The organism is uncultured Polaribacter sp. (assembly GCF_947503875.1).
Taxonomy (GTDB): domain Bacteria; phylum Bacteroidota; class Bacteroidia; order Flavobacteriales; family Flavobacteriaceae; genus Polaribacter.
Genome location: NZ_CANNFH010000004.1, coordinates 345,879 through 403,549, shown reverse-complemented (window position 1 = coordinate 403,549; position 57,671 = coordinate 345,879). Strand labels below are relative to the sequence as shown.

Below are 57,671 nucleotides of genomic sequence, written 5' to 3'. Positions count from 1 at the left end.
TTAACAGATGGTATTTTATAGTTTGGCATTTCTACCACAAAAAAAGATTTTGTGCTAATTTTTAATGTTTTGTGTAAAATATAGGCACCAATTATAGCGCTAAAAAAACCTAAACCATATAAGCTTAACAGCACCAAACCTTGTAAATTTAAAAACCCAAATATTTTGGTATCTGGTATTATTAAGGCAATTAAAATTGCATAAACTGGCAATCTTGCAGAACAGGTTGTAAAAGGTACTACTAAAATGGTTATTAAACGCTCTTTCCAGTTTGCAATAGTTCTGGTAGACATAATTGCTGGTATTGCACAAGCAGTTCCAGAAATTAATGGAATTACACTTTTGCCATTCATTCCAAAACGACGCATAATTTTATCCATTAAAAAAACCACTCTACTCATGTAACCTGTTTCTTCTAATACGGCAATAAATAGAAATAAAATGGCAATTTGTGGTATAAAAATTAATACACCTCCAATACCTGGTATAATACCTTCTGAAATCAAATCTGTTAAAATTCCTTCAGGTAAATTTGCTCTGGCTAAGTCTGATAACGTTGCAAAAGTACCGTCTATAAAATCCATAGGTGCACTTGCCCAATCAAAAATAGATTGAAAAATAACGAGCAAAATCAGAAAGAAAATAGCGTATCCAAAAATTTTGTGGGTAAATATTTTATCTAATTTACTACGTAAATCTGTAGCATTACTTTTATCTACTAAATAGGTTTTCTTTAAAATTCTATTAATTTCTTGATACCTGTAAATAGTTTCTTTATGTTGGTATTTTTTTAGTTTTGATGCATCTTTTTTAAATGCAAGTAGTCCTTCTTTTTCTTCTTTTGTAATGGTTTCTGAATAACTGTCTTGAGTGACCATTAACCACAATTCGTATAAAGAAAAGTTGTTGCTAATTTCTTTAAGTTTGGCAAAATAATCTGGATCTATCTTAGAATCTATGCCACAAAGTGGCGATGCTTTAGCAGCAACATGACAACGAATAATAGCTTCTTTTACGTCTAAAATACCCTCGTTTTTACGCGCACTTATTAAAACTACCTCTGTATTTAATTCTTCTTTTAAAAGAGAAACATCTATAGAAATTCCCTTTTTAGTCATCTGATCTACCATATTTATGGCCAATACAGTAGGAATTTCTAAATCTTTAATCTGCGAAAATAAAAGTAAATTTCTTTTTAAATTTTCTACATCTGCCACCACTAAAATTACATCTGGCGTTTCCTTTATGTCTTTCTTTAGTAATGTTTTTAATACAATACTTTCATCTAAAGAAGTAGGATTGATACTATAAGTTCCTGGTAAATCTGTAATAATTGCATTTTGTGTTGCAGACAATTTGCTTTTACCTTGCTTTTTATCTACAGTAACACCAGGGTAATTACCCACCTTTTGTGTTAAGCCTGTAAGCTGATTAAAAAGGGAGGTTTTACCTGTATTTGGGTTACCTAATAAAGCAACTTTTATATCGTTTTTAGACATTAATTTGCTTTTAATATTTTTATGAGTGAAGCTGTTTCTTTACGAATTGCCAAATGACTACCATTAACACAGATGTACAAAGGGTCGTTTAAAGGCGCAATTTGCACTAAGGCTACCTCTGCGCCTGGTAAACAACCCATTTCTAATAATTTTAATGGAATAAGATCTAAAGATTCTTCTGAAATGTAACCCATTTCACCAATACGTAACGTTGCAATTGTGCTCAAAGTTTTTCTAATAATAAGATTTTTACCTTCAGTAAATATTGATTAGTACCAAAGTAAAACTCTAAATTCTGTAACAAATATATGCATTTAGAATAATTCTAAACAGTTTTATTTAGATGCGTACTCTTCTTTTAACAAAACTATATCTTCTTTTAATTTTTGCATTTCTTCTTTTTCTGTGCCATCATAATACCCACGAATACGTCTGTCTTTATCTACCAAAACAAATTGCTCTGTGTGTATAAAATCATCTTCTCCACCATCTCCTTGGTCTAAAACTGCAAAATAACTTTTTCTAGCCAACTCATAAATATGCTTTTTTGCACCAGTTGTTACATTCCATTTACCATCTACAACACCTTTATTAATTGCATATTCTTTTAAAACAGGCACACTATCCATTACAGGCGTTACAGAATGCGATAAAAACATAATATCATCATCATTTTTGTAATATTCTTGCAATTCATTCATATTAAAAGCCATGGCAATACAAATGGTTTTGCAGCGTGTAAAGAAAAAGTCTGCTACATAAATTTTATCTTCATAATTTTTATTGGTGATAAAATCTCCATTTTGATTGGTCAATTTAAAATCTGCAATTTTATGATCTTTAGTAATGTGCTTTATAGAAAAATCTACCAATTGCGGATTTACATCTGCAGGATTGTAAATTTTTAACTTCTTCTCTACTTTTAAAAGATGATAAAAAATAGGAACTGCTATTGCAGAAAATACACCTAAAAAAATAAGTGTTGGCAAAGATTTTTTAAAAAACTTAACTTCCATAATACAAGAATTATATTGCAAAAATACGACTTAAAATTGCGCTAAAAAAGCAAGGAAAACCCAAGCATTCTAAATTCTTTGTTAAAATAAAAAAGCATCTTGCAATTGTTCTTTTACAACTCTCTTTAAAAATGTACCTTTGTTTGCATTTTAATTATGATTTAACGCTGAATGGAAATATTAATAAAAGCATCTCAATTTATACTAAGTTTATCTTTACTAATTGTTTTGCACGAATTAGGGCACTTTATACCCGCAAAATTATTTAAAACCAAAGTAGAAAAATTCTACTTATTCTTCGATTATAAATTTTCTATCTTTAAGAAAAAAGTAGGCGAAACCGTTTATGGTATTGGCTGGATTCCTTTAGGTGGCTATGTAAAAATAGCAGGTATGATAGATGAAAGCATGGACAAGGAACAAATGGCATTGCCACCAAAACCTTGGGAGTTTAGATCTAAACCTGCTTGGCAACGTTTAATTATAATGTTGGGTGGTGTTTTTGTAAACTTTGTGTTAGGTATTTTTATCTACATAATGCTAATGTGGTCTTATGGTGAAGAGTTTTTACCAAACCAAAGTGTAAATGATAAAGATGGTATTTGGGTAGAAAATACTTTAGCAGAAAATTTAGGTTTGCAAACTGGCGATAAAATTTTAACTGTAGATGGTGCACCAATTCAAAAATTTGCTGGTTTAACTTTAGAGTTTATCAACGGAAACAATTACCAAATTGAAAGAAAAGGGCAAATTTTAGATAAAGAAATTCCTGAAGATTTTATTTCTCAGTTAATGGATAGAGGTAAAAATGCGGGACCTTTAGTTTACCCACGTTATCCTTTTACAGTTGCTGGTATTTCTGAAGATTCACCTAACGTAGATTCAGATTTAAAGCCTAAAGACATTATAACAGCTATAAATGGTACTACTATAAAATATTTTGACCAAGCTGAAGATGTTTTACTAGGTCTTAAAAATCAAAAAGTTACAGCTACTGTAAAAAGAGGTAACCAAACAAAACAAATAGATTTACAAGTTACAGAAGAAGGTAAATTTGGTGTTGGTTTCACAATTTTACCGGGTAAAGATTTAGAGAAGTTAGGCTATTATAATTTAGCAGATATCAACTATTCTTTTGCAGAAGCAATACCTGCTGGTTGGAACAAATCTTGGAAAACCTTAACTGATTACGTAAAACAGCTAAAGAAAATATTTAACCCAAGCACAGGAGCATATAAAGGTTTGGGTGGTTTTATTTCTATTGGAAGTATTTTTCCTGATGAATTTAGTGCAGAATCTTTTTGGACAATTACCGCATTTTTATCTATTATGTTAGGTTTTATGAACCTTTTACCAATACCTGCTTTAGATGGAGGGCATGTTGTGTTTACCCTTTGGGAAATGATAACTGGTAAAAAACCTGGAGATAAATTTTTAGAATACGCACAAGTTGTTGGGTTTGTATTACTAGTAACACTGCTACTTTTTGCAAACGGAAACGATATTTTTAGGTTGTTTAAATAACCAATTTATAAAAAAATAGCTATCTAATAAGCACCAAAACTTGTCATTTTTAGTGAAATAAAATGGAGTAGATAAATCTATTCAATTAAAAACTTATCATTTAGATTTCTCCATAAAGTCGAAATGACAGTTGGAAAATACTTTTTAGATAGCCTCTCTTTTATATTCTTAAATAAATAAAAAAGGTTATTCAAAAAGCACCAAAACTTGTCATTTCGAGCAAAACGTAGTGGAGCCGAAAAATCTATTCAATTAAAACTTATGGTTTAGATTTCTCAATTATACTGCTTTGCGTTGAAAATGACAAATAACTAATTAACGGCTAAATAAAAACAGCAACAATAAGAGTAATAGCGATTTCACATTAAAGTAATACTAATAAACCATCAACTTATAAAAGCTGATGGTTTTTAGCAAAAACTAACTCAAATAAATATTTAAAAATTGTAGCGCAAACCAAATAAAACATTACTTGGTGGCATTGGCACAAAACCACTTTCTATATAATCTGCATTAAAAATATTGTTAGCAGTAACTGTAAAATTAAATTTATGAAAATTAAAAATTACAGAAGCATCCCAAACATTGTAACTTGTACCCACTGTTCTTTCTGCGTGCTTATAAATAATATTCTGACTCACATTTTTAAACAGTTTGCTTGTAAAACGAGTTACAAATTGATGCTTTAAAGTGTTTAAAGAATAACGTGATAAATCTTTATTTTGATCTAAAATATCATCATTTAAATACGTATAACCAAAGTTTAAAACCTGTTTGTAACCTGCCATTTGAAAGTTATAAGCACCTTCTAGTTCAAAACCTTGCGTGTTTACTTCTGCAATGTTGGTGGCACTAAAAACATCTATATTAACATTTGGTCTTATATAATCAATTAAGTTTTCTGAATCTCTATTAAAAAATGCAATAGAACCAGCAAAACGTGTGCTGTTATATTTAAAACCAATTTCTTGTGCGAAAGCACTTTCTGGTTCTAGGTTTTCGTTACCAGAAGTTACAGGATCGCTATAAAACAAATCTGTATAAGTTGGTACTCTAAACGTAAAACCTACATTACCATAGGCTTTAAAATTGTCTGTAATTTGTACACCTAAATCTAAACCTGGAAAGGCATTAAAATCAAAATCAGAAAAATAACTTACAGCAACACCTGGTGTAATATCTACTATATTACCTAATTTAAAACGGTGCTCTAAAAATAAGTTTGTAATTGTTCTGTTTCTATCTCCTAAATTATTACTGCTTATTGCGTATCTAGAAAACTCTACACCAAAACCAGTAATTCCTAATTTAGAAGTATATGAAGCATTGGTTTCTACCCCAACTTTGTTGGTAATATGATGGTTTCTAAAAAAAGCAGGATCATCTCTTCTTAACAAGAACATATCTTGACCTCTTCTCCAATAAACACGTGGTGTAACTTTAAATTTATCGTTTTTAAAAGTTGTAGAAACACCTATTACACTATTTTGAGTTTCTTCATATTCATTAAAAGTAGGGTTTGTAGTATAAAAGTTTTCTGCACCAAACTTTTTATCAAAAAAAGTACCTATAATTTCTATCGGCTGTTTCTTCTTATTTACAATTGCTTTTATAAAATAATTGTTGTTATCGTAATCAGAATTATTTCTATAACCTTCAGATGTCAAAGAACCAATATGCGCTACAAAAGAAGCGTTTTCAAACTCTTCGCCAAAGGTTACAGATTTATTTAATTGTCCAAAAGAACCACCTTCAACATTAACAGAAGCAATGCTTCGTAATTTCTTTTTAGTTACAATATTAATAGCACCTGTAAATGCATTTTGCCCAAAAACTCTTGCTGCTGGTCCTTTTATAATTTCTATTCTTTCAATTACTTCAATTGGTAAAGCTGCATTCATGGTATGGTGCCCTGTTTGTGCATCATCCATTTTAATACCATCTATTAACAACAAAGTTTGGTCAAAACCACCACCTCTAATGTATAAATCTGCTTGTGCACCACCTGTACCTCTTCTTCTAATATCTACACCTGCCACTTGCTGTAATAAATCTGCAACGTTTGTAGCTGCACTATTTTTAATATCTGCCGCAGAAACAATGTTTATAGTTCTAGAATTGGCTTTAAAAGGTAAATCTATTCTGTTAGATATAAGAATTATAGTATCTAACTTTTGTGCTTCTTTTTTATCTTGTGAAAACAAGTGAAAACTTAACAGAAAAAAAACAAGAACTACTATTTTATTACGAAACATTTTAATTTTATTTTGATATGAATAACAGAGCAAAAGTCGTAACTTTAAACACTTTAAAGATAGTCCAGTTTTAAAATGAAAGATAGTCCGGTTTTTGAGATTTTTAGAACAAAAATTCGTTTTAACAAATCTGTTGCGCAACCTGTTTATACGCAAGTTGCCGAACAAATTATTAAAGCCATACAAAGAAACGATTTATCAGCAGCTGCAAAATTACCAGGAACTAGAGCTGTAAGTTCACTATTAAAAATACATAGAAATACTGCAGTTGCTATTTATGATGAATTGGCTGCACAAGGTTGGGTAACCATTTTACCTAACAAAGGAACTTTTGTGGCTCCTTTAAAAGTGAAACAACATAAGTTAAAGGCTTATTCACATCAATTAAATAGTACAAAAACGGCCATAAAAAAAACGGGTTTTGCTTTTCAAAAATCGTTTCATTTAGCTTCTACGTTACAAAAAACTGCAGCAAAATATACTATAAACGATGGTAAACCAGATTTGCGTTTGCATCCTGTAAATGAGTTTACAAGATGGTACAGTGCTGCCATGAAACGTAAAACTTTAATTAAAAAATGGAATAGACCTTTAGAAACCTCATTATCTATATTTAAAATACAATTGTGTAATTATTTAAATACAACAAGGGGTTTTACAAGCAGGCCTGCAAATATAATAAGTACCAGAAGTACAGAAATGAGTTTATACATTGTTTCTCAACTACTAATTAAACCAAAGGATGTAGTTTTGGTAGGCAATTTAAGTAATTATGCTGCAAATATGATTTTTCAGCAAACTGGTGCTCAAATAGAAACCATTCCAACAGATAAATATGGCTTAGATGTAAATTTTATAGCAGAAAATTATAAAAAAGGAAGTATTAGATGCCTATACATTTGTGCCAATAGAGACTACCCAACAACTATAAGTCTAAGTACAAAAAGACGTTTGGCATTGCTAAAATTGGCTAAAAACTATGGTTTTGCAATTATTGAAGATGATTATGATTACGATTTTCAGTATAACAATACACCTACAAAGCCTTTGGCAAGTATAGATACAAATGGTATGGTAATTTATTTAGGTAAATTAGGGCAATCTTTATTTCCTAGTTTTCAAACAGGATTTGTAATTGCGCCAGAAAATTTAATAACAGAAGCAAAAAATTATCTGTATTTATTAGATGAACAAGGCGATTTAATACAAGAACAAATGTTGTCTGAATTAATTAACGAAGGCGAAATTCATCGTTTAATGAATAAAAATATTGTTACTTATAAAAAAAGAAGAGACGTTTTAGCACAACTTTTACAAACGCATTTTTCTAAAATAGCTTCTTGGCAAATTCCTAATGGAGGTTTAGCAATTTGGTTGAATTTTCAACCAAAAATATCATTAATAAAATTGGCAACAGCCGCAGAAAAAAACAATTTATTTTTGCCAAAAACCATTTTATATCAAGATAAAAACACTTGTGCTATTCGTTTTGGTTTTGGTCATTTAACTGTTGAAGAGTTAGAAAATGTGATTCAGAAATTAAAAGCCGCTTACTTAGAGGTTACTACAAAAGATTTACAAGCCTAAAAAGTAAAAAATTAAAAGAAAAGTTTTAATTTGGCTAATTATGATTACATCTGAAAATTTAGATTTTTTTGCGCCAAAACCCTCGGAAATTGAAGGTGCCTTTTTTATAGATAATGGTATTTCTGCCGGTTTTCCTGCTCCTGCAGAAGATTTTGAACAAGAGCGTGTGTCTTTAGATGAAGAATTGGTTAGAAATAAAGAAACTACTTTTTTTGCCAAAGTAAAAGGACAATCTATGATAAATGCAGGCTTAAACGATCAAGATTTATTGGTAATAGACAGAAGTTTGCGCCCAGAAGATAAAAAAATTGCCGTTTGTTATGTAGATGGCGAGTTTACCGTAAAAAGGTTGCGTGTGCAAGGCAATGAAATTTGGTTGCAACCAGAGAATCCAGATTATCCCATTATAAAAATAACAGAAGAAAATGATTTTGTAATTTGGGGTATTGTAACTAATGTAATTAAAAAGGTTTAGTTATTCCTGGGTTTGATTTAGTCTTCGACAAGCTCAGACCAATTAACTATCCATCAATTATTATCTTAAAAAAGCCTAATGAGCACATGAAAATTAAAAGAATATTTATAGCCTTTGCGTTCTTTCTTTTTTGTGCACCTCTATTTTCTCAAATAAGCGTAAAAGATTCTACTGTGCAAGTAATTGGTTATTGGTCTAAATTAGACCAGCAATCTTATAATGTTTCTTTAGAAAAACTAAAATTGAAAGGAAAAGACACAGTTTCTAGAGAATTTACCACTTACGAAGTTGATTTAAAAATAATAGATTCTACCGCAAATAGTTACACTACAGCGTGGAATTATAAAAACTACAAAGTAGAAACCGACAATGAAATTATACAAAAAATTAGTGCTTTAGCAAGTGATATTGTTGTACAAATTAAGACAGATGAATTTGGTTCTTTTATGGAAGTTGTAAATTGGGAAAGCATTAGAGATTATCAACTTAAAGTAATAGACCAATTAAAAGACGAATTAAAGGATGTACCAAACATTAGCAACATTATAAATGGTGTAATGAAAAATTTTAACTCTAAAGAGGCTATTGAAGCAAATGCGATAAAAGATGCCATTCAGTTTTATAGTTTTCATGGTATAAAATACACTTTAAACGAAGAAGTGAAGGGTAATGTTAGCTTACGTAATAATTTTGGTGGTAAACCTTTTGATACAGACCTAAGTTATAGTTTAGATGAAATTAATACAGAAGATGGTAATGCTGTAATTAGAATGCAGCAGGTTGTAAATGCAGAACAACTAACCAATGAAACGTATAAATATCTTAAAAAATTAAATAATGGTGTTGCTAAATTTCCAGATCGTAAAGATTTTCCGACATTAACCAACGAAACTTTTACGGCCTCTAGAATACATGGAGCAACAGGATGGGTAATCTATAGCATAGAAACAAAAGAAGTAAAAGCACAAGGCAGTACAAATATTGAAGAACGCATAATTGAGATAAAATAGTCTTCGACAAGCTCAGACTGACTTACGTTAGTCGTAATAAAACTAAGATTAATATTATATTTATAGCATAAAACTTAAATTATGATTTAAATACAATAAATTAAAAATCAAAATGTCTCACTGAGCTTGTCGAAGTGAAGCTTGTAAAATAAAATAATGAAAAAGGTCTTCGACAGGTTCAGACTGACTTGCGTTAGTTGTAATAAAACTTGGATTAGTACTATATTTCTAGCATAAAACTTGAATTACAATTTAAATACAATCAATTAAAAAATAAGATAAAACCAAATCATTTAATTAAACCAAAAACTATTATGGACAATAATTTAACCAACAAAACGCTTTTAATTGAGTCTACAGACCAAGCTCGTGTAGAATTTTATAAAAAAACATACACGCACGTTGCAGGTGGCGTTTTACTATTTGTGCTTTTTGAATATTTACTGTTACAAAGTGATGCCATTGTAAACTTTATGTTGTCTATGACAGAAGGTTGGCGTTGGCTAGTAATGTTAGGTGGTTTTATGTTAGCTACCAATTACGCAGAAAGTACTGCTCTAAAAACGACAGACAAAAACATACAATATATGGCCTACGCATTATACGTTTTTGCACAAGCCATTATTTTTGTACCGCTTTTGTACATTGCTATGTATTACACAGAAAGTACTGAACTAGTGCAACAAGCAGCCTTAGTTACATTAGCACTTTTTATAGGTATTTCTGCCATTGTTTTTGTAACTAAAAAAGATTTTTCTTTTATAAAAGCAGGGTTAACCGTTGGCTTTTTTATAGCAATTGGTTTAATTGTAGCGGGTACTTTATTTGGCTTTAATTTAGGTTTATGGTTTTCTGTAGGTATGTGTGTTTTGGCTGCAGGTAGCATTTTATACCAAACTTCTGAAATGGTAAACAAATACGGAACCGAAGATTATATACCTGCTTCTTTGGGTTTATTTGCCTCTTTAATGTTATTATTTTGGTATATTTTAAGAATATTTATGTCTAGAGATTAATAGATATTTTTAACTTATATTTTCAACAAAATCAGTGCTTTTTAGTGCTGATTTTTTTTGTTTTAAACTTAAATAATTATTTTTTTAAACTATTTTATTATTGTTTTTCAATAATTTTTATATATTTGTTATCGTAAAACAATAATTATTATGAGAAAATTAAATATTTTAAAAACAATTGTAGATATTATTTTTATTATAACAATTCCTTTAATGCTAAGTTGCATTGCAATAGCTATTGGAGTTTTCTTTATAGACTTTACAGATTTAAGTTTTATAGATATAGAACTAATAATTGACTCAGAAAATTACAATCCAAAAGACCTGTTTTCTAATATACTAATTTCAATTTCTACTATTAATTATTTATTATTAATAGCAGCATTCTATATTTTTAGGAAAGTATTATATCACTTTTTAAGAGTAAAAATATTTGAGGATTATGTAATCAATTCCTTCTTAAAAATCGGGAATCTGATAATTATTTCAGCTATTATTTCTATAGTGTTATCATTCGTTTCTAACTTATATTATTATAAATCAGGTATTACGTTTGAAATAGGATCAAATGAAAATGTTATGAATATTTGTTTAGGATTATTCTTCTTGGTATTAAGTGAGATTTTTAAAATAGCCAAAAACGCAAAACAAGAAAACGATTTAACGATATAATTATGAAAAAGATAAAAAATCTAAAAACAATGGCCTTAGCGCTATTTGCATTAATTCTATTTTGGTTTTTAGCCGATAATATATTAATTGTTTCTGCTTTATTATTTGAAAATGATGTCTTATATCAAGGGCACTTTAATAATGAAGGCACTCCATTATTTTTAAAACTTTTGGTAGGTTTAAAAATCTTGGCTTTTGGTTTGTTTCTTTATGGTGCTTATTTTTTAATTAAAATATTACTTCTAAAACAAATAAATGATTATTTCAGTAGCCTAACATCTGACTACTTATTTAATGCTGGTAAATTATTTATTGCTTCAAACTTAATAGCATTTCTATTAAGTTTTTCAATCTTTTTTATAGATGTAAAATACTTTTTGTATTTCAATGGAGATTCAAGGTATTTGTCTCTTTTAATGGTTGTTTTTGGTTTCTTTTTAATCATTTTTAGTAAAGTTATTCAAAAAGGAAATACGCTAAAACAAGAAAACGATTTAACGATTTAATTATGATTCCTATTTTTCAAACAATTTTATACCTAACCATTTTTAGCCTTCTTTCTTTTGCCATTTATAGCATCTATAAAAAAAAGGGACTGACTACGTTTTTACATGGCTTATTTAGCCTTACTTTTTGGGGTGGTATTCTATTTTTAATAATCGCTATTTCTTTTACTATTTTTACTGATAATGATACCATTGAAACCTCAGAAAAATCAAAACTGTATGCAAATACTAAAAATGTTCCTGTTCGTGTTTTCCTATCTTTTAATGCGGATACAAAACTGCAATTTAAACCTAATTCAAATCTTGAATTATCGTCCAACACAGATTCTTTAGCAATGAATAGTTACCTAAATTTAAAAACAGATAATTGGGTATTGTCTTCTGCTATTTTTCTAAACACATATTTATCTATAATCATACTCATTTTTATCTTTTTTCAGTTAAAATCGCTTTTTAAAATACTAAGTACAAACCTTTCCTTTAGTTTACAGCTTACAAAAAAAATAAATTGGATTGCCAGCTTATTGATTGTTTGGCAACTTAGTAAATTAATTTTTAGTATTATTTTTGGTTTGTATTATGGTTATGTTGGCTTAAATAAAATGCAAGACCAAAATATAAACCTAAGTATCAATCCAAGATTAGATATAGATTTTACCATAATTATATTTGCATTAAGTTTGTTCGTTTTAGGTAAACTTCTAAAAAGAGCACACGAAATTCAAACAGAAAACGACCTAACAATATAATTATGGCAATTATTGTAAACTTAGATGTAATGCTTGCCAAACGCAAAATGCGAAGTAAAGAACTGGCAGCAATTATTGGTATTACTACAGCCAATTTATCCATTTTAAAATCTGGGAAAGCCAAAGCAGTTCGTTTTTCTACTTTAGAAGCAATTTGTAAAGCTTTAGATTGCCAACCAGCGGATATTTTAGAGTTTGTAGAAGATTAAACTATTTTATTTTCTCCACTCGAATCCTGTCATTTCGTCCTTTTGGGAGAAATCTTATAACGCTTGCTCTAGTTTATGTTAGCTAGTTTATGAGACTTCTCCATACGTTCGAAGTGACAACTGTTGTGTGAATCGTTTTCTTTATTAGAATCCTGTCGTTATTTCTACCTTTTGGAAGAAATCTCATAATGCTTACCATGATTTACGTTAGCTAGATTATGAGACTTCTCCATACGTTCGAAATAAAAATCGTGTGCTAAAACTATTCTTCAAATTTCTTTAATTTCAATTTTAAATGCTGAATTTCTGCACCTTTATCTTCAATCTCTATCTGATTATACCTTAAACTCGTAAAAAGATACACCATTACAAGAATACTCCTTAAATCATCAGGATTATAAGCCGATAAAAAACCGAATTTATCAAAAACATAAGAAATACCAAACAACACAATAGCTACAGTAGATATTATTTTATAAGTCTTCTTCATAAAACACATATTTAAAATTCAAACTAAAATTAAGGAACATTCTTAATTCTATCAAAAAAATAAACCCTAAAGAACAATAAAATCCTTTAAGGTTTATACTTACCTCAAGAGTAAGCATCACTTCCCTTGTTTATATTGAGCTTAGTCGAAATAGGAAGGTTAGCATGGGATGGAATTACCTATTCATTGGTTTATCCATATTCATAAATAAAATATCTGTATCTGTAACTTCTTCACCCAATAAATACTTACTAAAATGATCTGCTCTTAACCAGAAAGAATATTCTGTCATGCTACCAAAACCATGTCTTTGTCCTGGCATAATCATAAATTTAAAACGTTTGTGCGCTTTAATTAGTTGTTCTGCCATTCTTATAGTTCCTGCAGGATGCACGTTATTATCCATATCTCCATGAATCAACATTAAATGTCCTTTTAAGTTTTTTGCTAGAGATTGATTGTCATCAATTTTATATTTATGAGAGATTTTTCCTTTCTCGTCAATTTCTTCTTTCACTCCATGATGTGTTTCACTCCACCAAGAATTATACACATTATTATCATGATTTCCTGCGGAAGAAACTGCGGCTTTAAAGAAATCTGGATATACCAACATTGCTGCTGTAGACATAAATCCACCTCCAGAATGTCCGTAAATTCCTACTTTTTCAATATCAATAAACTTGTGCTTATTCGCCAATTGTTGCGCTACATATTTTTTATCTGCCAAACCATAATCTCGTAAATTGCCATAACTATAATTGTGGTACCATTTAGATCTATCTGGATGTCCACCTCTATTTCCTAAAGTAATTACTACAAAACCAACTTGCGCCATTCTATCTAACCTATCCATTCTGTAAGAAAAAGATTTATTTACAGCTTCTGTTTGTGGCCCAGGATATACATATTCTAAAAGCGGATACACTTTTGTAGAATCCATATCAAAAGGCTTGTACATTACACCGTAAATATCTGTAATACCATCGTCTGCTTTTACTTTAAAAGGTTCTGGAAATTTATATCCAGAAGCCATTAACTGAGATAAATCTGCAGTTTCTAAATCCATTACTTTACGTCCGTTTGCATTTCTTAATTCAGATTTTGGTACGGTATTTACTCTAGAATAATTGCTAACAAAATACTTGTTAGAATCTGCCATAGAAGCAGTTGCTGTAAAATCTCCTGGATCTAGCGTTTTCATTCCATTTCCATTTAAACCAATTTTATAGGTATGTAAATAGTAAGGATCTTGTTTTTTATTTACACCATTTGCTGTAAAATATAAGGTTCTACTTTTTTCATCTAAACCTGCAAAACCATCTACATGATAATCGCCTTCTGTAACTTGATTTTTTAAGTTCCCTTCTGCGTCATATAAATAGAAATGTGCCCAACCATCTCTTTCTGCCCAATGCAACATTTCTGTTTCATTGTTGAATAAAACCAAAGGACTAGACTCTATGTAGGTATTAAAACGCTCTTCTATTAACGTTTTATATTCTCCAGTATTTATGTCTGCAACATTAATATCGTACTTTTTTCTGTCTCTAGAGATTACACTAAAATATACTTTTCCTTTATTAGAAAGTAACAACGAAGGTTGAAAATCATCATCTCTGTTTGATTGTTTTCTTGGAGCTCTAAATACAGAAATACTTTGCTGACGAATGGTATCTAAAGGCACTTTAACATGCGATTTTGTTGGAATATCAAAAATTAACAACTCAGATTTGTAGTATTCTTGTTCTCCAGGCATGTGGTATTTATAGGTTTCTAAAGTAGGTCTTTTTTTACCTGTAGAATTAATTACCCATAAATCTTTTATGTGTCTAGAATCAGATTTTTGAAAAACAAATTTCTTAGAATCATGAGACCAAGTTCCCCAAACGCCTTTTCTGTCATCTTTTTTCTTTTCTACATCTTCATTGTCTTGTCCTCTATTTCCACCTCCATAACCATAGTTTTCTTCTCCATCTTTTGTCCATTGGTTTTCTACAACTGTGCTATCTTTTTCATCTTTAATAAACTTTTTAAAGTTCATTTTATCCATCCAATACAGATTGTAATTTTTAGAATACAACACAATAGAACTGTCTGGAGCAACATTTGCCCATCTTCTCCAAGGTCTTTTTTCTTCTTTTTTATTGTTGATGATTGTTAAACCATTACCACCTAATTTGTATTCTAAATAATACACTTTTTTCTCTATTTTAGGCTTTTTCTTTTTTGCCTTTTTGGTAATAGTAGAATCTTTTTTAGTTTCCTCTTTTTTATCTTCGTCTACAACTTCAACTTCTTCTGTTGCTGTTACTCTAAAACGAAATGCATCTTCTGCCTTGTTAAACTTTATATTTAAACGTGGTAAATGTTTGGCATCATAAGGGTCTTTAGTGATTTCTGTTAACCACTTTGCCATTTTTACATTATCAAAAAGTAATTTTTTTGTCTTTTTATCTGCGTCTACAATATAATGTTTAGAACCTTCTGATGTTTTATAAGCGTACCAAAAACGGTTTCCTTTTTTTAACCAATGTGGTCTTACACTTGTAGAATGCACCATTTTTGCCAAGTTTTTAGGCGAATACTTAGCAGCAGCTCTGTAATTTGGTTTGGGCGTTTCTTGTGCTGTAGTTACTGAAACAGTAAATAAAAACACAAAAAATAAGATAAAATTTTTCATTTGTAGTGTTTGTTTAATTTGAATTACGAGCTAAAGTTCTCTAAAACAAATTACACCACAAATTTTCGAGTTCTATTTCTTAAAACTTTAACATTAATACAAGAACAAAAAAGGCAATTTAAAATTGTTCTTTTTTAAACTTATATTTTACTTTTAAAACAATAAATTGATAAATACGAGACAAAATTTGGTTGTATTTAAAATTGAATAAACTATCAATTAAAACTTGTGTACTAAAATTTTCATGAAAAAATTGTACTCTGTTTTCTATTTGTTCATCAGAATATTTACTGTACATTCTTTGGCTAGAAATTTCACTTAAACGCCATTTAAACAACTTTCTTCTGCGCCATTTTTTTCGATAATTATCAAAATTAGTTTTACCTGTTCTTAAAAATTCATCTATAGAAACACAGGCTAAATCTGCACTTTGCATAGCATAACGTATGCCTTCTCCACCTCTTGGGTTTATGGCAGAAACAGCATCTCCCACAGCAAAAACTTTATTCTCGTAAAATTTATCTTTTAAGCCATTCGCGTATCTTATAATTCCACCATGAGCGTCAATCAATTTGTAAGTATCGCATTTTAAATACTCTTTAATAATTTGCTCTGTAATTTTTTTAGTGGTTTTATCTGTGTTTTCTTGTTCTTTAGATTTTAAATGCACTTTACCTGCTCCTACTTTTAAAATGTTTTGTTCCATAGGAAAAATCCAAGAATACCCTTTTATAGCCCATTTGTGACCTAAGAAAAACACCAACCTATCTTTATACTGCTTGTAAATTTCGGGCGCTACTTCAATTAAATATTCTGTGCCACTTCCCAAATCCATTTTTGGTTGTTTTTCTTTGGTATCGTACATAACCTTTCTTATTGGGCCTGTTGCATCTACTACCAATTTAGTTGCCACTTGTAATGTTTCGCTTCCTTTATTTTTTTGAAGTGTTAGTACAACTTCATTATCGCCAACTTTTTTACTAATGTATTTATAACCTGTTAAAACTTCTCCGTTAAATTTTAAAGTTTCATCTGCCAAAAATTGTTTTAATTTACCATAATCTAGCACCACACCTTGTTTGGTGTCTGATGCCCAATAATAACTTTTTTTAGTGCATTGCAAAGTAATATCACTCCAATAAGCACCAATAATATGTTCTGGTAAATCAAATTCTTTTAATGGTTCTAAGGTCATTCCTGCACTAGAAAAATTATTGTCCATAAAACTATTAAAACGTTCTACTAACAACACATTATGGCCTTTTTTAGCTAAATTTCTTGCTGTTTGTCCGCCTGCAGGACCACCACCAATAATAACAACATCATACTTTTTCATCTTCAATCTGTTAATTCAAGTTGCGTTTTTCTATAAAAAAACGTTTTAATAATTGCGAACATTCATTCTCTAAAATACCACCAACTATCTTTGTTTTTGGATGCAAGGTTGTTTTTAAGTTGACAAAACCCCTTTCTGGCTCGCTAGCTCCGTAAACAATTTTACCTATTTGTGCCCAATAACTAGCGCCTGCACACATTTGGCAAGGTTCTAAAGTAACATACAAAACACAATCTTTTAAATATTTACCACCTAAAAAATCTGCTGCAGCTGTATACGCTTGCATTTCTGCGTGAGCAGTAACATCATTTAAAGTTTCTGTTAAATTATGTGCTCTTGCAATAATTTTATCTTTAAAAACAATTATTGCGCCCACAGGTACTTCTCCTTTAGCAAAGGCATTTTCTGCTTCTTGATAGGCTTTTTTCATAAAATAAGTATCATCAAAAGGCTGTATCATATTTTATTTTGTGGTTACAGTGCGAATTTAAGTAAAATATTTACGAATGTTTTGAAATAATTACAAGCGCGTTTTTACAAACACAAAATTTGAAGTTGTATTTTTGTAAACGTATGCAAAATCTGTTAGATCAAATAAACTACCCAGAAGATTTAAGAAAATTAAATCTAGATCAATTGCCACCATTGGCAAAAGAGTTGCGCAGTTTTATTATAAATATAGTAGCTACTAAAGAAGGGCATTTAGGTGCAAGTTTAGGTGTTGTAGAACTTACTATAGCTTTGCATTATCTTTTTGATACGCCAAATGATATACTTGTTTGGGATGTTGGCCATCAAGCTTATGGCCACAAAATTTTAACCGGTAGAAAACATAATTTTCACACCAACAGACAGTTAAATGGTATTGCAGGCTTTCCTTCGCGCAGCGAAAGTGAATTTGATGCTTTTGGTGTTGGCCATTCCTCTACTTCCATTTCTGCTGTTTTAGGTATGGCCATTGCAGCCAATTTAAAAGGAGAAACCCAAAAACAACATATTGCTGTAATTGGTGATGCTTCTATTGCAAGCGGAATGGCTTTTGAGGCTCTAAATCACGCAGGCGTTTCTAAAGCGAATTTGCTAATTATTTTAAATGATAATGCCATAGGTATAGATCCTGCAGTTGGTGCTTTAAAAGAGTATTTAACCAAGGTTAAAAACGATAGAAAGTTAGCCGCGCAAAATAATATTATTAAAGCTTTAAATTTTGACTATTCTGGACCAATTAATGGCCATGATTTACCAAAGTTGATAAAAGAATTGGAACGCTTAAAAACCGTAAAAGGCCCAAAATTTTTACACATAATTACTACAAAAGGTAAAGGATTACAGCAAGCTGAAGATGACCAAGTAACCTATCATGCACCTGGTAAATTTGATGCTATTTCTGGCGAACGCATTAAAAAAGATGCCAATATTTTTACAAAATACCAAGATGTTTTTGGTAAAACCATTGTAGAATTAGCACAAAATAATAATAAAATTGTAGGGATAACACCTGCCATGTTAACGGGTAGTTCTTTAAAGTTGTTATTAGAAAAATTCCCAAAAAGAACTTTTGATGTTGGCATTGCAGAACAACACGCAGTTACCTTGGCTGCTGGTATGGCAACCCAAGGTTTAATACCTTTTTGTAATATTTATTCTACTTTTTTACAACGAGCTTACGACCAAGTTATTCATGATGTTGCATTACAAAATTTGCCTGTAATTTTTTGTTTGGATAGAGCTGGTTTGGTAGGCGAAGATGGTGCTACACACCATGGTGTTTTTGATATTGCTTATTTACGATGCATACCCAACCTAATTATTTTTGCGCCCAGAAACGAAATTGAATTGCGTAACATTTTATACACTGCACAATTAGGTTTAAAAAAACCGATTGCTATTCGTTACCCACGTGGTTATGGTAGCTTAATCGAATGGGAATTGCCTTTTGAGAAAATAGAAATAGGTAAAGGAATTCAACTTAAAAAAGGAGAAGATATTGCTGTTTTATCTATTGGTACAATGGCTAAAAATGTTAAAGAAGCAATAGGTTTATCAACAAAACAAAAAGACATTGCACACTTTGATTTACGTTTTATAAAACCTTTAGATGAACGTCTTCTTCATACAATATTTAAAAATTATAAAACTATTTTTACTATTGAAGATGGCGTTATAAATGGTGGTTTTGGCAGTGCCATTTTAGAGTTTGCGTCTGATAATAATTACACAAATAAAGTGAATACACTTGGTGTTCCAAATTATTTTATAGAACATGGAACTGTAAAGGAACTGCAAAATATAGTAAAACTAGATGCTAAAAGCTTAGCAGACATATTTTCTGAAGCATAAAAAAAGACTGTCTAAAAAGAACAAAAATTTGTCATTTTGAGCGAAATAAAATGGAGTCAAAAAATCTATTGAGTTAGAATTTAATAGTTTAGATTTCTCCATAAAGTCGAAATGACAGACATAAAGCACTTTTTAGACAGCTTCTTTACATGTTACTTATCTCGTATTTATTCTATCACTATCTTTTTAGAAGCTCTTTTACCTTTTTCATCAATAATGTTTACAATATAAATTCCTGTATTTACATTTATAGATACCTCTTGTTTTTCTTGCGCATTAAAGTCTACTACTTGTTTGTGTACTTGTCTTCCAGCAATATCGAAAACAACTATATTAGATCTACCCAAATTGTTTTTAGCAAACACTGTAAAATCACCTTTAGACACTGTTGGGTATACTGTAAAAGCAGCGCTATCTGAAATAACATCTTCTACAGAAGCTGTACCTAAAGTAAAATTCGTTGTAAACATACCTCTACCATGTGTAGCTGCCAAAACTAAATTATCTGATGCCCTATATTGTAACATATCAACTCTTACACTTCCCATATTATTTGAAGCTGGCTCCCATACTACATTTTCTGCTGTAATATCATCTGTTTTCCAAACCCCAACTTCTGTAGCCAATATCACTTGTTTTCTATTCAGAGGATTAAATAAAGACCATCTTACTGGAATGTCTGGTAAATTACCTTCTACATTAATCCAAGTTTCTGCACCATCTGAAGTATACCAAACACTCTCTACTCCGTAATTTGAATAGGTTAATAATATCTCATCCTCAGACTCACCAAACTCTATACAAGAAACAGCTCCTACAACATCTGGTGCATTTACAGTTCTTGAACTACCATTATTAGCATTAATAAACAGCAATCTTCCATTACGTGTACCTAAGTAAACTTTTCTATTTTCTTTATTATAACTAGATACTCTAATATGGGTTACAACTTCGTTTGCAAGTCTTCTAACATTTATAGTGTCTTTTACTATAGACAGCTGGCTTTCGTAATCTGCATTTAATGTTGCTGTTGTTATGGTACTATTATCATTAAAAGAGTACAATATATTATTGTCATCATCATAATCTGCTGGATTAATAAAAGTACCATTTCCGTTATCAATTAGAGTAATTTGTCTTGGATTGGTATTTGAATCGGTATAATCATTTAAGAAATAGTTGTTAAACTGCGTAGAAGCAATATAATACAAACCTCTCTCTTCATTTACGGCGGTTTGATCTATAAAGCAAAAACCTCCATCACCTCCTAAAAGTTCTAAAGAATTACCTATACCTGGCTCAAAAATAAAACTTGTACCATTATCTTGCGCACCACCTAGTAAAGCTATAGGGTTAACAGGGTCTATAGCTCCAGAATAGTACTGTGTAATATTAAAGTTTAAGTTTCTCTCCTCTAAATCTGATGAAGGCAATCTTCGAGACCTTGAACTGTAATAAATACCACCATCTGTTGAAAAAATAATACCTTCTGAATTTGGTCTGAATAGAATATTATGCTGATCTGCATGCATAAATTTAACCGAGTTAGTCCTGTCTACATTTAAATTCCAACTAGACACTTTAAACCAAACATCTGCTCTTGAAGATTTAAACATATTTATACCACCAATATAGACCTCTCTATCATTTTCTGGATTTATTTGTACAATTAAATCATACCACGCTTGTCCTCTCGTAAAATCACTGTTCGGAATCGTACTATCTCCTGTATCTTCAGGATTATTTAAGGTAATCCAATTCGCGCCATTATCTGTAGTTTTAACAATCTCACCTAAAACACTTCCATTGGCTATTAAAGCATAAACAATATTTGTGTTTGATTGTGCAGTGGCAAGATCTACCCTGGCAGGATTTCCAACAGAAGAACGATATTGCTCCTCAAAATTTTCACCATCTACAGAAGTATATATTTCTCCTCTAGATGTTCCTACCCATATTTTGTTATCAGCAGCTAATTCTAGATCTCTAGCAGTAATATTAGAAACTCTTACCCAAGTTTGGCCTCCATTTACAGACCTAAAAATACCGGATCCAAGTCCGCTATTTGTATCCCTCATTGCTGCATACACAACTCCTATCTCACTTCCTTCATCTCTTATAACTAAGTCGTATACAAATTCAAATTCTATTGTGTTTTCTAAGTTACCCCAATTTACACCTCCGTCTGTACTTTTCCAAATTCCAGCACCATTAACCGCATCAAAATTACCCCAGCCTTCTCCTGTACCAGCATAGAAAGTTCTTTTGTTTACTGGATCAAAATCCATTGCAGATATAGCAAAGTTAGACATTTCTGGATATACCAAAGACCAAGATGATTCTGCATCTGTAATATCATCATTTTTCCAAATTCCACCACTTACACCTCCTGCAAAAACTCTTTTAAATTCTGAATCATTTGGATCAAACATCATAGCTCTTACTCTACCAGCCACTGTTTTTGGACCTCTAGATTCCCAATTAAATGAAGAAGAGTTAGCCGTTTTTCTACTAGTTTTTTCCTCTTGTAAATAGTTTGATCTGTATTTTACAGCATCTACTAAACTTTTTTGACTAACCTCTTTAGTTTGTGGATTTACTGTTTTTAAAAAATCTTGTTCAAAAGCTAAATCTGGCCTATCTTTTTTAGGGATTGCCTTTAATTCTTCATTTGTTAAATTTTGTCTTTTAGTATAAGGATGGTTCTCTAAGAACACTGCAAATTCTTTTCTCTTTTTTTCAAATGCGGACTCTTTCTTAGAATTGTATACTAACGCTGAAACAAATACTACTAAAACAAGAACTAATAATGACTTTTTACTATTCATGGGATAAATATTTTATGGGGAAGTGCAAATTTAATTATTAAAATTTACTCTTAAATAATGTTACCTGTTAATTTTTTGTGTATTCTTATAGCATAACCATCTGATAATCCAGACACATAACTACATACTTGCATAATTCTTAAATACAAGCTATCTGTCTCTATCTTATATTCTTCTGGCAGCAAGTTTAATACCAAAATATCAAAACTAGTTGCATTGTTATGATAACTGTTATGCAAGGCGTTCACAAAAACGTCTAACAAGTCTCCTATAATTCTATAACCGGCAACTTCTTTTTCTATAACCTCTGTGCTGTTATAAATTTTTGATACACTTATTTTTATAATGTCGTTAATTTGTGCCTCAAACTTACATTTCTCTAGCAAAGATTTTTGAAAGGTACCTTTTAAAATGGCTTCTTCGTTATCTAAAAAGATGGCTACAGCCTCTTGTATTAAAGTATTAATAGCCAAAGCTCTCAGGTAAGAAACTCTATCTTTTGTATGTTTTAAAGCGTGGTATTTTTTAGAGTTAATGGTATCTCTAACTAAATTTATTAGGTATTCTAAAGCAAACTCTTCTTCTATTAAACCTAAATTGATGCCGTCTTCAAAATCTATAATTGTGTAACAAATATCGTCTGCTGCTTCTACTAAATAGGCTAAAGGATGTCTGTAATAAGAGATGTCTTTTGTTGTTTTTTGCAGCATGCCTAATTCTTCCATCACTTCTAAAAACTCGGTTTTTTCTGATTGAAAAAAGCCATATTTTTTGTCTGCTATGTGGTTTGTAGGTTTTTTAGGAAGGCTTTCTTTTGGATATTTTATAAAAGCACCTAAAGTGGCATAACTTAAACGTAAACCTCCAGAAATACCTGCTCTAGATTCTGTTAAAATTTTAAATCCATTTGCGTTTCCTTCAAAATCTATTAAATCTTGATATTCTTTTGGGGTTAAGTGTTCTTTATATTTTATGCCGTTTCCAGATTTAAAATACTCGCCTATTGCTTTTTCTCCTGAATGCCCAAAGGGCGGATTTCCAATATCGTGCATTACAGAGGCTGCTGCAACAATGGCACCAAAATCGTTAAAGGTATAGCCTAATTTTGCTAGGTTTGGGTGACGTTCTAATAAAGCTTTACCAACGCGTCTGCCCAAAGTTCTACCTACTACAGAAACCTCTAAACTATGTGTTAATCTGGTGTGTACAAAATCGGTTTCTGAGAGTGGAATTACCTGTGTTTTGTCTTGTAAGCTTCTAAAGGCAGATGAAAATATAATTCTATCAAAATCTACATCGAAACCTAAACGTGTTTCATCTTGTGCTATTCTTTCTCGTTTTTGGGTGTCGCCAAAACGTTTTAAAGATAGGAGTTGTTCCCAGTTCATCTTAATTATAAATTTTGTTTTATATATTCACTTTTATTGAATTCTATTAATGATTTTTTTTGCTTTTTAAAGTTATAATCTGTAAGTGTATAAATATTATTTAAACCAGGTGTTTCTTTATAATATGTTTTGCATTCTAAAATTAATCCATTAAAACTTAATTGATTTTTTAATTTAAGAAAATCATAGTAAGTGAAAGGGATAATATATTCATCATTTACATAAAGTTCATACACCTCAATATATGTGTCAAAACTCCTAACACTTTTTTCTGTTAATATCAACTTATAACAATCAATACCTAAAATTTCTTTTTTATCTTTTCTATTATATTCAACAGTATAATTAGTATTCCATCGTTTATATAAATCACCCCAATTTACTTCGGTTTTGTAGATTTTATCTCTAAATTTTTTTTCGGTAAATTTTTTAAATGTTTTTGGTAAATAAATTGTTTTTTCTTTGGGAGCAATAATTTTGATAGTATCATTAATTATATAATAGTCGTGTTTTTCTAGATTGGTTTTTAGACTACTTGCCAACTTAGTTGATACCTTTATGAGGTTTTTAATTAATAAACTATCTTCTTTGTTTTTTGCATCCTTAAACATTTCTAAAAAACTATCCTTAATATCTACCTTAGTACTTTCTGTAGATAAACTATAAGATAAAAATCCATTTTTTACTATTTGTTGCTTTTTTTGATCTAATATCTTACAAGAAATAATAGAGGTTATTACTAAAAAATACAAAAGTTTTTTCATGATTTTTTTTCAAAAATACAAAAAAGAGAATATAATAAACCGCATTAATCTATTAGTAAAGCAAAAAAGTAAAAGACGTTTAGTCCAGATTGAACCATTTGTTTGAGCTCTCACGCTTTTGGGCTTAAAGCGAGTAGTGAAAGCTGGAACCTGCCTGCCGGCAGGCAGGATAGCTTCAAAAAAAAAAGAGAAAAACATTGCTGCTTTTCTCTTTTATGAACTATTTAGTTTAAAATGTGTTTATCCTTCACAAGAAGCACATTCTTTTTTCTGCTTAAATTTTTGTGCGGCATTCATACTGTGTTGGTAATACATAGATTTTACACCTAATTTCCAAGCATTAATGTATACTGCGTTTACTTCTTTAATTGGCATATCTGGATGCACCATAATGTTTATAGACTGCCCTTGATCTATGTGGTTTTGTCTATTTGCTGCTTGATATACAATTACGTTTTGGTCTATTTCTGAATAGGTTTTAAACACTTCTTTCTCATGGTCTGATAAGATGTTTAAGTGTTGCACAGAACCATCATTGTCTCTAATACTTCTCCAAATTTCTGTGGTGTTTTGCCCTTTTTCTATTAATAGTTTTTCTAAAACTGGGTTTTTAATAGTGGTTTTAATTTTTGCAATATCTTTTACATAAATGTTAGACCAAATTGGCTCAATTCCTTGAGATACTTGCCCTAAAATAAATGCAGATGATGTTGTTGGTGCAATTGCGTTTAATGTTGCATTACGTCTGCCATAGCCTTTTAAAACTGCTGGCTCACCATATTCTTTTGCCATTTCTTCTGAAGCAGCATAAGATTTTTCTTTAATTACTTTAAATATTTCGCTATTTAAACTGTACGCTTCTGCACTATCAAAAGCATACATTTTAGATTGTAAAAGTGAGTGCCAACCTAAAGCTCCTAAACCTAAAGCTCTGTTGTCTTTTGCAAAGTTGTAGGCTTTTTCCATAAAACGGAATGTAAACTGATCGTCTCTGTTTTCTGATACTTTAAATACTTCTAATTTGGTAATGAATTCTTCCATTACTGCGTCTAAGAAATAGGTTAAAGTTTCTACTGCGTCTGTATCTTTCCACTTGTCATAATGCAACACGTTTATAGAAGATAAACAGCATACAAAAGACCAATCGTCATTAGACGGTAACATAATTTCTGTACACAAGTTACTTGCGTAAATTTCGTGATTATTGTCTTTATAAACGTCTACAGTACCGTTATTCGCGTTGTCTCTGAATAAGATATAAGGATACCCAATTTCTCCTCTTCTTTGTAAAATTTTTGCCCAAATGCTTCTTTTTTCTACATCGCCAGCAATCATTTCTTCCATCCATTGGTTACCCACAGTTACACCATGTGTTAATTCTTGAATTGGATTACCTTCTGTACCAATTTCTAAGAATTCTTTAATATCTGGATGATCTACAGGTAAATATGGTGAAAAACGACCTCTTCTAACCGAACCTTGACTAACTACATCAACCATTTTTTCAAACAATTGCATAATATGAACTGAACCTGATGAAGAACCATTATTTTTTACGTCTGCGCCTCTTTCTCTTAACTTACCAAAATAACCAGATGTACCACCACCTAATTTAGACATCATACCTACTTCTGATTGTGAGAATAAAATATCTCCCATATCATCTGCTACGTGCGAACCAAAACAACTAATTGGTAAACCTCTTTTTTTACCAAAATTAGACCAAACTGGCGATGCTAATGAATAGTAACCTGCAGCCATATATTTGTAAAATTTGTCTGCAAAACCGTCTTTCTTTAAAATACGCTCTGCATTTTCTGCAATTTCACGAATTCTTCCTTCTGGTGTTGTACCTTCTGTTAAATAACCTGATTCTAAAAACTTACGACTATTTTCTGTTAGCCATTCAATTTCTGGTTGGTTGTTGTTCTCTAGCATTTCTTTTCTAGCGGTATTTCTTGCTTGAATTAATCTTTCGTGTTCTGTTAGGGTTTTGGTAGTTTTTGTGTCGTTCAGGCTCATAGTTAGTTAGATAGTAGTTATTTAAAATAAATCATCGCTTGTAATACTTTTAGTTCTTTTACTATAGTTGATAGATCTTTTTACAAAGAAATCTCCGTGTTTGGTTCCTATAATTTCATCATCAAACCAATCTGTTTCTGCCAATAAAGCTTCATCAACATCAAATACTTGGTCTACACCAATACTTGCCAAAGATTTGTTGAATCTATTTTTAATAAATTCTTTAATTACATCTTTTGGTAAGAAATCTAATTCTCCTTTCTCAAAAATCCAATCGATTATTTTGCTTTCTGCAATAAATGCTTCTCTACACGTTTCTTGCACTAATAAACCATGTGCTTCATCAAACCATTCTGGGTTTTCTGCTTTTATAATTTTAATTACATCAATACCAAAATCACCATGAATTTGTTCTTCTTTTGACGTTGCTTCTACCACATTAGAAATACCTTTTAATTTATTTCTATGCTTGTTAAAAGCCATTATTATTAAGAACTGAGAAAATAAAGATACATGCTCTATAAAAAGAGAAAATAAAATTATTGACTCTGAAAACTCTTTATTGTCTTCGCTATTTACATTTTTTAGAGCGCCTTCTAAATAATTTACACGACGCATCATTACAGGATTTTTCTTTAAGTTGGCAAACTCGTTATTTAATCCTAAAATTTCTAGTAAATGTGAATATGCATCATGATGACGAACTTCACTTTCTGCGAATGTAGAACCTACAGAACCAATTTCTGGTTTTGGCATTTTCTTATAAATATCTCCCCAAAAAGTTTTTACAGCAACTTCTATTTGAGAAATTGCCAACATTGTATTTTTAATGGCACTTTTTTCTACTTCATCTAAACCAGCCTTAAAATCTTGAATGTCGCTTGTATAATTAAATTCTGTATGTATCCAATAAGAATGTCTAATAGCATCTACATACTCGTTTAATTCTGGATAATCATAAGGCTTAAGATTTAATCTTTTTTCGAAAATATTCTTTTTTCTACTTCTGTTTTGCTCATCTCTATATAAAATATAAGCTTTGGCCACGTCATGAAAAGGACTGTCCATTAGTTTAAATTCTACAATATCTTGAATTTGCTCTACAGTTGGCACGTAATTAGGCTCTTTTAACTTCCTCTCTAATAATGTACCGTTTACAATATTTGTAATTGCAAGCGCATCTTCTCTTGAACCATTGTCTACAGAAAGCATTGCTTTTTCTATAGCTCGGGTAATTTTGTCTAGTTCGAAATTACTGGTTTGGTAATCTCGCTTAATTATTTGAGTAATTTCCACGATAAAAAAGGTATTATTTGTGAGTAAAAAAAGTCGTAAGAACGACCTCTACAAAGATTGCTATTTTTGTTCCAAAATGAAAGCCATAGTTATTCACAAATCCCTTGAAGTTTTTAACAATAGTAGAAATATTTTTAAAAACATAAAATTTTAACATTTCTACAAGTATTTGATTTTCATTATATTACAAGATTAAAAAACGGAAAGTTCTTGCTATTACTGACATTCTTAAAAAAGTTAGCCAAACAAAATAAAATTACCTGTTTAATCTTTTAAAATAATAGTTAAACATAAAATAAACTAATAATTAACATTAACTTTACTTATAAACGCCATTTTTACTGGCCTATTTAGAACATTTTTACATAGCAAAAAAAGCCATGTCGTTTTTTAAAAAAACTTATTTATCGGTATCTTTGCAAAAAGATTTTTACATGAAAAAAAGGTTTCCAAAAGTTGTTCAAATTGCTATAATTTCGGTGTATTTAATTTTTTTAGCAGGTTCTGTTGTTAGAATGACAGGTTCTGGAATGGGATGCCCTGATTGGCCGAAATGTTTTGGCTATTACATACCACCAACTTCTAAAGAACAAATAACCTGGAAACCAAACACAACTTTTAAAGAAGGCTACATTATTATTAAGGATGAAACCTTATATGTTGCAGAACATGATGTAACTACAGAAAGTACTTTTAACAACAAAAACTGGGCTGAGTATACCAAACATGACTATAATATATTTAATAAATTTCACACTTGGACAGAATATATAAATCGTTTAGCGTCTGTTTTATCTGGTTTTGTATTTCTATTTTTAGTTTATGGTGCTTTTCTTTTTAGAAAAGAAGACAGACGCATACCAACACTGGCCTTTATTGCTTTTTTCTTAATGCTTTTTGAAGCTTGGCTAGGTAAAACTGTAGTAGATAGCAACTTAACACCTACTATTATTACAATTCATATGGTAGTTGGCTTAATTATAATAGCGCTTTTATTGCGTTTAAGGTTTATTGTTTCCAACACTAAAACCTATACATATAATGCGTTATTTACCAAATTACTTTTAGTTTCTGTTGTTTTTTCTTTGATACAAATTGCAATGGGCACACAAGTAAGGCAATTTATAGACCAGCAAGTAAAACTATTTGGTTTCGAAAACAAAAATCATAGTTTAATGAATGCAAATTTTAAATTTTATTTCCATAGATCTTTTACCATTGCTATTGTTTTAGTAAACTTAGGTATGTTCTATTTAAATCAAGTTAAAAATTTAGGTTTTAAACTGGTAAATTGGATTGTTTTCTTAATTTTCTTAGAAACCATTACAGGTATTTTAATGTATTACGCCGCAATTCCTTTTGGTACACAAGCCATACATTTATTAGCTGGTGCTATTTTATTTGGATTACAGTTTTATTTGTGGCTACAAAGTAGAAGAGCAGTTAGTGAATAGTTTTGAGTTTTGAGTTTTGAGTTTTGAGTTTTGAGTTTTGAGTTAAAATTTTAAAAAAATCACATTCCTTTAAATCTATAAAGAAATAAACTAATAAACAATTTTAACTTTACCACTTTGAAACTTTATAACCTTTCAACTTTAAAACTTTAAAACTTTAAAACTAAAATCTACGGATGCGCATTTACCCAAACTTCACCATCAGTAAAATATTCTTTTTTCCAGATAGGAACGGTTTCTTTTAAAGTGTCTATTGCAAATTCACAAGCCAAAAAGGCGTTTTTTCTGTGTTTAGAAGAAGCCGTTATAATTACAGGAATATCTCTAATTTGCAACATGCCTTCTGCATGATGAATGGCAATTTTTTTAATATCAAATTTCTTTAAAGCTAAATCAGCAATTTTCTGCATTTCTTTTATTGCCATTGGTTTGTAGGTAGAAAAATCGAGTTGTTGCACTTCTTTGCCTTCTGTATCGTTTCTAACAGTGCCAATAAACGCAGCAATTCCGCCACAAGCATCATCTTCTACAAAAGCGTAACATTCTTGTAAATCTAATTTTTCTGAAGTAATTTTTATACTTGTTTTTTGCATTTTTTTAACCTCTAAATCCTTTCAATTTCAACAAAAATAGGAAAAGAAATTCGTATTTTTGATTTAATTTTTAAAACCGAAAGTTCTTGATACAATCACGCTAAATGCGTGATAACTCAAACTGACCATAATTAATATAGAATGAAAAAGACATTTAGAATTATTAGCTTTTTAGAAGGAGTCTCTTACTTGTTGCTACTTTTTATTGCAGTACCTATAAAATATTTACAGGGAGATGCTTCTTATGTAAAAATGCTAGGTATGCCTCATGGACTTTTGTTTATGCTATACATAGTTTTCGCCATTGTAATTCAAAAACAAATGAAATGGAGTTTTAAAACATTAGCCATTGTTTTGGCTTGTTCTGTGATACCTTTTGGAACTTTTTATGTGGATAAGAAATATTTATAAAGCTATCTTGTCATTCTGAACTCGTTTCAGAATCTTAATTTCTTACGATTTAAAATGGCTCAAAGAAAACATCACAATTACTGGGTTTATATTCTCACAAACAAACCAAAAGGTGTTTTGTATATCGGTGTTACAAGAGGTATAGATGATTGAATGGAGAGACACTTAAATGGTCAAGGAAGTGTTTTTACAGCGAAATACAATCTAAAAAAGCTCGTCTATTTTGAAGAATTTCAATATATAAATGATGCAATTACTAGAGAAAAAAATTAAAAAATTGGCACAGGCAATGGAAAATAAATTTGATAGAAAAAGAAAATCCAGATTGGGAAGATTTATATCAAAGTTTAGATAAATAAAAATTGTGACGTTCGAGATGCTGAAACAAGTTCAGCATGACAAAAAACTCACAACACAAGTCAAAAAAGTGCTCTTCCCCTTTGGGGGAAATTCAAAAGGATTTTTAGCCACCACTTACAGGCGGAATAATTGCCACAACATCATTTGCTTTCAATAGTAAGTTATCAGTTGCGTAGCTTTCATTTACAGCAATGGCATAAGAATTTATATTTTTTAATTCAGCATGTTTTTCTTGAAGTATTTTCTTAAAATCTGCCACAGAAATTTCATTTTCTACTTCAACTTGCAGCTCAGTTTCTCCAACTAAATCTGTTGTAATTCCAAAAAACAATGTGTTTATTTTCATACTTGCAAAATTAAAGATTTAATCGGAATACAAAACCCATTTCTTTTACTGCTCCATAACGCGCATTTACAAATTCCATTCTTAAAAAACGCCATTTACCAAAACCTAAATTTGCCAAACCAACAGAATATTCTGTGTATGGATTGTTGTCTGCCATAAGCAATCCTTTTCCGCCTACTATTAAATGAAAATTTAATTTATTTAATAACGGAATTTTACCTAAAACAGAGCCTTTAAAGTTATGTTCTACATGCATTTCTGCATAACGATCATTGGTATAAAACCTATAATATTCTAACAAGTTAAAACTATTTAATTGCCTATCTATAGGAAACAATAGCTGGTTTCCATTGACTTGTAACTTATCCATAAACGCAATATCTTTTTGCTTTAAAAAGGCACCTGCTCTCATATGATATTGAAAAGAACCATAATTACCAGCTTCTAAATTTTGTCTAATATTTGCTATAAATAAATCTGAATTTAAATTGTTATTCTCTGCGCCAAATCTTTTAATATAATTTAAACTCATTGTTGGGTATTTGCTACCACCATCATTTACTTTTCTATCTGGATAGGTTAAGTATTTTTGCCCTATTACAAAAGTTGCTTGTAAATTTAACGTGGCAATAGTATGTTCTGTAAACGCACCAATTGTAAAATCTGTTGGGTCTAAAGGGTTGTTAGATGTAAAGTTTTTGTTTTCTCCCCTTGCCAAAGAATAATCTGTAGTATTAAATAGTGGTGTTCTTTTTGCATATTCTAAAGAACCAGAAAAATAAATACCATTTCTAACTTGCTCAGAATACCTAACAGATGCAAACGATTTTTCATAGATTTTCATATAGTTGTCTCCATAAAAAAAACTTGTTATGGTATTATTCAACTTTAAAATAGGTTCTCTACCATTAAATTGTTCGGTAGTAACTCCGCCATAAAGTGTAAGTCTTGGTCTAGAAAAATTATCCCATTTTTTAACAAAGTAAAAGGTTGGTCTCAATTTTTTTTCTGAAAAACCATAATCAAAATCTACCCCAACATTCCACCATTTGCCTTGTTCATTTATTTCATTAAAATAACTAAAACCTAAAGATGTATTTATACCTTGTACTGTATTGTAACCAGTTCTAGACAAAGGACCACTATAAGAAAAAGACTTGTTTTTGTATGAGTTTTTATAAGTATAGCCTGTAAAAGGATCAAAAATTCCAAATTTATTATTTTTTGCATCTATAGAGTCTAAATACTTTTTAGACTTTCTAATTACCTTTATACTATCTTTTAATCTGTAGTCTGCAACCTCTTCTTCAGTTAGTGGTACAGGTCTTAATTTATTCCAAAAAACGGTGTCTTTTTTAGTGGCATTTTGCGCAAAAGAAAGCACCTCATTTGTAAATGTTTTCTTAGTAAAATTTGGTTTAAAATTATAATCGGAATAGGCATAAGAAAATTTACCAGTTGGCTTAAAACCAAAAAGAGAAATATCAAAATCTATAGTCTGACTAATTAAAACCCAAGCATCTATTTCTTCAGCATAATTATAGCCTTGTTTTAGTTTTAACTCGTTTACAATAGGTATATTTACTTGACTTCCATTGGTAGTTAAATCGCAACCGTACAAAGCCCAATCCTCTTCTACAATATAAATAAAACCGGTAAAAACACGGTCGTTTTTACGTTTAGGAATTAATTTTATTTTATTAATTAATCTTTTATTTTTATCGTAAAAAGTACCTTCTAAATTGTACTTGTAATAACCAAACGCATTGCTAGAAATTGGAGAAACCAAATCGTTAAAAACGGCAATACTGTTGTTGTACAAATTAATATTAGAGTCTTCTGCCCTATTAAAACTAATGCCATTATCTTCTCCAGAAACCTTAGAAGCTATAATTTTCTCTTTAAAATTTTGTGGTTTTTTTTGAAAAGAAATGTTAGAAAATGTTTCAGATAAATAAATAATACCACTTCTTGTAGAATCTAAACCACCACCTAAATCTCCTGTAGATTGGCCAAAGAATTTTTCTGGCGCGTCTTTAATTCTAGTTAAACCTCTAGAGTAAAAACGAGCAGTATAATTGGCAAATTTGTCTGTGTTTTTCTCTTTATTTTCTAAAACTTTTCTAATAATTGCATTGGCAGGATTTTCTTTTGTAGAAACCGTAATCGTATTTAAAGAAACGCTTTCTTCTTCTAAAGTTACATTCAATTCAAAAGGAAAAGCGGTAATATTAATTTCTTTTTTTAAGGTTTTAAAACCTAAAAACTGAAAAACAACTGTATGTTTTCCTAATTTATTTAATTTTAAAACATACGCCCCATTATCATTAGAAGTAGTACCTGTTACAGATTTATCTAAATAAACACTTACAAAAGGCAAAGGTTCATTCTTTGTATCTGTAATTTTTCCTTTTACTTGGGCTATTTGCATTGATGCAATAAAAAGGAAAAATAGCAAAGTAGTTTTTTTCATTTAGCACATTTATTTAATAAAGGCAAACATAAAGTTTCTGTTTAAAAAAAAAGTTTAAAAAATGTTAAACCAAATTTAACCACTCTTATTTAGAAGAAATACAAGTAAACAAGCTTCTTTTATATGCTAAGCGTATCTTATTTTCACCAATCAACCAACATAGTTTTAAAAGTATTACTTAATTTTTTAGTCGCAAAAAGATAACTAAAAAGAATTGTTATCATTCTTTACTCTTCTATTGAAAATCCTATCTTTGTAGGCAATAATTTAATAGAAAATATTCTTATGAGCGATTCTAGAAAAAGACACGAAGCTTTAGTATATCATGCAAAACCAAAACCAGGAAAAATTGCAGTGATTCCTACAAAAAAATATGCTACTCAGCACGATTTAGCTTTGGCGTATTCACCTGGGGTTGCAGAGCCTTGTTTAGAAATAGAAAAAGACAAAAACAACGCTTATAAATACACAGCTAAAGGTAATTTAGTCGCAGTAATTTCTAACGGAACTGCTGTTTTAGGTTTGGGTAATATTGGCCCAGATGCCTCTAAACCTGTTATGGAAGGGAAAGGTTTACTTTTTAAAATATTTGCAGATATAGATGTTTTTGATATTGAAGTAGATGCTGCAGATACAGAAAAATTTATAGAAACTGTAAAAGCAATTGCGCCAACTTTTGGTGGTATTAATTTAGAAGATATTAAAGCTCCTGAAGCTTTTGAAATAGAGAATAGGTTAAAAGAGGAATTGGATATTCCTGTAATGCATGATGATCAGCATGGAACTGCAATTATATCTGCTGCCGCGTTAAAAAATGCCGTAGAAATTTCTAAAAAAGATATTTCTAAAGTAAAAATAGTAGTAAGTGGTGCAGGTGCAGCAGCAATTTCTTGTACAAGATTATACCTAAAATTAGGTGTAAAACGAGAAAATGTGGTAATGTGCGATAGTAAAGGTGTTATAAGAAAAGACAGAGGAAATTTAACTTCGCAAAAAGCAGAGTTTGCTACAGATAGAGATTTAGATACTTTAGAAAGCGCCATGAAAGATGCCGATGTTTTTATTGGTCTTTCTATGCCAGATGTGGTTACACCAAACATGTTACTATCTATGGCAGCAAACCCTATTGTATTTGCAATGGCAAACCCAGTGCCAGAAATAGAGTACGATTTAGCCATAGCAACAAGAGAAGACATTATTATGGCTACAGGTAGGTCAGACAATCCAAACCAGGTAAATAATGTACTAGGTTTTCCGTTTATTTTTAGAGGTGCTTTAGATGTTAGAGCAACTAAAATTAACGAAGAAATGAAAATGGCAGCAGTACATGCCTTGGCAGATTTAGCTAAAAAATCTGTGCCAGAACAAGTAAATATTGTGTATGACGAAGTAAGCTTAACCTTTGGTAAAGAATACATTATACCAAAACCTTTTGACCCTAGATTAATTTACGAAATACCACCAGCTATTGCCAAAGCAGCCATGGATTCTGGTGTAGCCTTAGAACCAATAGAAGATTGGAATCGCTACAGAGAAGAGTTAATGGAACGTTCTGGTTCTGGTAATAAAGAAGTTAGATTATTACACAACAGAGCAAAAAGTAACTTAAAAAAAGTGGTTTTTGCTGAAGCAGATCAAATAGATGTTTTAAAAGCCGCACAAAGAGTTTTTGAAGAAAAAATAGCTTTACCAATTTTATTGGGAAGAAAAGATGTAATTCAAGAATTAAAAGAAGAAATTGGTTTTACGGGTAATGTAGCAATTATAGATCCAAAAACAGACGAAGAAACAGAAAGAAGAAATCGTTTTGGAGAAGCTTATTGGCAAAAAAGACAAAGAAAAGGGCGTACTTTTTCTGAAGCTAAAAAATTAATGCGAGAACGTAATTATTTTGCTGCAATGATGGTAAATACTGGTGAAGCAGATGCTTTAATTACAGGATATTCTAGACCTTATCGTTCTGTAGTAAAACCAATGTTAGAGTTGGTAGAAAAAAGTAAAGATGTTTCTAGAATTGCAGCCTGTAATTTAATGTTAACCAAACAAGGCCCTTTATTTTTGGCAGATACTACAATTAATGAGAATCCTTCTGCTAAAGATTTGGCTAAAATTGCACAAATGACTGGTAATTTTGCAAGTATGTTTGGTATGAAACCAAATATTGCCATGTTATCCTTTTCTAACTTTGGCTCTTCAAATGCAGAATCTTCTAAGAAAATTAGAGAGGCCGTTTCTTTTATTCATCGTAATTTTCCAGATGTTGTAATTGATGGTGAAATACAAGCAGATTTTGCTTTAAATCCAGAATTGTTAGCCAAAGAATTTCCGTTTTCTAAACTAAATGGTAAAAAAGTAAACGTACTTATTTTTCCAAATTTAGAATCGGCAAACATTACCTATAAATTGCTAAAAGAAGTACAAGGTGCAGAATCTATTGGACCTGTAATTTTAGGATTTGATAAACCTGTACATATTTTACAATTAGGTGCTAGTGTAGACGAAATGGTAAATATGGCCGCTTTAGCTGCTGTAGATGCACAGCAAAAAGAAAAAAGAGCAGAAAAAAGTAACAACTAAGAATTTTAAGGGCAAAATTTTATCAAAAAACAAAACCTTTGCCCTACAATAAAAAAATAGTTACTTTAGAAGCCTGAAAAAAGCTTATGATTACACAAGTAAGAGGAAGATTAGTAGAAAAAAGCCCTACAGAAGTTGTAGTAGATTGCAATGGAGTTGGCTATTTACTGCATATTTCTTTAAATACCTTTTCTAGTTTACCCGCAGATGAAAACGTTGTTTTATACACGCATTTGTCTATTAGAGAAGATGCGCACACACTTTTTGGATTTATCAACAAAACAGAAAGAGAAGTTTTTAAGTTATTAATTTCTGTTTCTGGAGTAGGACCAAGTATTGCAAGAACCATGTGCTCTTCTATGACATCTGAAGAAATACAAAATGCAATAGCGTCTGAAAACGTGGCTTTAATACAATCTGTAAAAGGTATAGGCGCCAAAACCGCACAAAGGGTAATTGTAGATTTAAAAGATAAGATACTTAAAACGTTTAATATAGACGAAATTTCTGCCGTTACAAGCAATACAAATAAAGATGAAGCGTTATCTGCTTTAGAAGTTTTAGGTTTTAATAGAAAACAGTCTGACAAAATTATTACTTCTATTTTAAACGAAAATGCAGAAGCTTCTGTAGAACAAATTATAAAATTAGCTTTAAAAAGCCTTTAATGCTTTGAGTACTTTATTTAAAAACACCTTCTTATTTTTAGTAATTACTTTCTCAGTAAATTTAGTTTCCTATGCACAAAACACTAAAGAACAAGATTCTACAGGTGTAAAAAAAGATTCTATTAAATTACGTTACAATTTTAAAAACACCCAAAAAGGTGGTTTATTTTTAGACGATTTAGCCGAAAAAGAAATTATTTTCGATAAAACCCTAAATCGTTATGTAATTGTAGAAAAAGTTGGAAATTACTGGACAAGAACACCCATATATTTAACACCAAGAGAATACGAAAAATATCGTTTAAAACGCGATATGTTACAATATTACAAAGAAAAGGTAGGCGCAACAAATAGCAAGAAAAAAGGAGCCAAAGATGCGCAAAAAGATTTACTACCTACATATTACGTAAACTCTAAATTTTTTGAAACTATATTTGGTGGTACAGAAGTAAAAGTAACACCAACAGGTAACTTAAACGTAAAACTAGGTTTTATTTATCAAAATACAGAAAACCCACAAATTTCTGAAGAAAACAGAAGTAACTTTAATTTTGACTTTGATCAACAAATAAACGCTAGTGTTAGAGCAAAAGTAGGTGAGCGTTTAGAATTTACAGCAAATTACGATACACAAGCTTCTTTCGATTTTCAGAATTTAGTAAAAGTTGGCTTTACTCCAACAGAAGATGATATTATACAAGGTTTAGAAGCTGGTAACGTTTCTATGCCCATTAAAAACTCTTTAATTACGGGTGCACAAAGTCTTTTTGGGGTAAAAGCAGATTTAAAATTTGGGAACACAAATATTACCACAGTATTCTCACAACAAAACTCAGAAAGTCAAACAGTGGTTGCAGAAGGTGGTGCATCTATACAACCTTTTGAACTAAGAACTACCGATTATGATAATGATAGGCACTTTTTCTTATCTCAATTTTTTGTAGATAATTATGCCAACGCTCTTAAAAATTACCCGCTAATTAGTAGTCCTGTAAACATAACACGAATAGAAGTTTGGATTACCAATAGAAACGCAAGCACAGAAGATTTTAGAAGTATTGTTGCCTTTGCAGATATTGGAGAAACAAACAATGCTTTTTTAGTAGATCAAGCAGGTAATATTCAACCTACAAGTCCGCCAAATATTGCTGGTAGAAATTTACCAGCCAACGAATCTAACAACATATCTACATTACTTACAGAAGATGGTGGTATTAGAGATGTATCTACTATAGATGGTACTTTAGCTTCATTTATGATGCAAAATGGTACTAATTATTCTATTTTAGAGAATGCAAGAAAATTAGAAGAAAATGAATATAGACTAAACTCTCAGTTAGGTTTTATCTCCTTAAACAGGAGGTTAAATGATGGTGATGTTTTAGCTGTTGCTTATGAATATACAGTTGCAGGAACAGTAGCAGGTAGTACAAAAAACTCTTTTAAAGTTGGTGAATTTTCTAATGATGGTATACAAGCACCAAAAAATTTAGCGGTTAAATTATTACGAAGTGAAATTTTACAAACTTTTAGAGAAAACCCAGCAACAGGAGAAAACGAATCTTTTCCTACTTGGCGTTTAATGATGAAAAACGTGTATGCCTTAGGCGCGTTTCCACTAACACAAGACGGTTTTAGATTCGAAATACAATATAGAGATGATCAAACAGGGATTCCTTCTAACGTGCTACAAAATGCACAAACTCCAGGTCTTACCAACCAACCCTTATTACAAGTTTTAAATTTAGATCAACTAGATCAAAGTCAGGCCAGAGAACCAGATGGTTTCTTTGATTATGTAGAAGGTATTACTGTAAATTCTGAAAACGGATTTATATTTTTTCCAACGCCAGAACCTTTTGGTAACGATTTAGCCAATGAGCTTACTGCACCAGCAGATGAAGCATTTTTGTTTAAAGAACTCTATTTAAACACTAAAATAAACATTAAAAACAATTTTCAAAATAAAGACAAATACTTCTTAAAAGGATACTTTAAATCAGAAAATTCTGGTGGTATACCAATTGGCGCTTTTAACGTACCAAGAGGTTCTGTTAGAGTTTCTGCTGGCGGAAGACAATTGGTAGAAGGTGTAGATTATGTAGTAGATTATTTAGCAGGTAGAGTACAAATAATAGATCCTGGTTTACAAGCATCTGGCGTTCCTATTAGTGTTTCTACAGAAAATAATGCTGTTTTTAATCAACAAAGAAAAACCTTTTTTGGTGTAGAAGTAGAACATAAATTTTCTGATAATTTTTTAGTAGGCGCTACTTTTTTAAATGTGGAAGAAAGACCATTAACACCTAAGGTTAATTTTGGTGCAGACCCAATTAACAACACCATGTTAGGTTTTAATTTTGATTTTTCTACAGAGGTTCCTTTACTTACCAAAGCCGCAAATCTATTGCCTTTTGTAGATACAGATGCACCCTCTAATATTTCTGTTAGAGCAGATATGGCCTATTTAATTCCTGGTACACCAAGTGGTATTGATGTTGCTGGTGCTGCAACTTCTTATATAGATGATTTTGAGGCTTCGCAAATTCCAATAAGTTTGTTATCTCCTTTAGATTGGTATGAAGCCAGTACTCCAAGATTTTTTCCTAATTTAAACGGAGAGCGAGACGATTTATCGTATAACTACAAAAGAGCAAAGTTAGCGTGGTATACCATAGATCAAATTTTCTATGGAATAGGAGAAACACCACAAAGTGTAGATGCAGACGAACTTTCTAGAGCTGAAACAAGACAAATTAATTTTGGCGAATTATTTCCGAATTTACAACTAGATCTTACACAAAACGCATTAATAAGAACATTAGATTTAGCTTATTTTCCACAAGAAAGAGGTTCTTACAATTTTGATCCTGATGCAACCATACAAGAAGGAAAAGTAACATTACAAAACCCAGAAACAAGATGGGGTGGTATTACAAGACCTTTAAATACTAATAATTTTGACCAAGCCAATGTAGAATATATGCAATTCTGGATTATGGATCCTTATGAAAATTATTCTATAACTAACGAAGAAGGTTTACCAAACGGGATTAACCCTGAAAACCCAATAAACCAAGTAGGAGATTTGTATATAAATTTGGGTAATATTTCTGAAGATGTTTTAAAAGATAACCGTAAAATGTACGAAAACGGTTTGCCAGAAGATGGTTTAAAAGCAGCAGGAAACAATGTAAATAGTACCATTTGGGGAGATGTTCCTAGAAATCCCTCAATTATTTATGCTTTTAACGAGGAAGATGCCGCCAGAACAAATCAAGATATTGGTTTTGATGGTTTAACAGATGAAGAAGAAAGAAACCTCCCTGGAATTGGAAGATATGCTACCTTAGATGATCCTGCTGCAGATAACTTTCAGTTTTTTAGAGGGAGTAATTTAGACGCTATAGATGCATCACTAATAACAAGATATAAAGATTTTAATAACACACAAGGTAATTCACCTACTTTAAACCAAGGTGGAGAACCTTTTCCTACTTCATCTACAAACTTTCCGGATGTAGAAGATATCAATAGAGACCAAACCATGAACACGGTAGAGAGTTACTATGAATATAAAATTTCTTTAGATAAGGCGTCTTTAAGAAAAGGGCTAGGTTTTATTGTAGATGAAAAAACAACTAATGTTACTCTAGAAAACGGAACTACACAAGTAAGTAAATGGTACCAATTTAGAGTTCCTATAAGAAGTGGAACTCCTGTAAATGGAATTACAGACTTTAATAGCATTCGCTTTATGAGAATGTTTTTAACTAACTTTAGAATGCCTGTAGTTATTCGTTTTGGTGAATTAGATTTGGTACGAGGAGATTGGAGACGTTATGTAAGAACTCTAGACCCAGCAGTAAACCCAGATAGAGATCTTACCCAAGACGAACTAAACGATTTTGAAGTAGGTGTAGTAAGTATAGAGCAAAATGAAGGCAGTTACATACAACCACCAGGAATTGAGCGTGAACGTTTACAAGGAACTACAACTGTACAACTGCAAAATGAACAATCTGTAACATTAAATGTAAACAGACTAGAACCAAACCAAGTTAGAGCAATTTACAAGAACATAAGTGTAGATTTAAGACGTTTTAAACGTTTAAAAATGTTTATGCACTTACAAGACAATGAACAAGAAATTGGTATTAATAGTGGCGATTTTTCTGCAATAATAAGACTTGGTACAGATTTAAACGAAAACTTTTATGAGATAGAATTACCACTTACACCTTCTGGTAATGGTGGTTCTGCATTAGATATTTGGCCAGAAGCAAATAATTTAGACGCCTTTTTAGAAACCTTTGGATTGGTAAAATTAGAGAGAGATGCGTTAGGTGCAACAGTAGCTCCTATAAATCAGCTTTATACTTCTACCCAACAATCTGCAGATTTCCCTTACAAAATAAGTGTGAAAGGTAACCCAACTTTGGCAGAATTAAGAACTATTATGTTAGGTTTAAAAAATACCTCTTTAACACCTAAAAGTGGTGAAGTTTGGTTTAACGAATTACGTTCTGCCGACTTTGATAACGAAGGTGGTTGGGCAGCTGTTTTAAATGCAGATGCTAACATAGCAGATGTAGCCAATGTTTCTTTAGCAGGTAGCATATCTACCATAGGTTTTGGTAATGTAGAAGACAGAGTAAACCAACGTAGTTTAGACGAAACAAAGCAATATGATGTTGCCACAACTGTGCAATTAGGTAAAGTTTTAACACCAGAAAAATGGGGCATACAATTGCCTATGAGTTATAGTATTGGAGAAAAGTTTATAGATCCAAAATTTGATCCTCAATTTCAAGATGTTACTTTGGCAGAAGCTATAGACCAAAACCCCAATAGTGAATTTTCTAGAGATTATACCAAAAGAACCAGTATTAGTTTTATCAATGTAAAAAAGAATAGAAACCCCAATTCAACTAGAAAACCAGCATTTTATGATGTTGAAAATATAACCGTCTCTTATGCGCAAAATGAAGAATTTCATAGAGATTATAACATTCAGAAATTTATAAATCAAAATGTTACAGCTGGTGCTACTTACAATTATAACTTTGAAGGAAAATCTATTGAGCCTTTTAAAAATGTAGCTCTTTTAAGCAACAAATATTTAAAACTCATAAAAGATTTTAACTTTAATCCAGTACCAAATACAGTTGCTATAAACTCCAGAATTAATAGAAATTATACAGAGCAACAATCTAGAAATTTAGTACCAGGCTTGTCTCCACAACCAGAATTAATACAACGTAGATTTTTATTTGACTGGGATTATACCATTGGTTTTGATTTAACCAAATCACTTCAACTAAACTTTAATGCTACCAATAGTTCTCTTTTTGATACGTTTGGTACTGATGAAGAAATTCAAATTTTTGATGATTTCTTTAACACAGGTAGAGCCAATTTATATCATCAAAAATTAAATGGGACATATAAATTACCCATAGATAAAATCCCTTTTTTAAGTTGGATAAAAGCAGATTATGCCTACACTGCAGATTTTGATTGGCAAGCAGCCGCACAAAGTAGTATCGCTGATAATGATGGTAATGCAGTATCTTACGTAAATTTAGTAGGTAACGTAATTCAAAATGCAAATACGCATAACTTAAATACCACATTTACATTAAGTAAATTTTACAAAGGCTTAGGTTTTGAAAAATTATTAATGACCAAAAGGCAAAGAAAAAATAATAAAAATAAATCAAAAAATGGCTTACCTCCTGCCCCAGGAAGAATAAATAAAAAGAAAAAACTACCTGTAGGAAAACAAATATTAAAAGGTATTTATGGTGTAGTTACTTCTGTGAAACAAGGTAAAATTAGTTATACAGAAAATAACGGTCAGTTTTTACCTGGTTACGATCAAAATGTTGGTTTCTTAGGTGGTGCACCAACCGCCTTTGCCTTTGGTAGTCAAGTAGATATTAGAAATAAAGCGTTAGAAAATGGTTGGTTAATAGCACCTAGAGATCCAAATTCTAATGATCCTACTCAAGAATATTTTAACAAAACCTACAGTCGTACAAGCTTTAGCAAGATAGATTACAACTTTACAGTTAAACCTTTTAAAGATTTAAATATAGACGTTAGAGGTAATAATATAAGAACAAGAGATTTATCGCAACAACTAGATGTGGTTGTAAATGGCACAGAAAATGGTGCTTTAGATTTTAGTGCACCTGCTTTTGAGAATGGTAACTTTAGCACAAGCCATAACATGATTGGTACTGCTTTTAAAAATGGTGACGCCTTATTTGAAACCATGAGAGCTTACAGAGGTACTATTGCCAATAGATTAGCAGCAGAAACAGGAGCACCAATAGAAGGCTTTGGAGAAACCAGTCAGCAAGTACTTTTACCAGCATTTATAGCAGCTTACTCTGGTACAAATCCAGAAAAAGTAAACAAAGGCTTGTTCAGAAATATCCCTTTACCTAATTGGAATTTGAGATACAATGGTTTAATGAAACTAGATTTCTTTAAAAAGAACTTTAGTACATTTGTGGTTTCTCATGGTTACAACTCTTCTTACACAGTTGCCAGTTTTACCAATAATTTACAATTTGACGCTGCAAATCCTTTTGATACCACAAATCCTTCTGGAAATTATGAGGCAGAATTATTAGTAGCCTCTGCTACTCTAGTAGACGAATTCTCACCATTAATTAAAGTAGATCTTAAAATGAAAAATTCCTTTTCTTTTAGAGGAGAGGTTATAAGTGATAGAACATTAACCATGAACTTTAATAATAGTACTTTAACCGATATTAAAGGAACCGAATATATTTTTGGTTTAGGTTATGTTTTTAAAGATGTTAAAGTAAACACCCGTTTTACAGGTAAAAAAACCACCTTAAAAGGTGATATAAATTTAAGAGGAGACATTTCTTTACGAGATAATTTAACACAAATTAGAGCTGTGGATGAAGATAATGACCAAATTAGTGGTGGACAACGATTATTTTCTATTAAATTTACCGCAGATTATAGATTAAGTAGCAGCTTAACCGCATCTTTTTACTACAATCATCAAACCTCTAGATATGCTATATCTACCACTTTCCCTAGGCAAGCAATAAATGGTGGGTTTAATATTATTTACAATTTAGGAAGAAATTAATAATAAATAAAATATAACATGAACATTCCAACAACATTAAAGTATACAAAAGATCACGAATGGATTAAAATTGAAGGCAATATTGCAACAGTAGGAATTACCGATTTTGCACAAGGAGAATTAGGTGATATTGTTTATGTAGATGTAGATACACTAGACGATACCGTGCAAGAAGGAGATGTTTTTGGCTCTGTAGAGGCTGTTAAAACTGTATCTGATTTATTTATGCCTTTAACTGGTGAAGTAATTGAATTTAATGAAGCACTAGAAGATGAACCTGAATTAGTAAATAGCGATCCTTACGAAAAAGGTTGGATGATAAAATTAGAAATATCAGACATCAATCAAGTAAAAGATTTATTAGATGCAGAAGGGTATAAAGCAATTATTGAAGGATAGTAGTATTGTATTTGCCATAATTATTACATTAGTAATTGTTTACCTAAGTTTAATAAAAATACCCAAACAAAATGTTATTAACTTTAATAATTTAGATAAAGTACAACATAGTATAGCCTATTTTTTTCTTTCTGTTGCTTGGTTATTTACCTTTTATAAAAAACCAAGTAAAAAAACTATAGTTGTAATATTATGTATTGTTTTTGGCATAGTTATTGAAGTATTGCAAGAAATTTTAACAGCGTATAGAACAGGAGATCTATTAGATATTATTGCCAATTCCTTTGGAATATTACTTGGCCTTGTATTTTTTAATAGAACTTTGGGAAAAAAACATTTTAATTAGTACAAAGACTTGTTTATTAAACAATAAATTCTTTAAATTAGCGAACTATAAAATTCATTATTCATGCAAATTAAGAAAAATCCAAAATCAAATTTAGAAAATTACAGTAAAATCTTTATGCAGATTGGTCTTGTGTTAGCTTTATTTGTAACGTATGTAGCCATAGAAAAGAAAACCTATGACAAAACCACTAATGATTTAGGTGTTGTTAGTATGAATGCCATTTTAGATGAAGAAATTCCTATTACAGAAAGAGTAGAGCCAGTACAACCTAAAACGCCACCACCACCAGCTCCAGAAAAAATAGAAATAGTAGAAGACAAAGAAGAAGTTGAAGAAACTGTTATAGAATCTACAGAAACAGATGAAACTGAAGAAGTAGTTGTAGAAGAAATAGTAGAGGTAGTAGAAGCTGAGGTTGTAGTAGAGGATGTAAACTTTATGATTATTGAAGATTCTCCCGTTTTTCCGGGATGTAAAGGAAATAAAGCTAAACTTAAAGCTTGTTTTAATAAAAAAGTGCAAAGACATTTTGCTAGAAAATTTGATACAGACTTGCCTAATGAATTAGGTTTAAGTACCGGAAAAAAAAGAGTTTTTATTGGTTTTAAAATTGATAAAAATGGTAATATCGTAAATGTACAAGCAAGAGGACCACATCCTAAAATTGAGCAGGAAGTTATTAAAGTAATGAAGTTATTACCTAAAATGAAACCAGGAAGACAAAGAGGTAAGCCAGTAGGAGTATCTTACAACATTCCATTTTCTTTGGTAGTAGAATAATTAAATACCAAACAACAAAACATAAAAACGCCTAATATTAATTAGGCGTTTTTATGTTTTTAACTGTATAGAAAAACAAAATAATGGTAAAAATTCAGTCTGAATAGCGTAATATATAGCACACCCAAATAGATAGTATAAAACAGAGCATAAGATTGATATTACAAGCTACAAAACGATTGTTAAACAATTGATCCAATCATTTTACGGGGTAAAATTCAATTGCTATGAACTAAAAGGCAACTACAGATACCAGTTCATTCGTCAAAGCCTTATATGCCAATATTAACTACCTATATATTAGAAAAACATTAATGTTTGAAACAAAAAAACTCCAAATTAAAATATCTTAATTTGGAGTTTTTTTAAAACAGTTATTTATTATTTATTGGAAGCTACTCTAGTATCAGCTTTCCATAAATTTACGTCTTGTATAACATTTTCGTTATACGTAATTTCTTTCAAAGAATCCGTGCCCCAAATAAACCACTTTCCAGTTTTTTTGCCTTCTTTGTAAAAGGCCATTTGCGTTTTATTACCGCTTTTATCAAATCGAACCCATTTACCTGTTAACTTTTTATTTTTAAAGTAACCTTGCGTATGAATTGAACCATCTACATGGTAATACGTAGCCTTAACTAAATCTCCTTCTAATTTATATGTTGGTTCTGTATCTTGTGCATAAGTAATTGCTGCTATACTTAATAATGCTATTGTTAATAATTTTTTCATGATATTTTATTTTTAAAGGTTAACCTTACAGTAACAAATATATAACTTTTGTAACAATAACCAAACAATTACATAACATTAAATTAACATTGGGTGCAATTTTAACATATTTATATAAATTTTACTATATCAACTAAACTTAATTATTTAAACTAAAAACAAAAAATATGGCGGTAATGAAAGTTATTGAAGTTCTAGCGAACTCAGAAAAAAGCTGAGAAGATGCAACAAGAAAAGCAGTAAAACAAGCATCTAAATCTGTAAAAAACATTAAATCTGTATTTGTACAATCGCAAAGCGCAATAGTAAAAGATAAAGATATCGCTGAATTTCGGATAAATTTAAAAATTACATTCCAAGTACATTAATCACACCTTTTCTTAAAATTGTAAAAACGATTTCCTTTTTACAGGAAATTGTTTTCTATGTAAAGCCTAAACACCTTCGTCTCAAAAATATTCTATAACAATACTAACTTAACTTTTAAATAAATTATCATTTTATTAAATTTGTCCAATAAGGCTTAAAAAATATACATATGTTAGAAAAAACAGAATGGATTAAAAACATAGTAATTGAATACACACCTAAAGTATTAATGGCCTTGGCTCTATTAATTATAGGTTTAGCAGTAATTAAAATATTGATTAATGCCAGCAAAAAAATAATGCAAAAAAGGGGAGTAGATATTTCACTCCAACAATTTTTAGGGAATTTACTAAGCTGGACGCTTAAAATATTACTCTTTATAACCGTAATTGCTAAACTAGGAGTAGAGACAGCATCTTTTGCGGCAATTTTAGCTGCTGCAGGTTTAGCTATTGGTCTTGCCCTACAAGGATCTTTAGCAAATTTTGCGGGAGGAGTACTTATCATGCTTTTTAAACCTTTTAAGGTTTCAGATTTAATAGAGGCACAGGGAGAAATTGGTGTGGTAAAAGAAATTGAAATTTTTACTACTAAATTAACTGGTTTATCTAATAGAGAAATTATTATACCCAATGCCTCGTTATCTAACGGAACTATAATAAACTACACAACAGAAGGCACAAGAAGAGTAGACTTAGTTTTTGGTGTTGCCTACGATGCTGACATTAAACAAACCAAAGATGTTTTATTAAATGTACTTCAAAACCATCCTAAAGTATTAAAAGAGCCAAAACCAACAGTTAACGTATTAGAACTTGCAGATAGTTCTGTAAATTTTGCTGTAAGACCCTGGTGTAAAGCTGAAGATTATTGGAATGTATACTTTGAAGTTACAGAAAATACCAAACTAGAATTAGACAAAGCTGGTATAGAAATACCTTATCCACATCAAGTACAAATTAAAAAATAGGTTTTTTCTTCTTTTCCGGAATTACAACAAAATCTTTTAAATAAAAAGGTTCAAAATAAGCGACATTTTCCATGTCGTTTTTTTTGTACTTCTTATATGATAACACTGCCATTTCTTTTGAAGATGGATATTTGCCTAACACAAAATTAGCATTATCATGCTTTATAATTTCTTGGCACTTAGCAGCTCCATCACCTAAAAAATAAACAACATCTTTTTCTAAATATTTTAAAAAAGAATGTTCATCAATAATTTCTGCCTTAATTTCTCTAATTTGAGTATAATTCGCATTAAAAACAGCTGAATAGACTTCCATTCTTCTAGCATCTAACATAGGTACAATAACCCCTTTATTGGCAGAAATTTTATAAGAAAGTGCAGTTAGTGTATCAATAGAAATTAATGGAACATCTAAAGCGAAACAAAGGCCTTTTGCAGCAGAAACGCCAATTCTTAAGCCTGTATAAGAACCTGGTCCTTTACTAACGGCTACAGCGTCTATTTTAGCTTTCGCAAAACCGGCTTCTTTCAAAACATCTTCTATAAATACATGCAAAACTTCGGCGTGAGAGTAATTTCCATTATTAAGCTCTTTTATTGCTAATACCACACCATCTTCTGCCAAACTAACAGAACAGTTTTTTGTGGTAGTCTCTATATTCAGTATTATTGCCAACCTATAATTTTTGTACAAAGATAGTCTTTCAGAAAAAAACACAAACAAAAAAGGCTTCAATAGATTCTTACAAAAATTGCAATTCCCTATTAAAGCCTTTTTTCTATAAAATTAGATGCTTGGTTTATTCTAAAACTAACTCGCCACAATAGAATTGTAATACCTTAGTTTTAAAAACATAGTCGTATTTAGAACGAATCATTGCGCCTTCTGCGTTTACCAAACGTGTTCTTACCAAATCGAAATCAAAAATAGTCATTGCGCCAAAATTATAACGTTCTTGTGCATTTTTAAAAGCCTCTTTTTGAGATTCTAAAGAAATTTTTGAAGCTTCGAAAGTTTTTAAAGCTGTTTTAACATCTAAAAAAGCTTGTTCTATGGTTTGTTTTAGTCTCAATTTTTGATCTTCTAACCTTGTCTGAGACACTTCTTTATTAATAACGGATTGTGCTACTCTATTTTTGGTTTGAAAGCGATTAAAAATAGGGATATTAACACTAAATCCTAATCCATAACCTAAGTTTTCATCTAACTGAGTGCCAAAACCTGGATTCTCAAAACCCTCTGGTAAATTTAAATTAAAACCATAGTTGGTAGATAATGCTGCAGAAGCAGTAATTGTAGGGTAATAAGCACTCTCTGCAAGTGCAATATTAAAATCTGCATTTTCTATGTCTAACTTTGCTCTTGCAATCTCTGGCATATAATCCAATGATTTATTGTAAACACTCTCAGACGTTTTGTAGAAAAGATTGGCGGAAGGTGCTCCAACATCAATTGGTGTTACATCAAAATTTTCTACAGGTTCTTGCAACAGTTGTGCTAAATTTAATAACGCTAAATCTAATGTATTTTCTTGTGTAATTAAATTTTGAGCATCGTTTGCTGCTGTAGATTGTATGTTTAACAAATCCCCTTTTGCAATTACGCCCGCATCAAATCTTGCTTGCGCAGCTTGTATTTGCTTTTCACTAATGGCAGCTTGTACTTTGGCAACTTCTAAATTTTCTTTAGCAAATAAAACATTTAAATAGGTGTTTACAACTCTTAAAGAAATATCATTCTCTATTTGTTTTAAATCAAACAAACTAGATTCTACACCTAATTGTGCTTGTTTGTATGTATTTGTGTTTCTAAAACCATTAAAAATAGTATAATTAGAACTTGCTCCTAAAGAACCACCAAAAAAACTTGTGTTTACCCTATCTTGAGAAACAGGATCAAAACCAGTACCAAAATTTAAATTACCTCTTGTGTTAGCACCTAAATTTGGTAAGAAATTACCTTTTGCAATAGCTACATCTTTCTTTGCCAATTCAACACTCAACTTATTTTGTTGAATAGAAATATTCTTTTCTAAAGCCTGATTTACAGCTTCTTTTAATGTCCATTTTTTTTGAGAAAAAGTAGCTAAAGAAAAACATAAAGCCACTAAAAATATAAGTTTAGTTTTCAAAGGTAAAAGTTTTTGGTTGTTTATTTTTGGTTATCAATTAGATAACCTCTTTTATAAATGTTTAAGTAAGACGACCAAAAATAAAATTTGTTACAAAAAATTGCTCCTATTTATATGTTAATTTTTAACCTTTCTATTATAACGATAAATAGAAAACAACAATATACCTACCAAAATATAAGGAAAAACCATTAAATATGTAATTCCGTTATTAATACCTTCTGCCATAGTAGCATCTCCATTTTCTACAACTGCTTTACACATTGCACACTGTGGGAACGTATTTTGAATAAAACCAATAAGAACAAATAAGACGAAAAATATCTTTTTTTTATGCATAATAAGGAGCTATCATTAAATAAACAATTACGCCAGTAACGGCAACATATAACCATAAAGGGAAAGTTTTTTTAGCTATTTTCTTATGCTCTGGAAACTTACCTAATTTTGCTCTCATATAGGTAATTAGCACAAAAGGAATAACTACAATAGATAAGATTATATGTGTAATTAAAATAAAATAATACACATATTTAATAAGACCTTCACCACCAAAACTAGTAGAATCTGACGTCATGTGATACGCAATATACAATACCAAAAAAATTAGAGAACAAGCAATTGCTGCAGTATTTAATTGCTCATGTAGCTTTTTATTCCCTTTTTTAATAGCCATAACTGCGGCAACCAACAAAACTGCTGTTAGACCATTTATAGTAGCATAAATTGGCGGTAAAAAAGTTAAAGGCTCTACATTAAAACCTAGCCTTTTTAAATTGATACCAAACAACGCGGCAACAGCCAAAGGAATTACAATGGACAATGCTGTAATAATCTTCTTATATTTTGCTTCTTTAACCTCTAAACTATTCATCTAATAAAATTTTAATATCTTCTTTTAACTCTTTTATCTGATCAGGAAAACCTTGTTCTTCTATAGCTCTGTAATACATTATAGGATTACCAAATTCGTCTTTTCTAGATCTTATATAACCGTCTTTATCCACTAAGGCAAACAAACCAGAATGTTCAAACCCACCATGATCTGCATCACCTTTTCCTGCATATAATTTAAAACCTTTATTAGAAAGATTGTACACAACAGCCTCACTTTTACCTGTTAAAAGATGCCAATTTTTGTGTGTTATGCCGTTGTTCTTAGCATATGTTTTTAATAATTCTGGCGAATCTATTTCTGGTGTTATAGAAATTGATGCTATCCCAAAACTTGGATTCCCAAAAAACTCGTTTTGTATAGTTAGCATTTTCTGGTTCATAATTGGGCAAATGGTTGGGCAAGTTGCAAAGAAAAACTCTACCACATGCACTTTACCTTTGTAATCTGCATTAGATATTAGCTTGCCTTCTTGATTGATAAATTCAAAATTTGGTACCTTATTAAACTTAACAAGGCTCACTTTATCCGAAGAAAAGCGATCTACTACTTTAGGCACTGTATAAATACCAAAGAGCAAAATTATAAATGCAATACCTATGTAAGAATTTTTTTTCTTCATTTTTAAATTTCTCTATCTGCGTCGTTCTTTTTTAATGCTAACCTGTACTCTGCTAACAGTACTTTTACATCATCTTTCATTTTATCTTTTAAAATGGCTACAGAATTCATATTATATCCAAAAAGTTTACCATCAGCGTAATCTTTATCTTTTAACCTTCCTCTTAAGTTTACTTCTTTATCTACAATAAAAGCTTTAGATATTTGTAAATTATTTAGTGCTTCGCCTGTTTTAAAGCTATCATACAAAGCCAAAATCTCTTCATTAGAACTAGCAACAAACTTCCACTTTACCATATCTGTAAAAGCACCAACCTTGTCTTTTAACTTTTTAACTTCTTCAGTTTTAGAAGCAGGATAAATAGCAATTACTTGAAAGTTTTTAAAACCATAAAACGGCTTATAAATCTTTTGATTTAAATTAAAAATAGCACCTTTTATTGCTTGTATATCTTCACCTAAAAAGCAAACTACAGATATATTATTTTGAAACGTTACTTTATTACTGCTATCTATTAAAGCAACATCCGTAATGTTTTTAGTGATTACTGGTAGCTTTGCAAAGTTGTTAATTCCTGAAGATAAAATCAGATAGAAAAACAACGGAAAAATAAATAACAAAAACAGTACTACTCTTTTCTTAGTGAAAAACCTCATTTATCTAGAATTTTACTTTTAACCTATTTTTAACAAATTTTGCGTAAAAAAAAAGGTGGTTAAAACCACCTCTTTAAATTATCTCTTACCAATTTACTAATGGTGATAATGTCTCGTATAAATAATCTCCTTCGATTAGCAATAGTGTAACCAAATAGATGATTAAGAAAACAGCAGACCATACTATAGAACGTCTAAACCATTTTTTTTCTCCTTCTAAGTGCATAAACACCCAAGCAATACCGTATGCTTTTGCTAATGTTAAGATTATAAAAATCCAATTTAACCAACTGGTTCCAGGACCTTGTAAGTGTAAAGCATCTGGTTTAATAATACCCAAGTATACCTCTACTAATGTTAGTACAGATAGAATACCAAAAACCATCCATATTCTTTTTGCGCTAGATTCGTGTGCGTGTGCCATTTTAATGCTATATTTTAAAGTAATCTAAAAATCTTATTATTAAACTAGGTAGAAGAATGTAAATACAAATACCCAAACTAAATCTACAAAGTGCCAATATAAACCAACTTTCTCTACCATTTCATAATGTCCTCTTTTTTCATAAGTCCCTAAAATTACATTAAAGAAAATTATAATGTTAAGTATAATACCAGACACTACGTGAAAACCGTGAAAACCTGTAATAAAGAAAAAGAAGTCTGCAAATATGGTGTTTCCATATTCATTTGCTCTTAAGTTAGCTCCTTCAACTACCATTTTTGTTTTTGCCAATTGTAAAGCACCTTCTTCTCTAGACAAGATTGTTTTCTTTTTTAAATCCATATCCATTAATTCTGTTCTAACTTGAATATCTGGATTTGCATTATAAGCTGCAACCACTTGTGCTACTGAATAATTTGAGATTGTTTTTTCACTTTCAAACCACAAACCATTTTTTGGGGTATGCTGTACTCTGTTATCTGTTCTTTCTCCAACAACAAAATCTGCTAAAGCGATTTGCTTACCGTCTTTTACAAACTGTAATACTTTACCTTCTGTTGTTTTAACAGCACCATAAGTACCATTAATAAAAGTATTCCATTCCCAAGCTTGAGAACCTACGAATATTATACCACCTACAATTGTAGCAAACATATACCATGCTACTTTATTTTTTTTCATTTGATGACCAGCATCTACTGCTAATACCATTGTAACCGAAGAAAATATTAAGATAAACGTCATAATTGCAACGTAAATCATTGGGTATTCTCCGTGCATAAAAGGTACGTGTGTAAATACCTCATCTGCTATTGGCCAAGAATCTATAAACTTAAATCTTGTTAGACCATAAGCGGCTAAAAAACCAGAAAACGTTAAGGCATCTGAAAGGATAAAGAACCACATCATCATTTTACCATAGCTTGCGCCAAATGGTTTTACATTACCTCCACCCCAAGTCTCTTTGTTGTTTTCGTTTGGTACAGCAATATTTGCTTCCATAAAAATAGTTTCTATTAGTTATAAATTATCGAATAGTTTTTGCAAAATTAATCATTTTATATCATCTAATGAAATAGAAAAACAAAAATAGATAAATCCATAGTACATCTACAAAATGCCAAAAGATTGCACCAAGTTCAAAACCTAGTAAATCATTTGGTTTGTATTTGTATTTAAAATGATTATAAATAACAACCAATAGCACTACAACCCCAGCAATAAGGTGCAAAACGTGCATTAATGTTATTCCAATAATAAAAGATGTAGACACCGTACTTGTTGGACCTGTAAAATATAAACCTGCGTTTTTTAAATCGTTAAAACCAACATATTGTTGCCAAATAAAACCAACACCTAACAAAAATGTAAGTACTAATAAGGCTACAGATAGTTGTCTTTTATCTTTTTTTAAGAAGTTTTGAGACAAAAATAAGGTAATACTACTTAATACAATTAAAAATGTACTTATGTAAAAAGAGTTTGGCAAATCGAAAGTTACCCAATCTTCTCTTTTCATACTAATTACGTATGCACTTGTTAATCCTGCAAAAAACATAACCATGCTAATCATAGAAACCCAAAGCATGGGTTTTGCAGCTTTTTTTCTATTTGCTTTAAACTCTTGTTGTAATAATTGTTCTTCCAACATTTTCTTATTTCTTAATGTAAAAATTTATCAACTACATATAAAATTGGCACAATAGTAATGTACAAAATACTAGATAGCATTAGTTTTCTTGCATCTATATTTTGTTCACTTTTATACAATTTAACGCCATAAAACAACATTAATACGCCTAATAACGCAACTAAAATTGCGGTTACTGGGTATATGTAAAATTCTCCTGAAACTCTTAATACTGGTGCTATAGAAACCAAAATCATTATAACTGTGTAAAAAATAATTTGCTTTACAGCTCCTTTATCCTTTTTCCCCATTGGTAGCATATTGTAGCCTACTTTTTTATACTCTTCAAATTGCAACCAACCAATGGCCCAGAAATGTGGAAATTGCCAGAAAAACTGAATCATAAACAAAAAACCTGCTTCTATGCCAAAATTATTAGTAGCTGCAACCCAGCCCAACATAAAAGGTATTGCTCCTGGTATTGCTCCAACAAAAACGGTTAAAGGTGTTACTGCTTTTAAAGGTGTATATACACTTGTATAAATAAATATTGAAATTGCACCAAATAATGCAGATTTAGGATTGATGCTATATAAAATTGCAATACCCAATATGGTAAACAATACTGCAATAAAAAGCGCTGTATTTACAGACATTCTGCCAGTTGGCAAAGGTCTATTTTGTGTTCGCTTCATTAAGCCATCTACATCTTTTTCTATAATTTGATTAAATGCATTAGATGCACCTACCATAAAAAAACCACCAATAGCTAATAAAGAAAGAATAAAGTAGTTAACTGTTTCTACAGCAATTAAATAACCTGCCACTGAAGAAAAAACAACACTTAAAGACAAACCAACTTTAGTAAGCTGTTTAAAGTCTGTAAACATAGTTTGCATAGTTACTTTATTATCTGAAATAACGGTTGTATTCATAATAACACAATTGGCTTGCAAAGATACTTGCTAATTATGAATTAACCATACATTTTGAAACTATAAATGGTTAAAAAAAGTTAATTTTTAATTAATGTAAGTTACAAATTTAAAGATTATTGCAATTTTTAAGGCATAAAAAAACCCACTCAAAATTTGAGTGGGAAAATTGCTATGAAAAAGAAAAAGTGTAACAGTATAAAACTGCTACTTTGCAAAGATATGCATTAAATATATATCTTTTTAATTTTTAACAAAAAAAATTAAAAATCTAAATACCAATTAAACAAATCTGCCCTAATCCCTGCAGAAAACCATATTGTATTCCCACCAGGCAATGCACTTGTGGGCGTATCTATAGAAAATTTACGATAAGTTAAACCCGAAAATAAACTTAAATTATTAGTTGGATTTAAGAGATAATTCGCATTAAAATCTGCAATAAAAATGTTTGCAGTATTTCCTTGGCCAATTTTATTCCCTGTATCTCCAAATCTATCATCATAAGATTGGTATATATTACCACCAAAACTTATGGCCTCATCTTCAAAATCGAAACCTTTTTTACCTAAATTAAGTTTTGCATTAAAAGACCATCTGTCTTTTTTATAACGGGCAATTGCTACTGCTTCATAAAAATTTGCACCCCATAAATGCGCCATTGACTGGCTGTAATTTCCATAATTTAAAATAGGAGATCTGTGTGCAAAAGTATAAGGTCTTGCATAATTATACTCTACTTGTAAAAACAAATCATCAATATTAAAAGCATTAAAATATTTTGCGCCTAATTGCACGGCAAATTTGTTTCTCCAATCTTCTAAATTTCCTAAATTTCCTACAGAAAATTCATCTACCACTAATTGTGAGTATAATGAAATGTTATTATTTAACTTGTATTTACCTGTTAAACCAATAATTGCGTTACCAGAATCTTCTCCTCTATTAAATTCTAAAGCTCTGTAAAAAATAACAGGATTAAAAAAACCAGCATCAAAACCATTTTCCCCAAAAGAGACTGCTGTTTCAAAAAAACCAATATTTAATTTATCGGTAACATTTAAGCTTAAATAATGCGCTGCTATGTATTTTCTGGCATGTTCGTTAGGGTTAGAGGCAGATGCTAAAGATGGTTCTGTATTCCACATCCAAACATTGGTGTATTGAAACTTCCAAAAATCAACCTTCATTTTTAAATAGGTGGTTGGTGCAGATACGTCTGATAAAATAAAGCTTCTATAGCCATCTCCAATAAAATTTCTACCATTACCAAACTGAAACTGCATAAACTTATTGGGCTGAAATGCCAAATAACCTTCTGCCACAGGATAATCGAAACTATCTTCTTTAAAACCTTTAGCTTTACCTCTACCAGGTACTAAACCTTCAGAATTTTTTGGCCTTGTTAATGGAGAACGATTGGAAATAAAACTGTTTACATATTCTGCAAATCTACCTTGACTTTCGTAGACTGTTGCAGAGTATGAAAATTTATTGCCTAAACCACCATTAGCCGTTAAAATTCTAGTATTGTTATAGGTATATGCCACATTAGAATTGTCTTTACCTGCTTGTACATCTACCAGAAAATCTAGTGTAAACCAAAAATCTTTCTTTTTAACTTGTAGCAAATGTTCATTCCATAATTTTTTACCTAACCACGTCTCTTTTTCTGGTTTAAGAAACTGTTTTTTTTGTTCGCTTAAATCAAAATATGGTTTAAGATCACTATAAACATAAGGCTTAGAAGCTGTATGTGTGCCTTTTGCTTGGTGCAAAGCAAACTCATAATCTACATATCTTTGGTGCGTAAACGGTATGTTAAGCTGACTATCATGTTCTAAAAAAGTAGAATCTGCAATTTTATTTTGTGCAACTACTTCAAACAAATTTTGTTTTTTATTTCCTTTGGAAGCTACTTGCGTTGAATTTTCTAATTCCAGTGCTTCATCAGCATTTAAAGGAAACTGAATTGGCAACTCAAACTGCATTTCTATATTTCTATTGTTGTATTTTGCTGGGGTAATTTTAGGAAAATTGGTAAATGCAATTTCTACAGCATTTTTTACTTCTGTATGAGGTGTGTTTACATAAATAACTTTAAACTCACCATCTTTAGTTACTATAAATAAAGCGTTTGCAACGCCTGTGTAATTTTCTTGTTTTACTATTGCTGGCGTTTTAAAAGCCTTATAAAAATGTTTTTTTGTAGTATTGAAAAAACAATCTTGAATAGTGTTGGTTTGTTCTAATTTACAGTCTTCATATAAAGGATATATTTCTGACTGTGAAAAACCTAAAACAGTAAATAGTATTGCTAAAATGATGAATACTTTTTTCATTCTATAATTGAATAACATTTTTGTTTATTAATTGATATTTTTGGCCGCTTTCTTTGCACGTAGCAAAACCTTCTGCATTAAACGCTAATCTGTGCCCATACTCACTAACCCAACCAATTTGTTTAGAAGGATTGCCAACTACTAAAGCATAAGGTAAAACTGTTTTGGTAACCACTGCACCTGCACCAATAAAAGCATATTTACCAATATTGTTACCACACACTATGGTTGCATTTGCACCAATACTTGCTCCTTTTTCTACAATTGTTTCTAAATATTGATCTTGTCTTTTTATAGCACTTCTTGGGTTAATAACATTCGTAAAAACCATAGAAGGTCCTAAAAAAACATCGTCTTTACAAATAACGCCAGTATATATAGAAACATTATTTTGCACCTTTACATTTTTACCCAGAACTACTTTGGGAGAAACTACTACATTTTGCCCAATATTGCAATTTTCGCCAATTACACTATGAGACATAATATGACTAAAATGCCATATTTTAGTGTTTTTACCAATTAAACAATCTGCATCTATTACTGCAGTTTCGTGTGCAAAAAAATCTTTCAAAATTAGTAGCCTTTTTTTGTATTCTGTTCTTTATTTATAATTGCTTTAGCAGACGATGTACCAATTCTATCTACACCTAAACTTATCATTTTTACAGCGGTTTCAAAATCTTTAACACCATCTGCTGCTTTTATTTTTAGTGGTTTCGCATTTTTA

Annotated in this window: 49 protein-coding genes and 1 pseudogene (2 of these 50 cut by a window edge); 20 read left to right on the top strand and 30 right to left on the bottom strand. The window is 30.7% G+C overall.

Annotation, left to right across the window (positions count from 1 at the left end):
* From feoB to Q0684_RS08945, 3 genes are all read right to left on the bottom strand, one after another.
* Positions 1–1,499 carry the 5' portion of a ferrous iron transport protein B gene (feoB, locus tag Q0684_RS08955; RefSeq protein ID WP_299015488.1) on the bottom strand. It extends 613 nt beyond the left edge of the window, so the window shows 1,499 of its 2,112 coding nt (coding positions 1–1,499); it begins with the start codon at positions 1,497–1,499; its stop codon lies off the left edge, out of view.
* A complete protein-coding gene (locus Q0684_RS08950; RefSeq protein WP_299015484.1) occupies positions 1,499–1,726 on the bottom strand; it encodes a FeoA family protein in 228 nt (75 codons plus the stop codon). The genes feoB and Q0684_RS08950 overlap by 1 nt, the downstream gene beginning before the upstream one ends.
* Positions 1,727–1,834: 108 nt before the next feature.
* Positions 1,835–2,515 carry an SCO family protein gene (locus Q0684_RS08945; protein WP_299015477.1) on the bottom strand — a complete coding sequence of 227 codons (681 nt, stop codon included), beginning with the start codon at positions 2,513–2,515 and terminating at the stop codon, positions 1,835–1,837.
* Between the two features lie 171 nt (positions 2,516–2,686).
* Here Q0684_RS08945 and rseP point away from each other — a divergent pair, with 171 nt between their 5' ends.
* Complete coding sequence (rseP, locus tag Q0684_RS08940) at positions 2,687–4,039, top strand: RIP metalloprotease RseP (protein ID WP_299015474.1); 1,353 nt, start codon at positions 2,687–2,689, stop codon at positions 4,037–4,039.
* Positions 4,040–4,476: 437 nt separating this feature from the next.
* Here rseP and Q0684_RS08935 read toward each other — a convergent pair whose 3' ends face one another.
* Positions 4,477–6,294, bottom strand: a complete 1,818-nt coding sequence (locus tag Q0684_RS08935; protein ID WP_299015472.1) for a TonB-dependent receptor — start codon at positions 6,292–6,294, stop codon at positions 4,477–4,479.
* 75 nt (positions 6,295–6,369) lie between these two features.
* Between Q0684_RS08935 and Q0684_RS08930 the strand changes: the two genes are divergently transcribed.
* The 8 genes from Q0684_RS08930 (at position 6,370) to Q0684_RS08895 (ending at position 12,518) form a co-directional block, all read left to right on the top strand.
* Positions 6,370–7,881 carry a PLP-dependent aminotransferase family protein gene (locus Q0684_RS08930; RefSeq protein ID WP_299015469.1) on the top strand — a complete coding sequence of 504 codons (1,512 nt, stop codon included), beginning with the start codon at positions 6,370–6,372 and terminating at the stop codon, positions 7,879–7,881.
* A gap of 40 nt (positions 7,882–7,921) precedes the next feature.
* Positions 7,922–8,356 (top strand): translesion error-prone DNA polymerase V autoproteolytic subunit, encoded by a 435-nt coding sequence (gene umuD / locus Q0684_RS08925; protein ID WP_299015466.1) that lies wholly within the window; start codon positions 7,922–7,924, stop codon positions 8,354–8,356.
* A gap of 86 nt (positions 8,357–8,442) precedes the next feature.
* Positions 8,443–9,366: a hypothetical protein gene (locus Q0684_RS08920; protein ID WP_299015463.1), complete on the top strand. Its 924-nt coding sequence runs from the start codon at positions 8,443–8,445 to the stop codon at positions 9,364–9,366.
* Positions 9,367–9,680: 314 nt separating this feature from the next.
* Positions 9,681–10,382, top strand: a complete 702-nt coding sequence (locus Q0684_RS08915) for a Bax inhibitor-1 family protein (RefSeq protein ID WP_299015460.1) — start codon at positions 9,681–9,683, stop codon at positions 10,380–10,382.
* Positions 10,383–10,532: 150 nt separating this feature from the next.
* Positions 10,533–11,054, top strand: a complete 522-nt coding sequence (locus Q0684_RS08910; protein WP_299015456.1) for a DUF2975 domain-containing protein — start codon at positions 10,533–10,535, stop codon at positions 11,052–11,054.
* Between the two features lie 2 nt (positions 11,055–11,056).
* Positions 11,057–11,560, top strand: coding sequence for a DUF2975 domain-containing protein (locus Q0684_RS08905; protein WP_299015453.1), 504 nt, complete (start codon positions 11,057–11,059; stop codon positions 11,558–11,560).
* 2 nt (positions 11,561–11,562) lie between these two features.
* Complete coding sequence (locus Q0684_RS08900) at positions 11,563–12,309, top strand: DUF2975 domain-containing protein (protein WP_299015450.1); 747 nt, start codon at positions 11,563–11,565, stop codon at positions 12,307–12,309.
* 2 nt (positions 12,310–12,311) lie between these two features.
* A complete protein-coding gene (locus Q0684_RS08895; protein WP_299015446.1) occupies positions 12,312–12,518 on the top strand; it encodes a helix-turn-helix transcriptional regulator in 207 nt (68 codons plus the stop codon).
* A gap of 262 nt (positions 12,519–12,780) precedes the next feature.
* Here Q0684_RS08895 and Q0684_RS08890 read toward each other — a convergent pair whose 3' ends face one another.
* The 4 genes from Q0684_RS08890 to Q0684_RS08875 form a co-directional block, all read right to left on the bottom strand.
* Positions 12,781–13,008: a hypothetical protein gene (locus Q0684_RS08890; protein ID WP_299015443.1), complete on the bottom strand. Its 228-nt coding sequence runs from the start codon at positions 13,006–13,008 to the stop codon at positions 12,781–12,783.
* Positions 13,009–13,183: 175 nt separating this feature from the next.
* Complete coding sequence (locus Q0684_RS08885; RefSeq protein ID WP_299015440.1) at positions 13,184–15,691, bottom strand: DPP IV N-terminal domain-containing protein; 2,508 nt, start codon at positions 15,689–15,691, stop codon at positions 13,184–13,186.
* A gap of 118 nt (positions 15,692–15,809) precedes the next feature.
* Positions 15,810–17,027 (bottom strand): NAD(P)/FAD-dependent oxidoreductase, encoded by a 1,218-nt coding sequence (locus tag Q0684_RS08880; protein ID WP_299015438.1) that lies wholly within the window; start codon positions 17,025–17,027, stop codon positions 15,810–15,812.
* 10 nt (positions 17,028–17,037) lie between these two features.
* Positions 17,038–17,487: a nucleoside deaminase gene (locus Q0684_RS08875; RefSeq protein WP_299015435.1), complete on the bottom strand. Its 450-nt coding sequence runs from the start codon at positions 17,485–17,487 to the stop codon at positions 17,038–17,040.
* A 113-nt stretch (positions 17,488–17,600) separates the two neighbouring features.
* On the opposite strand from Q0684_RS08875, the gene dxs reads away from it, so the two are divergent.
* A complete protein-coding gene (gene dxs / locus Q0684_RS08870) occupies positions 17,601–19,367 on the top strand; it encodes a 1-deoxy-D-xylulose-5-phosphate synthase (RefSeq protein ID WP_299015432.1) in 1,767 nt (588 codons plus the stop codon).
* 167 nt (positions 19,368–19,534) lie between these two features.
* Here the strand turns inward: dxs and Q0684_RS08865 are convergent, their stop codons facing one another.
* The 5 genes from Q0684_RS08865 to Q0684_RS08845 all read right to left on the bottom strand — a co-directional run bounded on the left by Q0684_RS08865 (position 19,535) and on the right by Q0684_RS08845 (position 27,665).
* On the bottom strand, positions 19,535–22,195 hold the full coding sequence (locus Q0684_RS08865; protein WP_299015429.1) for a T9SS type A sorting domain-containing protein: 2,661 nt from the start codon (positions 22,193–22,195) through the stop codon (positions 19,535–19,537).
* Between the two features lie 50 nt (positions 22,196–22,245).
* Positions 22,246–23,583: a deoxyguanosinetriphosphate triphosphohydrolase gene (locus Q0684_RS08860; RefSeq protein ID WP_299015427.1), complete on the bottom strand. Its 1,338-nt coding sequence runs from the start codon at positions 23,581–23,583 to the stop codon at positions 22,246–22,248.
* 5 nt (positions 23,584–23,588) lie between these two features.
* A complete protein-coding gene (locus Q0684_RS08855; RefSeq protein WP_299015425.1) occupies positions 23,589–24,347 on the bottom strand; it encodes a hypothetical protein in 759 nt (252 codons plus the stop codon).
* A 240-nt stretch (positions 24,348–24,587) separates the two neighbouring features.
* Positions 24,588–26,369 (bottom strand): ribonucleoside-diphosphate reductase subunit alpha, encoded by a 1,782-nt coding sequence (locus tag Q0684_RS08850; RefSeq protein WP_299015422.1) that lies wholly within the window; start codon positions 26,367–26,369, stop codon positions 24,588–24,590.
* A gap of 21 nt (positions 26,370–26,390) precedes the next feature.
* The gene (locus Q0684_RS08845; RefSeq protein WP_299015420.1) at positions 26,391–27,665 is read right to left on the bottom strand and encodes a ribonucleotide-diphosphate reductase subunit beta; all 1,275 of its coding nucleotides are present in this window, start codon (positions 27,663–27,665) and stop codon (positions 26,391–26,393) included.
* A 434-nt stretch (positions 27,666–28,099) separates the two neighbouring features.
* Here Q0684_RS08845 and Q0684_RS08840 point away from each other — a divergent pair, with 434 nt between their 5' ends.
* A complete protein-coding gene (locus tag Q0684_RS08840; RefSeq protein ID WP_299015417.1) occupies positions 28,100–29,119 on the top strand; it encodes a COX15/CtaA family protein in 1,020 nt (339 codons plus the stop codon).
* A 170-nt stretch (positions 29,120–29,289) separates the two neighbouring features.
* On the opposite strand, the gene Q0684_RS08835 is transcribed toward Q0684_RS08840, so the two are convergent.
* Complete coding sequence (locus Q0684_RS08835) at positions 29,290–29,712, bottom strand: molybdenum cofactor biosynthesis protein MoaE (protein ID WP_299015414.1); 423 nt, start codon at positions 29,710–29,712, stop codon at positions 29,290–29,292.
* Positions 29,713–29,853: 141 nt separating this feature from the next.
* Between Q0684_RS08835 and Q0684_RS08830 the strand changes: the two genes are divergently transcribed.
* Positions 29,854–30,123, top strand: a complete 270-nt coding sequence (locus tag Q0684_RS08830; protein WP_299015411.1) for a DUF3817 domain-containing protein — start codon at positions 29,854–29,856, stop codon at positions 30,121–30,123.
* Between the two features lie 463 nt (positions 30,124–30,586).
* Here the strand turns inward: Q0684_RS08830 and Q0684_RS08820 are convergent, their stop codons facing one another.
* Both Q0684_RS08820 and Q0684_RS08815 read right to left on the bottom strand, forming a co-directional pair.
* Complete coding sequence (locus Q0684_RS08820; RefSeq protein ID WP_299015408.1) at positions 30,587–30,829, bottom strand: MoaD/ThiS family protein; 243 nt, start codon at positions 30,827–30,829, stop codon at positions 30,587–30,589.
* A gap of 10 nt (positions 30,830–30,839) precedes the next feature.
* Positions 30,840–33,302 (bottom strand): DUF5686 and carboxypeptidase regulatory-like domain-containing protein, encoded by a 2,463-nt coding sequence (locus tag Q0684_RS08815; RefSeq protein ID WP_299015405.1) that lies wholly within the window; start codon positions 33,300–33,302, stop codon positions 30,840–30,842.
* A 285-nt stretch (positions 33,303–33,587) separates the two neighbouring features.
* Between Q0684_RS08815 and Q0684_RS08810 the strand changes: the two genes are divergently transcribed.
* The 6 genes from Q0684_RS08810 (at position 33,588) to Q0684_RS08785 (ending at position 45,213) form a co-directional block, all read left to right on the top strand.
* Entirely contained in the window at positions 33,588–35,879 is a 2,292-nt protein-coding gene (locus Q0684_RS08810; RefSeq protein WP_299015402.1) for an NADP-dependent malic enzyme, read from the top strand.
* Between the two features lie 86 nt (positions 35,880–35,965).
* The gene (gene ruvA, locus Q0684_RS08805) at positions 35,966–36,547 is read left to right on the top strand and encodes a Holliday junction branch migration protein RuvA (protein WP_299015399.1); all 582 of its coding nucleotides are present in this window, start codon (positions 35,966–35,968) and stop codon (positions 36,545–36,547) included.
* A gap of 4 nt (positions 36,548–36,551) precedes the next feature.
* On the top strand, positions 36,552–43,685 hold the full coding sequence (gene sprA, locus Q0684_RS08800) for a cell surface protein SprA (RefSeq protein WP_299015396.1): 7,134 nt from the start codon (positions 36,552–36,554) through the stop codon (positions 43,683–43,685).
* A gap of 18 nt (positions 43,686–43,703) precedes the next feature.
* Positions 43,704–44,084, top strand: coding sequence for a glycine cleavage system protein GcvH (gene gcvH, locus Q0684_RS08795; RefSeq protein WP_299015393.1), 381 nt, complete (start codon positions 43,704–43,706; stop codon positions 44,082–44,084).
* The gene (locus tag Q0684_RS08790) at positions 44,050–44,430 is read left to right on the top strand and encodes a VanZ family protein (RefSeq protein WP_299015391.1); all 381 of its coding nucleotides are present in this window, start codon (positions 44,050–44,052) and stop codon (positions 44,428–44,430) included. The genes gcvH and Q0684_RS08790 overlap by 35 nt, the downstream gene beginning before the upstream one ends.
* Positions 44,431–44,493: 63 nt before the next feature.
* A complete protein-coding gene (locus Q0684_RS08785; RefSeq protein ID WP_299015389.1) occupies positions 44,494–45,213 on the top strand; it encodes an energy transducer TonB in 720 nt (239 codons plus the stop codon).
* A 381-nt stretch (positions 45,214–45,594) separates the two neighbouring features.
* Here Q0684_RS08785 and Q0684_RS08780 read toward each other — a convergent pair whose 3' ends face one another.
* Positions 45,595–45,945: a nicotinic acid mononucleotide adenyltransferase gene (locus Q0684_RS08780; RefSeq protein WP_299015385.1), complete on the bottom strand. Its 351-nt coding sequence runs from the start codon at positions 45,943–45,945 to the stop codon at positions 45,595–45,597.
* A 167-nt stretch (positions 45,946–46,112) separates the two neighbouring features.
* Here Q0684_RS08780 and Q0684_RS08775 point away from each other — a divergent pair.
* Both Q0684_RS08775 and Q0684_RS08770 read left to right on the top strand, forming a co-directional pair.
* Positions 46,113–46,313, top strand: a pseudogene (locus Q0684_RS08775) (dodecin family protein).
* A gap of 170 nt (positions 46,314–46,483) precedes the next feature.
* Positions 46,484–47,284: a mechanosensitive ion channel domain-containing protein gene (locus tag Q0684_RS08770; protein ID WP_299015382.1), complete on the top strand. Its 801-nt coding sequence runs from the start codon at positions 46,484–46,486 to the stop codon at positions 47,282–47,284.
* On the opposite strand, the gene tsaB is transcribed toward Q0684_RS08770, so the two are convergent.
* From tsaB to deoC, 13 genes are all read right to left on the bottom strand, one after another.
* Positions 47,274–47,960: a tRNA (adenosine(37)-N6)-threonylcarbamoyltransferase complex dimerization subunit type 1 TsaB gene (gene tsaB, locus Q0684_RS08765; protein ID WP_299015379.1), complete on the bottom strand. Its 687-nt coding sequence runs from the start codon at positions 47,958–47,960 to the stop codon at positions 47,274–47,276. The genes Q0684_RS08770 and tsaB overlap by 11 nt on opposite strands.
* 124 nt (positions 47,961–48,084) lie before the next feature.
* Entirely contained in the window at positions 48,085–49,416 is a 1,332-nt protein-coding gene (locus tag Q0684_RS08760) for a TolC family protein (protein WP_299015376.1), read from the bottom strand.
* Between the two features lie 117 nt (positions 49,417–49,533).
* Complete coding sequence (locus Q0684_RS08755; RefSeq protein ID WP_366140198.1) at positions 49,534–49,680, bottom strand: hypothetical protein; 147 nt, start codon at positions 49,678–49,680, stop codon at positions 49,534–49,536.
* A gap of 67 nt (positions 49,681–49,747) precedes the next feature.
* Positions 49,748–50,290 (bottom strand): DUF420 domain-containing protein, encoded by a 543-nt coding sequence (locus Q0684_RS08750; protein ID WP_299015370.1) that lies wholly within the window; start codon positions 50,288–50,290, stop codon positions 49,748–49,750.
* Positions 50,283–50,933 carry an SCO family protein gene (locus Q0684_RS08745; RefSeq protein ID WP_299015367.1) on the bottom strand — a complete coding sequence of 217 codons (651 nt, stop codon included), beginning with the start codon at positions 50,931–50,933 and terminating at the stop codon, positions 50,283–50,285. Before Q0684_RS08745 ends, Q0684_RS08750 begins: the two co-directional genes overlap by 8 nt.
* Before the next feature lie 2 nt (positions 50,934–50,935).
* The gene (locus Q0684_RS08740; RefSeq protein WP_299015364.1) at positions 50,936–51,589 is read right to left on the bottom strand and encodes a hypothetical protein; all 654 of its coding nucleotides are present in this window, start codon (positions 51,587–51,589) and stop codon (positions 50,936–50,938) included.
* 85 nt (positions 51,590–51,674) lie between these two features.
* Complete coding sequence (locus Q0684_RS08735; protein WP_299015361.1) at positions 51,675–52,013, bottom strand: cytochrome C oxidase subunit IV family protein; 339 nt, start codon at positions 52,011–52,013, stop codon at positions 51,675–51,677.
* A 39-nt stretch (positions 52,014–52,052) separates the two neighbouring features.
* Complete coding sequence (locus Q0684_RS08730; RefSeq protein WP_299015355.1) at positions 52,053–53,036, bottom strand: cytochrome c oxidase subunit 3; 984 nt, start codon at positions 53,034–53,036, stop codon at positions 52,053–52,055.
* Positions 53,037–53,097: 61 nt separating this feature from the next.
* The gene (locus Q0684_RS08725; RefSeq protein ID WP_299015351.1) at positions 53,098–53,685 is read right to left on the bottom strand and encodes a cytochrome c oxidase subunit 3; all 588 of its coding nucleotides are present in this window, start codon (positions 53,683–53,685) and stop codon (positions 53,098–53,100) included.
* A gap of 11 nt (positions 53,686–53,696) precedes the next feature.
* On the bottom strand, positions 53,697–54,599 hold the full coding sequence (cyoE, locus tag Q0684_RS08720; RefSeq protein WP_299015347.1) for a heme o synthase: 903 nt from the start codon (positions 54,597–54,599) through the stop codon (positions 53,697–53,699).
* A gap of 263 nt (positions 54,600–54,862) precedes the next feature.
* Positions 54,863–56,941 (bottom strand): gliding motility protein RemB, encoded by a 2,079-nt coding sequence (locus tag Q0684_RS08715; protein ID WP_299015342.1) that lies wholly within the window; start codon positions 56,939–56,941, stop codon positions 54,863–54,865.
* 1 nt (position 56,942) lies between these two features.
* Positions 56,943–57,515 (bottom strand): acyltransferase, encoded by a 573-nt coding sequence (locus tag Q0684_RS08710; RefSeq protein ID WP_299015338.1) that lies wholly within the window; start codon positions 57,513–57,515, stop codon positions 56,943–56,945.
* 2 nt (positions 57,516–57,517) lie between these two features.
* On the bottom strand, positions 57,518–57,671 hold the 3' end of the coding sequence (gene deoC / locus Q0684_RS08705; protein WP_299015334.1) for a deoxyribose-phosphate aldolase. The gene runs 593 nt beyond the window's last position; the window shows 154 of its 747 coding nt (coding positions 594–747); the start codon falls outside the window, past its right edge; its stop codon occupies positions 57,518–57,520.

Coding starts and splice junctions, on each gene's coding strand:
- Q0684_RS08945 (WP_299015477.1), bottom strand. CDS start 2,515: ATGGAAGTTAAGTTTTTTAAAAAATCTTTGCCAACACTTATTTTTTTA.
- rseP (WP_299015474.1), top strand. CDS start 2,687: ATGGAAATATTAATAAAAGCATCTCAATTTATACTAAGTTTATCTTTA.
- Q0684_RS08935 (WP_299015472.1), bottom strand. CDS start 6,294: ATGTTTCGTAATAAAATAGTAGTTCTTGTTTTTTTTCTGTTAAGTTTT.
- Q0684_RS08930 (WP_299015469.1), top strand. CDS start 6,370: ATGAAAGATAGTCCGGTTTTTGAGATTTTTAGAACAAAAATTCGTTTT.
- umuD (WP_299015466.1), top strand. CDS start 7,922: ATGATTACATCTGAAAATTTAGATTTTTTTGCGCCAAAACCCTCGGAA.
- Q0684_RS08920 (WP_299015463.1), top strand. CDS start 8,443: ATGAAAATTAAAAGAATATTTATAGCCTTTGCGTTCTTTCTTTTTTGT.
- Q0684_RS08915 (WP_299015460.1), top strand. CDS start 9,681: ATGGACAATAATTTAACCAACAAAACGCTTTTAATTGAGTCTACAGAC.
- Q0684_RS08910 (WP_299015456.1), top strand. CDS start 10,533: ATGAGAAAATTAAATATTTTAAAAACAATTGTAGATATTATTTTTATT.
- Q0684_RS08905 (WP_299015453.1), top strand. CDS start 11,057: ATGAAAAAGATAAAAAATCTAAAAACAATGGCCTTAGCGCTATTTGCA.
- Q0684_RS08900 (WP_299015450.1), top strand. CDS start 11,563: ATGATTCCTATTTTTCAAACAATTTTATACCTAACCATTTTTAGCCTT.
- Q0684_RS08895 (WP_299015446.1), top strand. CDS start 12,312: ATGGCAATTATTGTAAACTTAGATGTAATGCTTGCCAAACGCAAAATG.
- Q0684_RS08890 (WP_299015443.1), bottom strand. CDS start 13,008: ATGAAGAAGACTTATAAAATAATATCTACTGTAGCTATTGTGTTGTTT.
- Q0684_RS08885 (WP_299015440.1), bottom strand. CDS start 15,691: ATGAAAAATTTTATCTTATTTTTTGTGTTTTTATTTACTGTTTCAGTA.
- Q0684_RS08880 (WP_299015438.1), bottom strand. CDS start 17,027: ATGAAAAAGTATGATGTTGTTATTATTGGTGGTGGTCCTGCAGGCGGA.
- Q0684_RS08875 (WP_299015435.1), bottom strand. CDS start 17,487: ATGATACAGCCTTTTGATGATACTTATTTTATGAAAAAAGCCTATCAA.
- dxs (WP_299015432.1), top strand. CDS start 17,601: ATGCAAAATCTGTTAGATCAAATAAACTACCCAGAAGATTTAAGAAAA.
- Q0684_RS08865 (WP_299015429.1), bottom strand. CDS start 22,195: ATGAATAGTAAAAAGTCATTATTAGTTCTTGTTTTAGTAGTATTTGTT.
- Q0684_RS08860 (WP_299015427.1), bottom strand. CDS start 23,583: ATGAACTGGGAACAACTCCTATCTTTAAAACGTTTTGGCGACACCCAA.
- Q0684_RS08855 (WP_299015425.1), bottom strand. CDS start 24,347: ATGAAAAAACTTTTGTATTTTTTAGTAATAACCTCTATTATTTCTTGT.
- Q0684_RS08850 (WP_299015422.1), bottom strand. CDS start 26,369: ATGAGCCTGAACGACACAAAAACTACCAAAACCCTAACAGAACACGAA.
- Q0684_RS08840 (WP_299015417.1), top strand. CDS start 28,100: ATGAAAAAAAGGTTTCCAAAAGTTGTTCAAATTGCTATAATTTCGGTG.
- Q0684_RS08835 (WP_299015414.1), bottom strand. CDS start 29,712: ATGCAAAAAACAAGTATAAAAATTACTTCAGAAAAATTAGATTTACAA.
- Q0684_RS08830 (WP_299015411.1), top strand. CDS start 29,854: ATGAAAAAGACATTTAGAATTATTAGCTTTTTAGAAGGAGTCTCTTAC.
- Q0684_RS08820 (WP_299015408.1), bottom strand. CDS start 30,829: ATGAAAATAAACACATTGTTTTTTGGAATTACAACAGATTTAGTTGGA.
- Q0684_RS08815 (WP_299015405.1), bottom strand. CDS start 33,302: ATGAAAAAAACTACTTTGCTATTTTTCCTTTTTATTGCATCAATGCAA.
- Q0684_RS08810 (WP_299015402.1), top strand. CDS start 33,588: ATGAGCGATTCTAGAAAAAGACACGAAGCTTTAGTATATCATGCAAAA.
- ruvA (WP_299015399.1), top strand. CDS start 35,966: ATGATTACACAAGTAAGAGGAAGATTAGTAGAAAAAAGCCCTACAGAA.
- gcvH (WP_299015393.1), top strand. CDS start 43,704: ATGAACATTCCAACAACATTAAAGTATACAAAAGATCACGAATGGATT.
- Q0684_RS08790 (WP_299015391.1), top strand. CDS start 44,050: ATGCAGAAGGGTATAAAGCAATTATTGAAGGATAGTAGTATTGTATTT.
- Q0684_RS08785 (WP_299015389.1), top strand. CDS start 44,494: ATGCAAATTAAGAAAAATCCAAAATCAAATTTAGAAAATTACAGTAAA.
- Q0684_RS08780 (WP_299015385.1), bottom strand. CDS start 45,945: ATGAAAAAATTATTAACAATAGCATTATTAAGTATAGCAGCAATTACT.
- Q0684_RS08770 (WP_299015382.1), top strand. CDS start 46,484: ATGTTAGAAAAAACAGAATGGATTAAAAACATAGTAATTGAATACACA.
- Q0684_RS08755 (WP_366140198.1), bottom strand. CDS start 49,680: ATGTGTAAAGCAGTTGTAGAAAATGGAGATGCTACTATGGCAGAAGGT.
- Q0684_RS08750 (WP_299015370.1), bottom strand. CDS start 50,290: ATGAATAGTTTAGAGGTTAAAGAAGCAAAATATAAGAAGATTATTACA.
- Q0684_RS08745 (WP_299015367.1), bottom strand. CDS start 50,933: ATGAAGAAAAAAAATTCTTACATAGGTATTGCATTTATAATTTTGCTC.
- Q0684_RS08740 (WP_299015364.1), bottom strand. CDS start 51,589: ATGAGGTTTTTCACTAAGAAAAGAGTAGTACTGTTTTTGTTATTTATT.
- Q0684_RS08735 (WP_299015361.1), bottom strand. CDS start 52,013: ATGGCACACGCACACGAATCTAGCGCAAAAAGAATATGGATGGTTTTT.
- Q0684_RS08730 (WP_299015355.1), bottom strand. CDS start 53,036: ATGGAAGCAAATATTGCTGTACCAAACGAAAACAACAAAGAGACTTGG.
- Q0684_RS08725 (WP_299015351.1), bottom strand. CDS start 53,685: ATGTTGGAAGAACAATTATTACAACAAGAGTTTAAAGCAAATAGAAAA.
- cyoE (WP_299015347.1), bottom strand. CDS start 54,599: ATGAATACAACCGTTATTTCAGATAATAAAGTAACTATGCAAACTATG.
- Q0684_RS08715 (WP_299015342.1), bottom strand. CDS start 56,941: ATGAAAAAAGTATTCATCATTTTAGCAATACTATTTACTGTTTTAGGT.